This is a genomic window from Sphingomonas populi, from assembly GCF_004208535.1.
Lineage (GTDB): Bacteria > Pseudomonadota > Alphaproteobacteria > Sphingomonadales > Sphingomonadaceae > Sphingomonas > Sphingomonas populi.
In genome coordinates, this window is record NZ_SGIS01000006.1 from 76,013 (window position 1) to 133,683 (window position 57,671).

The window sequence follows — 57,671 nt, forward strand, 5'->3', positions numbered from 1 at the left end:
CGGTGATCTCGATGCCGGTCTTGTCGAACCGGAAGGCGGTGCGCGGCGCACGCACCGAGGCGCGCGGGGCCATATGCCCGCCCACCCACAATTGGCGCGGATCGATGCCGCGCGGGATGTCCGCCGACCAGATGCCGCGCTTGGCATCCGCCAGCGTCCAGCCGGTCACCGGCGTACCGCCCGATACGATCGGATGCGCGCCCGGCGCGGCTTCCCAGCGCACCGTATAGCCACCCTGCCCGCCATCGGCGGCGGTGAAGCGCAGCGGTGCGGTGAGCCGGTAAACGCCATCCGCCACCCGCACGGTCACGTCATGGTCGCCGTTCAGCCGGCGCACCGCCGCCTGTGCGCGCGCGAACGTGGCGAACGGGTGCGCTGCGGTGCCGTCGCCCTCGTCCGAGCCTTGCGGCGACACCGACAGCACGACCGGCACCGGATCGGGCCGGCGCGAGATGTGGATCGCGCCCGCAGTCTGCTCCTTGCTGACCACCGGCGGCACGTAGGTTGGAATGTCGGTCGCCGGCGTGATCTGCGCCGCGACCGGCACGGCGGCGATCGTGAGCGAAGCGACGAGCAGAAGACGATTATGCCGCATCCGCGTTCTCCAAAGCATAGAAATCGATCGCGGCACCGCCGAAAAGCCGTTCCAGATCGGCCCCGGCGCGCGCGGCGAGGCGCAAGGCATCGTCGTGCCAATGCCGCCACTCGTCACCCGACAGCAGCAGCACCGGCCAGTCGCTCCCCCACATCAGCCGTGGGCCGAATGCGCGGACGAGATGCTCTATATACGGTACGAGGTTCTCGGCGGGCTGGCCGGGCGCCTGTTCGGTGCGCAATCCCGAAAGCTTGCAGTGCAGGCCGAGACTCGCCAGCGCCGCGATGTCGTCGCGCCACGGATCGAGCGTCGCGGTGGCGGCATAGGGTTTCGCGGCATGGTCGATCACGATCGGCAGATCGGGCCACCGCTCGGCAAAGCGCGCCAGCATCGGCAAATGGCGCGGCTGGATCAGCGCGTCGAGCCGCAACCCAGTCGCCTGCATCGCCTCCAGCGCGGGGACGAGCGCGTCCTGCAACAGCCAGTCGGTATCGGCGATCGACTGCAGCATCGGCCGCAGCCCGCGCAACTTGGGCCGCTTGGCCAGCGCGCGGATGCGGTCGGGGGCGTCGGGGCGCGCCAGATCGACCCAGCCGACCACCGCGCGCACCAGCGGGGTGCGCTCCGCCAGCGACAGCATCCAGTCGGTATCCGTGTCGGTCGGCTGCGACTGGACCAGCACGCTGCCGGCGAGCGGCAAGCCCGTTGCGGCGGTGATCAGATCATCGGGGCCGAAATCGCGGTGGATTTCGGCCTCGGCGGCGGTCGGCCATTCGTGGCCCGGCGTCGCGAGCGACCAGAAATGCTGGTGGGCGTCGATCAGCGTCATCATCGCACCGACCGGATCGGCAGGACCAGACACGCGCCGAACACCACGAACACGGCCGAAACGACGAACAGCAACGGATAATTGTTGCCGGTTGCGTGCAACAACGCCGCCGCCATCACCGGACTGAGGATCTGCGGCACGTTGATCGCCGTCGTCAGGATGCCGAGATCCTTCCCGGTCGAATCCTCTCCGGGCGTGGCCGGCGGCAGGACATGAGTCATTAAGGCGAGATCGACGGACATGAACGCACCGTAGCCAATCCCGATCAGCCCCGCATAGAGGAACATCCCGCGCAGATCGGGCGAGAGCAACGGCGCGATCTCCGCCAGCGCCATCACGAGGCCGGCGATGAACACCAGCGGCTTCAGCCGGCCGAGCCGATCCGACAGCCACCCCGACGCCAGCCCCGATATCACCAGCGCGACGAACGTGATGGACGACATCCGCGCGATCGTCAGATTGGCGGCGCTCTGGGTCAGGCCGATATACCCTTCGAGGATGTAGAGCAGATAGGTCAGGATCGCCTGATACCCCATGTAGATCGAGAACCGCCCGAACAGCGCCCAGGCGAAATCGGGATTGGCGCGCGGATCGATCCAGAAACTGCGCAGGAACGCCGTCACCCGAAACGGGGTTGGCGCGGAGAGCGTTGCGGGCAAGGGCGGCTCCGGGTTGAGCGCCACGAAGACGAGGCACGCGACGATGATCCCGCAGCCGACGATCGCATAGGCGAGGAACAGATGCGCCGCGAGCAACCCGCCGAAGATCGTCCCCGCCGACACGCCCGCCGTCATGCTCGCACCGACCACGCCCGACACCATGCCGCGCTCGCTCGGCAGAAAGCGATCGGCGACGATCGTCGTGATCGACGGCTGCATCGAATTGAGGCTGACCGTGGCGAGCAGCCACAATGCGGTGACGCCGACGATGCCGCCGCCGAACGGGATCAGGATCGTCGCCACGCCGCCGATCACGCCGCCGAGGACGATCCAGGGTGTGCGTCTGCCGAACCGCGATCGCGTCCGGTCGGACAGCGCGCCCGATACCGGCGTGGTGATCGTGCTGAATACAGACGTGATCGCATACACCACGCCGAGCGTCGCCATTTTGCCGGCGGGATCGAGATTCTCGATCTGGTTGGGCAGCAGCACGCCGAGGATCGAGGCGTACAATGTGAGCAGCACGAAGAAGACGAAACCGAGGCTGACGATCAGCCGCCATTTGCGGCCCTCGCCGACGGGAGTCGCGAGCGGTTCGGCGTCGAGCCCGGCGCGCGTGGTCACGCAGCCGCGCTCGTCGCGTGCGGAAGAGCACCGCCGCGTGCGCGCGCATCGGCGCTCAGCACGAGGCCGTGGCCGGGCGCCTCGCGGCCGTGGATCAGCCCATCGGCCATCGCATAGGGTTCCTCAACGAGATGGTCGAAATTCTGGAAACTGTATTCGAGCCAGCGCACCCCCGGCAGCGCGAGCGCCATGTTGACGCCGACTTCCAGGAAGGTGTTGCCGAGCGTCACCTCGACATTCGCCTCGTTGGCGAGCCAGCCGGCGCGCATCACGTCCGAGACCTGGCCGTGGACGTTGAGCATGTCGCACGCCCGCGCCTCGACCAGTTTGCGCTTGCCGGTAAGATCGAGATATTCGCCGGCGTTGATCCGGCTGATGCCGAGGTGGCGCAACATCTTCAGCCCGTCGAAATCGTCGCGTGGGATCGGGTCTTCGAGCCAATAGATGCTGTGCCCGGCGCGTTCGAAGCGCCGCACCGCCTGGATCGTCTCCTGCGCGGTCCACGCCTCGTTGGCGTCGACCATGACGGGACGATCGCTGCCGACCGCCTTGCGCAGCAGATCGAGCCGGTGGACATCGCGTTCGAGATCAGGGTGGCCGACCTTGATTTTATAACCGAGGAAGCCGCGCTCGCGGGCGTTGCCGAACAATTCGGTGAAATCATGATCGGACAGATGATAGTCGAGGCCGCTGGCATAGACGCCGACCGCGCTCCGCTCCGCCCCCAGCATCCGCCACAGCGGCAGCCCGGACTGTTTGGCGAACAGATCCCAGATCGCATGCTGGAGCGATTCCTCGAACGGCAGCCCCATCCGCCGCGCATTGCCGCCGCGCACGCGGTTGACCGCCAGTGCGAGCGCCGTCGGATGGCGCCCTTCTAGGCCCGGCCAGGCTTCCGCCGCGAAGATGCGGTCGATCTCGGCGGCATCGGGCAGCGGCGTGAACAGCGACTGCGCGAAGCCGAGGCCGACATTCCCCTTCGCGTCGATCAGTTCGACCGCGACAAGCTGCGCATTGGTGGCACGGACCTGTGAATCACCGATCGTCCGGTCGCGCTCGAAGGCCAGGCGAGTCAGGCGATACGCGACGATCGGCGTTGACGACATTTGGTAGCTTCCTTGTTGAGATATCAACCTGTGCGATAATGCCGGTACACTAGCAAGCAGGCTGTATCAGTCGGTCGATTTTCATTGCCCGAAATGGAAAAAACGGGGCGGCGCAAGGCGAAGGAGGAAACGACGCGCCGCCCCTTCCACCACCCTAGAACCGCACGCGCACGCCGGCGGTATAGCGCCGCCCGACCGAGCGATATTCCTGCGTGTTTGCGATCACGTTGGCGTAGTGGAACTCGTTGGAGTTGGTCAGATTGGTCGCGTCCGCCGTAAGGATGACGTTCTTGGTCAGCGAAATCTGCACGCCCGCATCGAGCTGATCGTAGCTGTCGACGAATTCGGGAATGCCGGTCTGCGTTTGCGGGGTGAACAGATAGCCATCGCGGAAGGTATAGGATGCGCGAAGCTGGATCGGCCCCTTCTCGTAAAAGGCGACGGCGGTGTACGAGTTCTTCGACAAGCCGACCAGCGAGTAGGATGTCGAAGCTTTCGTCGGGTTGGTGTAATGCGCGTTGCTGTCGGTATAGGTGTAACTGAGCTGCGTACCCAAACCGCTGAGCACACCGGGCAGGAACTTGAACAAAGTGCGATAGCTCAGTTCGACGCCCTTCACCGTCGCGCCCGTTCCATTGACGGGCTGGTCGACGATGAACTTCACGTCATCGACCTGCTGGGTGGTGGTGCCGCGCGTGATGAACGAGTCGATCGACTTGTAGAAGAACGTCGCCGACAGCAACGAGTCCGGGTTGTAATACCATTCGAGGCCAGCCTCGGCCTGCGACGCCCGGAACGGCTGGAGGTTGGGGTTGCCGCGCGTGATGCGTTCGTTGCCCGGGTTGCTGCTGATCGACTGCGCTGACGACAGATCGGTCAGCGTCGGGCGCGAGATGACGCGCGACGCGGCCGTGCGGAAGATCAGTGTCGGCGTGATGTTCAGGCGCACGTTCACCGAGGGCAGGATATCGGTATAATGCCCGGTGGAGCTGAGCGGCGTCAGCCCGGATAGGATGATGATGTTCTGCCCGGTGCCATTCGACTTGGCGCTCAGCACCGTCTGGCCGGCGCCGCTCGATGAGAAATTGGTGTCCTCGACCCGCACACCGGTATTGATCGCCAGCGGCAGATCGCCGAGCGCGCCCTTGTACTCGAACATCAGATAGCCGAGCGCGACCTTCTCCTTCACCTGGGAACTCGCCGCCGGATCGACCACGAGTGGGGACAGACTGCCGGTGTGCAGCGATGGGTCCGCCGTGCCGTTCAACCCCAGCATCGTCTGGAACAGTTTGTCGGCATCGTAATCCACCCAATTGGCGGTATTGCCGCCCGCCCTGCCGCCGAAGAAATTGAACGTGGTCGGCGTGAACAGGGTAGACGGCAACGGCACGTCGCTTCCGCAATAGGCGCAGGCGTTGGGTTCGGAGAAGCCGGTGGTGACCTTGGTACGCTCGGAATAGCCGACGCCCCCATATGCGACGATCGCGCCGCCGTCATACGATCCGTCGAGATGCCCCTCGTAGATGGTGTCGTCAAAATTCTGGCCTTCGGCGGCGACATAATGCGCCAGCCGATGGTTCACGTCGGTCGCCGCGTCCGCATAATTCGGATTGCTCAGCGTGAAGCTGGCGAGCGGCGACCCGGTATTGCGGTCGTAGGTATAGTCCATGTGCTTGAGGCGGATGGTCGTGAACAGCGCGCCGGCGTTGCGAAACTGCGCCTTCGACGTGTCGAGATCCAGTGCCAGACTGAACGGACCCTGATTCCATTTGGCGTTGAAGCCGAACAGATAGGTGGTCGATTTCGTCGGGCGATTCTCGACGATCTCATCGACGGTGCCATCGTGGAACGTCTCGGATGTCGCGGTGCCGCCGACATGCACGGTGCGGGTCTGCCCGCCGACGATCGCGGTCGTGTCTGTACCGCCCGACACCACCTGCTTGACCAAGGTGCCGCCGCTGAAATCCGGCGTCAGAGCCGAGCTGTGATAATGTTCATCATCATGCGAATACAGGCCGTCGAACGTCAGGAGCAGCGTGTCGGTTGGCTTGAACTGCACCGTTCCGTCGAGGCCGAGGCGCTTGCGGTTGGAGAATTCCACCTGATTGGCCAGATTATGGTACATGTCGACGTTGCAGAACGTCGTGACTTTGCTGACGTCGATGCGCGGTGCCAACGCGCTGGTGTTCGCCGTGCCGAGACACAACCGCTTCCCGCCTCCGCCGACATCACCATAATAGCCGTCATCGAAACTGCGCGGGTAGGAACTCGCGCCGACCGAGAAATTGTCGGTACGCTCGTTACGCTCGTCATAGGAGGCGACGAACGACACCCCGAGGCGACCCGACTCATCCTTCCAGGTGACATAGGCCGCGCCTGACGGCGTGCGCTTGTCGCCGAGGTCGTCGATATTGGCGCGCAGCGAGCCGCCGCCACGAAATCCCGTCTTCCCCTCGAGCGGGCGGAGCGTGTGGATATCGACCGTCGCACCAATGCTGGCGCCGTTCAGATTGGCCTGCGGGCTCTTGAAGACGTTCGCGCCGGCGATCAGTTCGGACGGCAGGATATCGAAATTGAACTCGCGTCCGGCGCTGTCGGTGGCGATGACACGGCCGTTGATCGTCACCGTGTTGAACTGCGGGCCGAGGCCGCGCACCGTGACGCCGTTGCCGACGCCGCGATTGCGATCAATGGTGATGCCGGGAACGCGCTGAAGCGACTCTGCGACATTCTGGTCGGGCATCTTGCCGAGGTCTTCGCTCGCGATCGCATCGACCGAATTGACCGCGTTGCGCTTGATATCGATCGACTGGCGCTGCGCGGCGCGAATGCCCGAGACGATAATGTCCTGCGCAGCCTCGCTTACCGTATCGGCCGAGGGCTGGGCATTGCCGCCCGTCGCCACACTCTGTTGCGAGGGGCCGGGTTCCGAGGGGCCGGGCGGTGGCGACACGCCGCCGCTCATCTGCGTGGCAGACTGGCCCTGCGCCGCAGAAGCCAGCAAAACCGCCAACGTCGTCATCGCGACGCCAGCGCAAAACCGTCGATCAGTTCGCATCCTACCCTCCCTGTGTTTTTATTGAATATATCAATATAGCCGTACTGAAATATGTCAATGAATGTTGCCAGACTGTGTCTGCGATTTTTCTGCCGAAACGGAAGGTATTTGATATTGCGTAGTATCTCCGCCCGCGTGGATGCCGCGCGCACTGAAATGCCGTCCGCACCCGCATGCGCGAGCAGTCGTCCGCTATGGCTGGCGTTTTTTCCATCTGCGGTTTAGGCTCTGACGATACAGGAATGCGCTGTTCGCCCCTTGGGCGAGCGTGTCTCGCACAGGATATTTCGAATGCGCGCAGCAACGCTAAAGGCAACGCGGGAACCACCGGGAACCCCCTTTCCCGATCTGGCGGGCACCGACGATGACGCAAGCCTCGCCGACAAGGCCTATGCGGCGATTCTCAGGGGATTGTTCGACCGCTCGATCCCATCAGGCGCGGAACTCTCGCAAGCCGATCTGATCCGGCTGCTCGGTATGACGGTCCAGCCGCTGCGCGATGCGCTGCGCCGGCTCGAAACCGAAGGATTGGTGACGATCCACGCACGGTCGTGCATTCGCTTCGTGCGCGCGGACCTCGAATTGTCGCGATCGACATATCAGTTCCGCACACTGATCGAGCGTGGCGGCGCGCGCATCCTCGCGGAACGCGGCGATGCCGCCGAGATCCAGGCGCTGGTCGACGATCATCACGCCTTGATCGCGCGGCTGGAGAGTTCCGCCTGGAGCGCGGAGGAGAATATCGCGCTCGATCTGCTCGAAGAACGGCTGCACGGCGCGCTCATCTCGGCGTTGCGCAACGAGTTGATCGAGAACACGGCGCGACGGCTCAAGAATTACGTCACTTTGGTCCGGCTCGACTGGCTCACCACGCGGCCGCTCGCGATCCGCACCCTGCGCGAGCATCTCGAAATCCTCAACGCCTGCGTCGCACGCGATGCGGACGCCGCCGAGGCCGCACTGGTCGCGCATTTTCAGCTTGCGCTGCAACGCCTCATCGGGATGGAATAAGCGCTACCGTCACGGTTGATCGTCGAGGCTGTAGATCTGCTCGGCTTCAACCCACTTCTCGCCCTCGCGCGCGAACGGCAGGCGGCGCTGGAAGCGGTCCATCAACACTTCCCACGCCTGGACATCGGGATCGGCGGCATCGCGCGCCGCGTTCGCGACGGGATCGAACTCGGGCGTGGTTTCCATCAGCATGACCAGCCGGTCGCCGACCTGCCAGATGTCGAGTGCCGCCACCCCGCCCGCGCGGATCGCCCGCGTTACCGCTTCGGGCGGGCCGCCGGGGCGGTGCCAGTGCCGGTAGGCGGCGATCGCCTCGGGATCATCCTGAAGGTCCAGAACGAGCACATGCCTCATTGTATATCTCCATCAGCGCCGCGCACAGCGACGCAGCCGCGCGCTTCGTCGAGTTGCAGCACCAGATCGGCATAGCCGGGCATATCGTCGAGGATATGCCGAGTCAGCCGCTCGTAATGGCTGACGAACGTCGTCACCTCGGCATCGGACATCACGCCCGCACCATGCGCGCCCGACGCCCGCAGCGCCTGTTCCTGTTCGATCCGCCAGCCAAGCACCCGCTCCCAGTTCGGCGCGCGCAGCATCGCCAGCCAGTCGATCCGCGCGAACAGCCACTGATACGCGCCCGCGAGCGCGGCATTGGCTTGGCGCCGCCAGATACCGTCCGGGTCGTCTTCGCGTTCGAGCGCGTTCACCGGCGCCACCAGCGCCGCATCGTCCTGCGGGCGCGCGCCGACGCACCAGCCTTCGAAGATCACCAGCGCCGGGCGCTCGGTTACGATCGGCCACGCCGCCGGATCGACGCGATCGTCGCGTGCCTTGTCGAAGCGCGGCAGCGGCGTGGCTTGCCCGCCGTCCAGCTTCGCGAACGTGGCGAGGCCGAGATCGACGTCGTGCGTGCCGGGCACGCCGCGCGTCGCGAACAGCGGATGCACATCGCGCGCCAGCGCCGCACGCTCGCCCCGAGTCTTGTAGAGATCGTCGAGCGACAGGACCACGGTATGCGGGAATCGCGCGGCGAGCGCAGCCGCGACGGTCGATTTGCCGCTGCCCTGCGCGCCGCACAAACCGATCACCAAAGGCCGCGTGCGCGGACGCACCAGCGCGCGCTCGATCGCATCGGCGAGGATCGCTTCAGGCGACACGATCGGGCATTTCGCCGCTAGCGAAGAACGCGTCGAGATTGTCGATCGCCTGCATGCCCATCGCCGTGCGCGCCTCGAGCGTCGCGCTGCCGAGATGCGGCAGCAGCACCGCGCGCGGGCTGTCGAGGAGGCCTTGGCTGACTGCCGGCTCGCGCTCATAGACGTCGAGCCCGACCGCCGCGATCCGCCCTTCGGCGAGCGCCGCGACCAGCGCCGCCTCGTCGATCACCGATCCGCGCGCGGTGTTGACGAGGATCGCGGTCGGCTTCGCTTTGGCGAGCAGTGCGGCATCGACGAAATGGTGCGTATCGGTCCCGCCGGGGACGTGCAGCGAGATCACGTCCGCCATCTCGACCAGCGCCTCGGCGGAGGTGACGCGCGTGGCGGCAAGGCTCGCCTCGATCTCGGGCGCGGCGGCGCTGCGCGAGAAATAGCGGATGGTCATGCCCAGCCCGAGCGCGCGCGCCGCGGTGCGCTGCGCGATCCGCCCGAAGCCGATCAGCCCGAGCGTGCGCCCGGCCAGCGACTGCCCGACGAGATGAGTCGGCCGCCAGCCGGTCCACGCACCCGCGCGCAGTTCGCGTTCGCCCTCCCCCGCCCGCCGCGCCGCCATCAGCATCAGCAGGATGGCGAGCTCGGCGGTCGCCTCGGTCAGCGCGCCGGGCGTGTTGCTGACGGCGACGCCCGCCGCACGCGCGGCGGCGAGGTCGATATGCTCGACCCCCGCGCCATAATTGGCGAGTATGCGCGCGCGGCGCCCCTCGGTCGCGATCAACGCCGCGTCGATACGGTCGGTGATCGTCGGCACGACCGCGTCGAACTCGGTCAGCGCGGCTCGCAGTTCGTCAGCGCTGAGCGCGCGGTCCTCGACGTTGAAGACCGCGTCATAGCCAGCGGCAAGGCGCGCCTCGACCGCTTCGGGCAGGCGCCGCGTCACGCGAACGCGGGGGCGGGGCGTGGTGTTGCCGGTCATGGTCGCGCTCAGCCCGCAGCGGCCATGTCGGGCGCCGGAGCATCGGCGCGCAGCAGCCCGGCCTGCCGCAGATCGCGCCAGAAGTCCGTGGGAATAGCGGTGCGGTAGAGCTCCAGCGTGCGCTCCACCTGCTCCGCCCCGGCGAGGCCGGGCAGCACGCACGCGACCGCCGGATGCGATAGCGGAAACTGCAAGGCCGCCGCCGCGAGCGGCACATGATGCGCGTCTGCCACCGCTTCGATCCGGCGGACCCGCTCGACGATCGCCGGTGGCGCGAGATCGTAATTGTAATGCAACGGCCCGCCGCTTTTGGCGCCGGTGGCGAGGATGCCGCTGTTGTAGGGGCCGCCGACCAGCACCGAAACGCGCTGCGCCACGCACGCCGGCATGAAAGCATCGAGCGCATCCTGTTCGAGCAACGTGTAACGCCCGGCGAGCAGCACGACGTCGAGGCGCGTCTCGCGCAGTGCATCGAGGCAGACCGCCGTTTCGTTCACCCCCAGGCCGAAGCCGGCGATCGTGCCCTCGTCGCGGAGTTGCTCCAGCGCGCGAAACCCGCCGCCCTTGGTAAGCTGGTCCCAGTACAGCGCGTTGGCGTCGCCATGATTGGCGCGGCCAATGTCGTGGACGAGCAGCAGATCGATCCGCGCCAGCCCGAGCCGCTGAAGGCTCGCCGCGTGCGAGCGGAGGATGCCGTCATAGCTATAATCATAGACGGGCCGGAACGGCATCGGCGACGCGAAGCCGTCGCGCATCGCGCCGGTGTCGAGCGACGCATCGGCAACGAGCAGCCGACCGACCTTGCTCGATACGACCACGCCGTCGCGTCCCCGCAGCGCATCACCGAGCCGGCGTTCGCTCAGACCGAACCCGTAAAACGGCGCGGTATCGTAAAAGCCGATCCCGGCCTCCACCGCCAGATCGACTGCGGCGCGGGCCGCGTCGTCCCCGATCGGACGATAGAGATTGCCAAACGTTCCAGAGCCGAAGCCGAGTTCGGTAATCGAGACGCCCGTAGTCCCGACGCCGCGCGTGTTCATCATGCTTGCCTCTGAAATATCAGATTTGCCAATCTGCGATCTATGATCACAAATCCTGTGTCACGCAAGCCTACCTCGGCGAGAGCCAGGGCTGATGTCGAGCAGCGAGATGGGATTGGATCGTGACGACGAACAGTGGCGCGCAATCCGCGCGCGTGCTGCTCAACGCTAAGGCGTGAGCCGCTCGCGCGTGGAGCCAGACGATCGGCCTGGCGCGGAGCTCAGGGTTTCGGCGCGCCGAAAGCCAGCGCTTCCGCTGAACCAACGTCCTGAGCGCCAGCAAACAGCCGGTCCAATCGGCTCCGCACATCTTTCCGGTAGTTCTTCGGCACCGTCACACGCGGCGCGGCGACCGCGACCTCGTCGGCGATCGCATCCTTGATGCGCTCGAGCGCAGGTTCGCCAAGCACGTTCGCCCGGCGCAATTCGATACAGAGCTGTACCAGGCCGACCGCCGTCGCCTGAGCCCGCAATTCCACGTTTGTGAGCTCCCAATGGAGCCGCTTCTGTTGGTCGTATGGTTTCGTCATTTTGACTTTTTCCTCCCCTAGGCCGATCGTACTTGCCGAATCGGATGTGCGCTAGCACTTACAAGCTCCCGCCCCTCGCGCCGATGCTACCAGCGGCGCCCGATCGCGTTCGGGCGCCCGGCAACGTCAAAAGCCGGTCATTGGCGCACAGCATCCTTACCCGTACGATCGTCGCTTGTAAGTCCGCCGCCGAGCGACCGGTACAGCTCGACCAGGTTGCTTTCCCGGTTCAACCGCGTTGTCACCAGTTGCTGCTGCGCCGAATAGGCGGTCCGCTGCGAATCGAGCGTCGTCAGGAACGATTCCACGCCGGCCCGGTAGCGCGCGTCGGAAATCCGCAGCGCTGCGGTCGCGGCGCCGACGCGTGCGGTTTGCGCAGAAACCTGTTCGTCGATGGTGCCACGCTGCGCCAATGCGTCCGCCACCTCGCGGAACGCGGTTTGCACCGCCTTCTCGTAAGTCGAGACGGCTGCCTGTTGCTGCGCCTCGGCGGCGCGCAGATTGCCGCGCAACCGCCCGCCATTGAAGATCGGCAAAGAAATCGACGGCGCCGCGCTATACGTGAAGCTGCCACCGGCGAAGAGTCCGCTCAACGCGGTGCTGATCGTCCCGACCGTCGCCGTCAGCGAGATGGTCGGGAACAGCGCCGCCCGCGCCGCACCGATATTGGCGTTTTGTGCGATCAACTGATGCTCGGCCTGAAGCACGTCGGGCCTGCGCAGCAGTACCTCCGAGGAAATACCGGCCGGCAGAACCTGCAACGCGGCGTCGCCATTGCCGAGTCCCTGCGGGAGCATCGCCGGTGCCACCGGCGCCCCGACCAGCAGGTCGAGCGCGTTCTTGTCCTGCGCCAGCCGCGTCCTGAGCACAGCGATGTCGTTACGGGCACCCTGATAGGTGCTTTCCGCCTGCCGCGCCTCAAGCTCGGACGCCACGCCGATGCGGAACTGCGCACGGGTGAGATCGAGCGACTGTTCGAACGACTTGAGCGACTCCTGCGAGATGCGCAACTGGTCCTGGTCCGACGCGAACGTCAGCCACGCCGTCGCAATCTCCGCGACAAGGCTGATGCGCGTCGAGCGCTGCGCTTCCTCGGTGGCGAAATACTGCTCCAGCGCCGCGCGGCTGAGGTTGCGGACGCGCCCGAACAGATCAACCTCAAAGGCCGAGACACCCGCGTTGAGAGAATAGAATTCGAGGTCCGTCGAGCCCGCGCCTGCTCCGGCGCCTGCTCCGGCTCCGGCGCCAGTACCGCCGCCCGCGCCCGTCCCGGCGCCGCCACCCGCGCCCTGGATGTTGTTGGTATAGGTCGCCGACCCCGACGCGGTCACCGACGGCAGCAGACTGGCCCGCTGGACGCGATATTGCGCGCGCGCCTGAAGCACGTTCGCCGCCGCGATGCGGAGATCGCGGTTGTTCTCCAGCCCGAGCGCGATCAGGCCGCGAAGCCGATCGTCGGTGAAGAACGTGCGCCAGCCGATCTTGCTGACGTCGGGCGCATCGGTCGCGCCCGCCGGATAGACGCCACCGGCGGGCAGCGCCGCCGGCACCGCACCGACGGGACGCACATATTTCGGCGCGAGGTTGCAGCCGGCGAGCGCGGTGGCTGCAAGCAGGACAAGGACGCTTTTGCTAGTCATCACCACTCAGGCTCCCTGCGGCGCAGGGGAATCCCCGCGCGCGCCGTCATCACGCCGTCCATCATCGTGCGGATACGCGTCCTCGTCGTGCGCCGCCTCATCGCCACGGCGGAACAGGCGCAACACGACCACGAAGAACATCGGCACGAAGAAGATCGCGAGAACCGTGGCCGAGAACATGCCGCCGACCACCGCCCGCCCGATCGCATTCTGTCCGCCCGCGCCGGCCCCGTTTGCGATCGCCAGCGGGAACACGCCGAAGATGAAGGCGAGGCTGGTCATCAGGATCGGCCGGAGCCGCAGCTTCGCGGCTTCGATCGCCGCGTCGAACGGCGCGAACCCCTCGCGCATCTTCTCCTCGGCGAACTCGACGATCAGAATCGCGTTCTTCGCCGACACGCCGATCGTGGTGATGAGACCGACCTGCAGATAGATGTCGTTGTTCAGGCCCGTGAGGCTGGCCGCGAGCAGCGCGCCAACCACGCCGAGCGGCACCACCAGCATCACCGACAACGGCACCGACCAGCTTTCATACAGCGCCGCGAGGCACAGGAACACGATCAGCAGCGACAGGCCGTAGAGCGCCGGCGCCTGCCCGCCCGAAAGCTGCTCCTCGTAGCTGAGGCCAGTCCAGTCGAGCCGCGTTCCCGGCGGCAGCTTGGCCTGCATGTCCTGCATCGCCTCAAGCGCCGCGCCGGACGACACGCCCGGAGCCGGCTGGCCGAGGATTTCCATCGACGGCAAGCCGTTGTAGCGCGTCAACTGCATCGGCCCCTGGTGCCAGGATATGTTGGAGAAGGCGGTGAACGGCGCCATGTTGCCACTCGCGCCACGCACGTACAGATCCCCGATGTCCTCGGGCGCGAGGCGATACCGCGCATCGGCCTGGACATAGACGCGTTTGACGCGGCCACGGTCGATGAAGTCGTTGACGTAGGAACCGCCCCAGGCGGTCGCGATGGTGCTGTTCACCGTCGCCAGATCGAGCCCGAGCGCACCCGCCTTGTCCTGATCGACCTCGACCTTGAGCTGCGGCGCGTCGTCCAGCGCGTTGGGGCGAACCCCGGCCAGCGCCTTGTTCTGTGACGCCATGCCAAGCAACTGGTTGCGCGCGGCGAGCAGCTTGTCGTGGCCCAGCCCGGTCTCGTCGACCAACTGGAGGTCGAAGCCGGTCGCATTGCCGAGTTCCTGCACCGCCGGCGGAATGACCGCGAAGATCAGCCCGTCCTTATAGCCCGCGAACACGCCCATCGCGCGGCCGACGATCGCCTGCGCCTTGTTCTTCGCGCCCGGTCGATCCTTCCATTCCTTCATCGGGATAAAGGCGATTCCGCTGTTCTGGCCGGTGCCGGCGAAGCTGAAGCCGTTGACCGTATAGACGCCCCGGATCGCACCGCCCGCGTCGCTGAGGAAGTGGTCGCGGATCAGATCGAGTCCCTTCTGCGTCCGCGCGCTGGTGGAGCCCGGTGGCCCCTGCACCAGCGCGACCATGATGCCCTGGTCCTCGTCGGGCAGAAACCCCGTCGGCAATCGCGCGAACAGGAACACCATGCCAGCGACGATCAGCGCATAGGCGATCAGCGAGCGGCCCCAGCGGCGCGTGGTCGAGCGCACGCCGCTTTCGTAGCGCGCGCGTCCGCGGTCGAACTTGTCGTTGAACCAGCGGAAAAACCGCGCCAGCAGACCCTTGCCTTCATTCTTTTGCGGGTCGTGCGGCTTCAGGATCGTCGCGCACAGCGCCGGCGTCAGGATCAGCGCGACCGCGACCGACAGCACCATCGCCGACACGATCGTGATCGAGAACTGGCGGTAGATGACACCGGTCGATCCGCCGAAGAACGCCATCGGCAGGAACACCGCCGACAGCACCAGCGCGATGCCGATCAGCGCGCCGGTGATCTCGTCCATCGATTTGCGCGCCGCTTCCTTCGGCGTCAGGTGTTCGGTGGTGATCAGCCGCTCGACGTTCTCGACGACGACGATCGCGTCGTCGACGAGCAGACCAATCGCCAGCACCATGCCGAACAGGGTCAGCGTGTTGATCGAATAGCCGAACGCCGCCAGCACGGCGAACGTCCCCGTCAGCACGACCGGCACCGCGATCGTCGGGATCAGCGTCGCGCGGAAATTCTGCAGGAACAGGAACATCACGAGGAAGACGAGGACGACCGCTTCGACCAGAGTCTCGATCACCTGCTCGATCGACAGGCGGACGAACGGTGACGTATCGTAAGGGAAGATCACCTTGACGTCGGACGGGAACTGCTTGGCGATCTCGGTCACCCGTTGCTTGACCAAAGTCACGGTGTTGAGCGCGTTGGCGCCAGGCGCAAGCTTGATGCCGATGCCCGATGCCGGCTTGCCGTTCCACTGCGAGGAAAAGCCATAATTCTCGGCGCCGATCGCGACGCGGGCGACGTCCCCGAGTCGCACCACCGATCCATCGGCATTGCTCTTCAGCCGGATCTTCGCGAACGCTTCAGGCGTGGTCAGTCGCGATGAGACGGACACCGTCGCGTTGAGCATCTGCTCCTTGGGTGCGGGTTGCGCACCGATCTGACCGGCCGAGACCTGCGCGTTCTGTGCCGTCACCGCGTTGGTCACATCGGCAATGGTCAGCGCGAAATTGTTGAGCTTGATCGGATCGACCCAGATCCGCATCGCATATTGCGAACCGATGAGCTGCGTGTCACCGACACCTTCGACGCGCGCCAGCGGGTCCTGGATCTTGGAGGCGATGATATCCGACAGATCGTCGGCGTCATGCTGCCCATTCTCCGAATACACACCGACGAACAGCAGGAAATTCTGCGTCGCCTTCGCCACCAGAATGCCCTGGCGCTGAACTTCCTGCGGCAGCAACGGCGTGGCCGCCTGCAATTTGTTCTGCACCTGGACCTGCGCGATGTCCGGGTCGGTGCCCTGCTCGAACGTGATCGTGATCGTGACCGTACCGGCCGACGAGGAGGATGCCGAGAAGTAGCGAAGGTGATCGATCCCCTTCAACTGCTGCTCGATGATCTGCGTGGTCGTATTTTCGAGCGTCTGCGCGTCTGCGCCGGGGTAGGTCGCGGTGATCGATATCGCCGGCGGTGCGATCGCCGGGAACTGCGCGATCGGCAGCGTGCGGACCGACAGCAGGCCGGCGATGACGACCATGATCGCCAGCACATAGGCGAAGATCGGGCGATCGATGAAATAGCGTGACATGGCTGGTTATTTCGCCTGTGTCTTAGCCGCATCCGCTTGCGGCTGCGCGCCTGCGGGCTTGGCATTGGGGTCCCACGGCTTGCCTTGCACCGCCGCGCCGGGACGCAGCAGCATGGCGCCTTCGACGATGACCTTGTCGCCCGGCTTGAGCCCGCCCGTCACGATCCAATTGTCACCATCCGTCCGGTTGGAGACGAGCACGCGCGGCTCGGCCTTGTTGCCGGCGCCGATCACCAGCACGGTCGGCTGGCCCTTCTCGTCGCGGCTGACCGCGCGCTGCGGCACCAGCATCGCCTTGGCCTGCGTGCCCTCCACGAGCGAGGCGCGGACGAACATGCCCGGCAGCAGCAGCCCGTTGGGGTTGGGGAACAAGGCCCGGATGACCTGCGAACCGGTGGTGGGATCGACCGTGACGTCGGCGAAGCGCAACGTGCCCTGCGCGCCATAGTCACTGCCGTCTTCCAGCTTCAGCTTCACATGCGCGTTGCCGTCGCGCGTCAATTGCCCGCTGAGGATTTGCTGGCGGAGCTTCAGCAGATCGGCGCTGGACTCCTGAATGTCGACATAGACCGGATCGATCCGCTGGATCGTCGCGAGCGCATTCGCCTGCGAAGCGGACACGAGCGCGCCGGTGGTAAACAGCGACCGGCCGATTCGCCCCGTGATCGGCGCGCGGATGGTGGTGCGGGCAAGATCGATCTGCGCGGTGCGCAGCGCCGCTTGCTGGGCGGAGACATCCGCCTGAGCCTGCGCGGCGGTGGTCTGCGCGTTCTCATAGTCCTGCCGGGCGATCGCGTTGATCTTGACCAGTTCGCCGTAGCGGCGGGCGAGCGCTGCGCTCGAGGCGATGCTGGAGCGCGCCCGCGTCAGCGCGGCGCGGGCGCTGGCGACCTGCGCTTCGTAAGGCGCCGGATCGATCCGGTACAGCGGCTGCCCCTTGTGGACGACGTCGCCCTCGACAAACAAGCGCTCCAGCACCAGGCCGTTGACCTGAGGGCGCACCTCGGACGTCTCGAACGCGGTCGTGCGGCCGGGCAGTTCCGTGGTTAACGTTACCGGCTGCTCGCGCACCACGACATAGCCGACGGTCGGAGCCTGCGGGGCCTGCTGCTGCGGCTTGCCGCCACACGCCGTCAGGGCGAGCAAGGCGCTGGATACCAACACACCGCGCATCAGCCGGTTGGAGAGCATAGAAATTCCCGCTTGAAAAAAGGAAAGAGAGCGATCACTCACAAATGGGCCGTTAGACCCACCGTTCGAGTGCGTCAACACGTTCAAGGAGAGTTGTGAAGTGCCGGTTGCCATATGCCCGCCCCCATCGCGTGCCGAGTTGCGCCGGAAAAATATCAAACAGGTGGCTCGACAGCTCTTCATCGAACGCGGGTTTCACGCAACGGGCATCGCCTTGATCGCAAAGCTGTCGGGCGTCGCCGTTCAACAATTATACCGGGATTTTCCCTCGAAAGAAGACATTATCGCAGCGATCGTCGCAGAAGATTGTGACAGATTCGCAGACCTCGCCACCCTGAATTCCGCGCTTGCGGACGATGATCGGGGGGGGCTTCGGAAATGGCTCGAATCCGCCGCTTCCCGAAAAGATAATGAGAATGATCGTCTGTTTCTCGAGATCGCCGCCGAGGCATCGCGCAACGAACGTATACACTCTATTTTTTCCGACATTAGACGCCTGATGTCCGACAACATCAGCAGAGCCTTCGCCGGCCTGGCGGGAAGCGATACTGTGCAAGACGAGCATCGCTTGCTGTCAGAGGCTTTCATGATCGTGACGATCGGTTCGACCTGCACGCGCGCCCTGCATCAAGCGGACACGCATCTGGCCGGGACGAAGTTGATCTCTTGCCTTATCGATGGGGTGCCAAGGTAAGTCGACACGTAACGGCGTTACCGGAAGTGCGGCTCGGCAGGCTCTTGCCGTTTTTGGCAATGATGTGATGCAAACGTTGCCGTTTCGTCGAAGCCAGCGGTGCGGCATCCAGGGGCGATCGGGCCGCACGGCTCGCTCTGACAGGGAGCTACACGATGATCGCAAGCCGCCATCCTATTCGGAAAGAGTCGATGAAACTGTGTCGCTTGCTCGCAGCCGCCGTCCTGCTCGCAACGCCGGTAATCGCCCCCGCCCGGACCACCGCGACGCACCCCGATTTCGCGGTCGGGCCGCAATATGATTCGACGCATGTCTATGTCGCACCGGCCGACTTCGATCGGTTCATGGCGAGTTTCATCGCCACCTTCGGCGGCAACACAAGCAAGCAGGGTGTCTTTCAGGTCACCCCGACCGCCAGCCAGACGATCTCGCAAGTGGCGATGACGCCAGTGGGCCTGGTTTCGGTGTTCGGCTTCAAGACGCCGATCCCCTATCCGTTCGGCGCGGAGCGCACCGGGTATCTCGTCACCGACATCGATGCCGCAGTCGCCGCCGCGCGCAAGGCGGGCGCGACGCGACTGGTCAACACGTTTCCCGATCCGATCGGCCGCGACGTCGTGCTGCAATGGCCCGGCGGGGTGACGATGCAATTCTATTGGCATACCGTGAAGCCGAACTACGCGCCGACGGCGACGGTCCCGGAAAACCGCATCTACCTGACCGAGGACGCGGCCGATCTCTTCATCACACACTGGCGGACTTTCGCGCATGGCGTGATCGTGTCGGACGACGCGGCGGCGCCCGGCAGCGAAATCGGAAGGCCAGACGTGCGATATCGCAGGGTGCGCCTGCGGTCGGGGTTCGGGAATATGACCGTGCTCGTCACCGACGGAGCGCTGCCGTGGCCTTACGGTCGCGAGGTGACCGGCTACACCGTGCCGGACGTGTCGGCGACGCTCGCCAAAGCGACCGAAGCCGGTGTCGAAACGCTCGTGCCGCCGCACCGCGAGGCCGACCGGGTATCGACGATGGTTCGCTTTCCGGGTGGGTATATCGCGGAAATCCATTCGAACGGCCGCTGATGGCGGGCGCGGTGCGCCCTGCCCAGTGAATAGGATGATCCGCTACCGCGCGGCGTGATCAGGAGGGCGGCGCGCCGCCCTCCTGTCATCGCTGCTTACAGGCGGAAACGCACGCCTGCGGAAATCAGGCTGGCTTCCCAACGCACGTCACGCGGATATTCCGGCGACTTCACGTAGCTGTGATACGGCGTTTGCAACAAATTGGTCGCATCCACGGTCAGCGTGATCTTCTTCGTGAGATTGTAGCTTGCCGAAAGATCAAGCCGGCCGACCGCGTCCGAATACACCGTGGTGTACACGCCCGGCGCGCCGAAGCCATCAACGTTGGCGCTGCGATAGTTATACGCCAGCCGGATACTCGTCGGCCCGAGTTCGTACAGGCCGATGACGTTGAAGCTATACTTCGACACCCCCGGCAACGTGTTTTTGCCGCCTGCGAAGTTCGCCGCCGACTGAAGCGTCTGCTGGCCATCGATATAGGTGAAGTTCGCCTGCGCACCCAGCCCACGCAGCGGCCCCGGCAGGAAGTCGAAGAAGGTCGTCGCGGCCGCTTCGATGCCCTTGATCTTGCCCGACCCGGCGTTCGACGGGCGATACGCCAGGATGTCACCGAACGGCGGCGTATTCACCACCTGCGGCAGGGAATTGATGAAGCCGTTGATCTCCCGGTAGAAGCCCGCGACCGACACCGATCCGGTGCGCGAGAAATAATATTCCAGCGACGCATCATAATTGTTCGAGCGGATCGGCTGCAGGTCCGGGTTACCGCCGTTGCCGGTATAGGAGATGTTGCCGCCGATCGTGCCCTGCTGCACCGTCAGCGTCGGGTTGATCTGGTTGAAGCCGGGCTTGCTCAGGGCTTGCGTGCGCGACAGGCGCAGCTTCAGCTTGTCGGTGAAGTGCAACTGCGCGCTGATGTTCGGCAATACGTCGACATATTGCTGCGAGGAATCGATCGGCACCAGCGCCGTCCCGTTGGCCGTCGGAATTGAGTTGGTGCCGTTCAGCTTGTTGCGCGTGATGATGACGCGTGCGCCAATCGCGCCGTCGATCGGGAAGCCGAGGTTGAAAGCGTAGTTCACCTGTGCGTAGCTGGTGAACACCTGCTCGCGCGCCTTGAAGGCCGAAAGCGGGTTGAGCTGCGGCCGCTCCGACGCCCATGCCGCCTGCGTCGCAGCATCGGCACCGGCGCGGACGAGCGCGCTGCGCACGTAACCGCGCACGTCGTTGATACGGTCGTTCAGGATGTTCGCATTGGGCGCGAACCACGACCGGAATTGCTGCACGTCCTCATTGTGGAAGCCCGGCTCGATCACCGCGCCGTCCGACACGCCGGGCACCACCGAGATCGGATCTCGCAGGCTGGCGAGCGAGGCATTGCGATCCCCATAGACCGAAGTGGCGGTGCGATCGGCATAGCGCACGCCGAACTGGAACTTCGGGAACAGCGGCGATCCGGTATCGAGCGCGATGTTGCCCTGCCACTGCCACTGCTGCCCTTCCGAGTGCTGCCGGTTCTCGTACAGGCCGCGCATGTAATAGCTGGCCGGATCAGCAAAATTGACGCCGCTCGGCGTGAAGTTGACGCCGCGATCATCGTTCAACCGCACCGCCAGCGACAGCGGATTGGCGAGCTGCGTCTGGAATTCGTAATAGGTGTTGTCCGAAATCGACTTCGTATAGGCGAGGTCGGACGTGACGACGGCGTTGCCGATATCCCACTTCGCGCCGAGCGCACCCTGGAACGTATCGGAACTGTTACGCCCTGATTGCTTGGTCGGGCCGTTGACGATGCCGAGATCGGTATCGAACGAGGCCAATGTCGTACCGTCCGGCGTCAGCACCGCATTGCGGATCGTCGGCGGATTGCCGCCGGTGGTGCTCGACTGGATCGGTACGCCGAAGAAATCATTGGCGTTCTTGTTGCGATAGGCCAGCCACAGGCCGTCCGCGTACACCGTCAGATTGTCTGCGGGCCTCCACTCCAACGAGCCATTGACGGAGGGACGCTGCCGCGTACCGCGACCGTAGAACAGGCCGATGTCCTGCGGGAACGTGAAGTTGCGGCCGACCGAGGCGGGCAGGATCTGCTGCGCGGCGGGCACATTATCCTGAAACCCCTGATAGCGGATCGAATTGAGGTAGCGCGTCTGCGTGAAGGACACGTTCACCAGCGCGCCGATCTCGCCTATGCCGGTCTGCCAGCGATTGCTGACGAGCAGGCTGCCGATCGGATCGAGCTTGCGGGATTCGGTGTTGTAAACGCCGCGCGCCGCGCCGGCGAGTTCGAAGCCCTTGAAGTCGAACGGTCGGCGCAGGCCGACGTCGATCAGGCCGGCGATGCCGCCTTCGAGATTGTCGGCGGTGGTCGCCTTATAGACTTCGACGCGCGACAGCGCCTGCGCGGGGAAGTCCGAAATGGATACCGAGCGGCCGTCGGCGGTGAAGATTTCGCGGCCCTGCACCGTGGTCTGCACGTTGGGCAGGCCGCGGATCAGCACGCCGCTCGCCTCGTCGAGGTAGCGCGTCACCTGTACGCCGGTGATGCGCGCGATCGCTTCCGAAGCGTTGTTGTCGGGGAACTTGCCGATGTCTTCGGCGACGAGCGCATCGACGATCGCGTCGGAATTGCGCTTGAGGTTCTGCGCGCTGCTCAGGCTCTGGCGGATGCCGGTGACGACGATATCGTTCGCGGGCGCCGTGGCCGCCGTCGTCGCCGGTGGTGCCGTCTTGGCATCCGTCTCCGCATCGGATTGTGCGGGCGCCTGTTGCGCGGTGGCCGGTGCGGCAAAAGCCAGCACCAACCCTGTCGCGGTGGATGCCAACAGGCGTGCGATCGTGTTCGTAGTCATTGTCTTGCTTCCCCTCGGTTTTTGTTACTTCACTTGGCGGTGGTCGCGGCCGTTCCCGGCAACGGCGTGACGGTGATCCGATCGATGTTGGGCGCGTATTTCGAACGCAGCAGCACCTGCGGCCACACCTGCGAGGCGTAGGTCTTGCCGTCCCAGTCGGGCTGTTCCTCGCCCGCGATGCGGATCGTGTTGGCGCCCGCACGCAGCGTTACCGGCACCGTCATCTCCCACCAGTTGTTGCGGTGGAAGCTGTTCGGGAAGGTCGCCAGTAGCGGCGCGGCGCCGTTCACCGCGATCCGCGCGACACGCGCGAGCGGATCGGGATTGTAATGCGTCGCCTTGGATTGCTCGTCGTTCGAGAAGCGGATCGTCAGCGCATACGCGCCCGCCCGCGCGACCGTGACCGCCGGGAAGGTCAAACTGTTGCCATTGCCCGGCGCGCCGCCGATGTCGAACACCGCGCGCCCACCGCTCGCCAGCGACGCTGCGGCGATGCGGGCGGTGCCGGCGACCTGCGCCGCCTCCGCCTCGTAGCTGCGGCCGCTGCCGGCCGGCAGGTCCGCCACGCGCAGCCGCTGCAAGCCTGTCGCACCGCTCACCGCCACCTTGTTGATGCCGGCGAGCAGGAACGCGTCCGCCGCCGTGCCAGCCGCCATGTCGCGTCCGTTGACATGCAGCACCGCACTGCCCGCGCCATCGTCCAGAGTGAGCCGAGCCAGCCCGTCGTGCGCGGCGTAGACCCAGAAAATGGTCCGCCCATCCTTAACCATCGCGTCCGCCGCGTCGTAGACCGCCGCCTGCGCTGCGGTCGGCGCCGGCGAAAGCGTGATCCGGTCCACCAGCGCATTGCCGATCGTGCGCCGCCGTCCGTCGAGGCTTCGCGTCGCCAGCGTCAGCACATGACGCCCGCGCGCAAGCGGCACCTGTGTATCGACATGGTCGAGCACCGCCGGCTTGTAGCCGAGCGGCAGGAACAGCTCGGTCTCGCCCGCCGCCTTGCCGTCGATGCGCAGGAATACGTTGGTCGGCCCCTGCGCCTCGGCCTTGGGATCCTTGTTGAACGTACTGGCGAGAACACGTAAGGCGTAACGCCCGTCCGCCGGCACATCGACCGCGAAGTCGAGCGCGGCGTCGTTGCCGGTCGCGAACCCTTCCACCGAATAGCCGCCCGAGGTGTAGAATCGGTCGACCGCCTTGGGCGAGCCTTCCGGCCCGCGCACCTTCAACCCGGCACCGTGACGGACCGCCGCTTCCGCCTCATAATCCTGCCGCCACTGCGCCATCGGCGCGCCAGCCGGCAGGTCGGCGCCAGCCGGCGTGAGCACCACCTCATACGCCGCTTCCTCACGCAGCGCAGGCAACTTGCCGTCGCCGAACGTGAGCGCGACCGTACCGTCACGCACCGCCACCGCGTGATCGGCGACAAGCGCCGGCGGCGTCGCATCGCCGAGTTGCCCGGTCCAGCCGATTTCACGCACCCGCACGCGCGCCGTCGCACCGAACCACGCCGGCACCCTGGCGAGCGACACGCTGGCCGCCCCGGTCCTGCCGCCGAACACCAGCCGCATCTGTCGCCGTGCCGGATCGAGCGTGGCGACGCCTTGCAGCGTGTAGCTCTCGTCCGGGTGCGGCGGCGTGACGGCGAGGCTGTGCCCGCTCATCGTCGCATAGCTGTTCAGCAGCCACCACTGGCCGTTGCCGCGATTGGCCTGCACGGCGGAATCGCTCAGATTCCCGTCGATGTTCCAATAGGCGATGTCCGCGTCGATCTTGGAATCCTCGATCGCGGCGATCCACTGCACCATCTGGCCGGGCACCGAGGTGTGATAATTATAGGCATATTCGTTGATGTTGATCGGCAGGTGCCGCCCCTGCCAGCGCGTGCCGGCGAACACCGTATCCTCCCAGCCGCGATAGCGGCGCACGCTGGTGCGAACGGTGGCGGGGTTGCTCAGTTCGTGCCACGTCACCACGTCCGGCACGGTGCCTTGCGCAACGGTGTGCTTCAGGAACCCCTCGACCTCGTCAAACAGGATGCTGGTGTTCGGCCCGGCGATGCGCGCGCCCGGCAGCACTTGGCGGATCAGCCGATAGGCGCGGTCCCACGCATCGAAGAACACGGCGGGGTTGGTCTGCCACTTCACGCCGTTGCAGCTCTTCGGCCCGTCCCCGAACATGTTGCCTTCGGGTTCGTTGAAGGGCGCGAAGACGATATGGTCGCGGTAGCGCGCCGGCATGCCGCGCACCTGCTCGGCCTGCATCCGCAGCTTTTCGAGGTACGCGGTCACCGACCCCGCGCAGTCCCCCGTCTTCCAATTGTACGGGAACTCACGGTTGATGTCGGTCATGTAGATGAACGTGTCGCCGCCCGACGCGTCGGTGAGCAGCGTCGATACCTCGAGCGCGTCCGCGCCGGGATGTTGCGGCCCGTCCTGCGCTTTGGTGGAGACGGTGCGTAAGGCTATCCCCTCGATCAGATTGGGGTGCGGCAGGCGCGCGTCGTACAAGCCGTAGAGCGTGCCCGACGCGCCGCCGTGGAACGGCCCGGTATCGCTGCCGAGATCGACCGTCAGCCGTTCGGGCGCGGTCTGCGCGACGGCGGGCAGCGCGCAGGAGCCGAGCAGCGCGGCGACCAGCAGTTTCGCGGCGGTGCCGGAGCGCGAGGTTGGCATGTCGGGGAGGTCCAGTGTGCGGGAGGAATGGGTCATGCCGCACGCGCCACGGTCATGCGGTCGATGGTCGCGCGGTTGAGGATCAGGCGGCTCGCGGTCACCGCCAGCGCGAGGTGCATCAGGCCGGGGATCACAGTGGAGAGCAGGCGGATGCCGGCGAGCGACAGCGGCGTCTGGTTGCCCGCGCCCGCCTTGTACGACACGATCACCAGCACCCCGCTGATGAGCGCACCGGCCAGCGCCCACGCCAGCTTCACGAAGAACTGGTTGAACGCGAAGCTCATGCCGGAGGAGCGCATGCCGAGCTTCCACTCGCCATATTGGTCGGCCAACTGGATCAGCGTGAAATGCAGCGGCAGCGTGCAGCCGAGCACGATGCAGCACATCCCCACCAGCACCAGCCACAGCATCGGATAGTCGCCCGGCACGAAATACGCGCCGAAATGCCCGGCAACGAGCAGCAGGTTCACCCAGACGTACACCGTCTTCACATCGAAGCGGCGCGTGAAGACCTGCACCACGATCGAGCCGAGCAGGCCGCCCGCGGTGGCGGTGCCGAAGAACAGCGCCTGATAGGTCGGCCCGCCGTTCAGCACATAGGTGATGAAATACAGCGCGGCGCCGCCCTTGGTGTTGAAGATGCCGATCAGCAGCAACGTCATCAGGAAAGTCAGCCGAAGCTGGTCGTTCTTCAGCGTGTTGGCGATCGCGACGCGCAGCGGCGGCTCCTCCGCGCCGGTTTCCGGCACACGCTCGCGCACGAACAGGAAGCAGATCAGGAACATCGCCACCGCCGCGAGGCTGAGGATCGCCACGCCGTCACGGTATCCGCGCGCGACATCCGCGCCGCCAAGCTGCCGGACCATGATCGGCAGGCCGACCGAAACCGTGAACGAGGCGACGGCCACCATCGCGAAGCGGACCGACTGGCACGCCACGCCCTCGCGCGCGCTGTCCGTCATGCGCGTGATGAGCGCGCAATACGGCACGTTGTTGAGCGAATAGAAGAACGCCAGCAGGAAGTAGGTCGCCGCCGCATAGGCGACCTTGCCGTCATAGCCGAAGTTCGGCGACTGGAAGGTGAGAAAGCAACTCAACCCGACCGGAATCGCCGTCCACAACAGATACGGTCGGAACTTGCCCCAGCGCGTCCGCGTGCGGTCCGCCATGATGCCGATCAGCGGATCGGACACCGCATCGAACACGCGCAGCGACAGGAAGAGGATGCCGACGATGCCCGGCGCCAGACCGAAGACGTCGGTATAATAGAAGGTCAGGAAATTGGCGATCAGCCCGGTGATGATCGTGCCGCCGGCGTCGCCGAACCCGTAACAGACCTTCTCGATGAACGGCACGCTGCCCACCCGCACGGTGGCGGGCGCGGTGATTCCCCCTGCATCGCCTTGCTGCGCTATCGCTGCCATGACCGATCTTCCTCTCGTGTATGCGGCCGCTTTGCGTGTCCGCTCCGTCTCAATCGTAGGTGAAAGCCGACGCCACCGCCGCGCCGGCGCGCAAGAACACCGGAATGCGATCGACCGGCGCGGCGCACCGCACGCTCGCATCGCCCGCGCGCGCTTCGCCGGTCCAGGCGTCCACCCAGTTCCCGGCCGGCAACCAGACGTCGCGCTCGGTAATGCCGGCGGCGAGGATGGGTGCGACCAACAGGTCCGGCCCGAACATATATTGGTCGTCCAACGCCCAGCAGCGTTCGTCGCCCGGATGGTCGTAGAACATCGGCCGCATCAGCGGGTCGCCCTGTTCGTGCGCCGCCGCCATCAACCCCGCCACATATGGGCGCAGCCGTTCGCGCAACGCGGCGTAGCGGCACAGGATCTGATAGACCGGCTCGCCGAAACTCCACAGTTCGTTGCCGGCACCCGTGTCGCACTGCGCCACGCCATCGCGGAACGGTTCTGCCGGCGGCGTGATCGGGTCGCGGTGGCCGTGCATGCGCAGGACCGGCGTGAACACCGCCCACTGGAACCAGCGCACCATCAGTTCGTGGAAGGCCGGATCTTCGACGTCGCCACCGTGGAAGCCCCCGATATCGGTGGTCCACCACGGGATACCCGCCATCCCCATGTTCAGGCCGGCGCTCAACTGGTTGCGCATCGCCTCGAACGAGCTGTGGATGTCGCCCGACCAAACCAAAGCGCCATAGCGCTGGCTGCCCGCCCACGCGCAGCGGATCAGGCTGACGACCTCGCGCTCGCCCTCCTCGCGCAGACCGTCCGCCACCGCCTGCGCATAATGCAGCGGATAGGCATTGCCGACCGCGAGCACCTCACCGGCGTGATAGCGGTAATTGTCGAAATCATACGCGCCATATTCGGGTTCGGCTTCGTCCAGCCAGAACAGGCCGACGCCCTGATCGCGGTAGTTGCGCTTCAACTTATCCCACAGGAACGCGCGCGCACCCGGGTGCGTCGTGTCGATGAATCGCGTGTTGCCGAGAAACTCCTGCTGCACGTCGACGCCGCGGTTGGCGCGGACGAGATAGCCCTTCTCCGCCATCTCCGCGTAATTCTCCGATCGCGGATCGACCGTCGGCCACACCGAGACCAGCAGTTCGGTGCCCATCGCCTTCAGCTCGGCGGCCATCGCGGCAGGATCGGGCCATTCGCGCGGATCGAACCGCCAGTCACCCTGTACCGGCCAATGGAAGAAATCCGCGACGATCACCGCGAGCGGGATGCCGCGCCGCCGATACTCGCGCGCGACGTCGAGCAGTTCGTCCTGCGTGCGGTAGCGCAGCTTGCTCTGCCACAGGCCGAGCGCGAAATCCGGCATGTTCGGCACGGTGCCGGTCACCGCCGCATAATTGCGCACCAGCCCGGCGGGCGTATCGGCGGCGGTGATCCAGTAATCCACCTCGCGCGCGGCGCGCGATGTCCAGGTCGCGCCGTTCGCCGCGAAATGCACGTCGCCAATCGCGGGGCTGTTCCACAACAGGCCATAGCCTTCGCTGGAGACGACATAGGGCACGCTTGCCTGCGAATTGCGTTGCGCCAGTTCGAGCAAGCAGCCCGCGAGATCCAGGTTCGCCTGCTGATATTGCCCCATGCCGAACAGCCGCTCGCCCGGCTTCGCCTCGAACCGGACGGTGATGCGCGACGTCTCACCCGACAGCGGCTTGAACTCACGGCCAGCGATGCCGAGCGCGCTGATCGTTCGCACGTCGTCCTTGCCGACCGTCCAGAACTTCGTCACCGTATCGCGCTGCCGCCACTTTTCCTCGAGCAGCAGCCGCCCGTCGGCGTTCAGGAACCGTACCCTGCCCTGAAGATCCACTTCCGCGACGATCCGGCCGTTTTCGATGCGGGCGATCGCGCCGTCACGGCTGACGACCGGAACGGGCGTGGCGACGTCGAGCAGCGCGCCCGGGCTTGCCGGACGCTCGGCATGCGCGGAGGCGCGCAGCCGCAAGCCATCCTGGCCATGCGCCTCGATCCGCAGCCACGCGCCGTCGTAAGACCAGGCGATAGCGCGCGATTCCAGAATTAGCGTATCCAAACGGCCATCCCCTCGGGTCGTCTTGCATGCGACCGTAAACGTTTCCGGTACTCGCTTTGATTGCTCCCGCTCCGTATGTCAATCCGCTTGCGTATTTGCCGCGCAGGCTGAAATGAGGGCGGATGGACATCCGTGCTCTGGCCAGTCATCTCGGCTTATCAATCGGCACGGTTTCGCGTGCCCTGAACGACCGCAAGGACGTCAACGCACAGACGCGCCAGCGCGTGATCGAGGCCGCGAGTACGCTCGGCTACACGCCGAACCAGTCGGGCCGGACGCTGCGCAGCGGCCGCACGGGCACGGTGGGGTTCATGCTGACGCTCGAGCATGACAGTGCCGTGTACGGTGAACCGTTCTTCATGGCGCTGTGGGAAGGCGTTCAGACCGGCCTCACCGAACAGGGCCTCGATCTCGTCATCCTGCTGGCGCGCAAGGGCGAGGACGGCCTTACCTTCCTGCGTCGGCACGTTTCGCGTGGCACTGCGGACGCGTGGCTGCTCTCGGCGACTCAGGTTCACGACGAGCGTATCGCGTTCCTGCAAGACCGGAACATCCCGTTCGTCGCGCTCGGCCGATCCGAGACGGAGCGCCCGTTCGCCTGGATCGATCTCGATTTCGAAGCCGTCGTCGCCGATGCCATCGCGCTGTTCGCCGCCGCCGGGCATCGTCGTATCGGCCTGGTCGCGCCTCCCGCCACGATCAACAACAGCCAGATCGTCATCGACTGCTACAAAGCGGCGCTCGACGCGGCAGGCATAGCCTATGATTCCGCGCTGATTCACAACGGCGAAACCGATGAAAACGACGGCGAGTCCGCCGCGCGCGAGTTGATGATGTTGCCCGACAGGCCGTCGGCGTTGCTGCTGATGGGCGAAACCGCGCCGGTGGGCGCCTATCGCGCGCTGCGCGCGCTTGGATTGGAGCCGGGGCAGGACATCGCCGTGATCGGGCTGCGAGACAATCCCGCCTGTCGTGGCCTTGTACCACAGCTCACATGCTTCACTCTGGATTTGGAAGCACTCGGGCTGGCGCTTGCCGGGGCCGTCGCCGAAACACTGGCTGGTCACGGAACCGCACAGGTTTCCCATTTGCAACGGCGATGGCCAATGGCGCCCCGCATCGGCGGTAGTCATGACGTGCAAAAAGCGGTGGCTCGGTTCGCCTGAACAGCTCGACGCGATTGCTAAGGGGCGCGTCTGCCGGTCTCATGCCGCTGCGAGAAGCGGGAATCCCCGTTCTGGAACGCCCTCCCTTCAGCGCTGGCAGAAAATGACGGAAGATCGGCATTTGCGCCGAACGGGATTCGGTCGAAGCGCGTGACGACGCTCCTTCGAAAGGCTCACCATGTTCCCCAGTCGCGGCACCCGCCCCCACATCCTTATGCTTTCTGTGGCGGGCCTTATCGTCGGATGCGGTTCGGTAGCCGCCGATCGCACGGCGGCGGCGCCCAAGCGGCAGAGTGTCGCTGCACAAGCCGGCGACGAACGCATCATTCCGTACCGCGCACGCTTCGGCCGAACGCGGCCGATCATCGCCGTCGTTGGCGAGAATAGCGGTACCGAACTGACCGACTATGTCATTCCTTATGGTATCCTGCGCCAGGCTGATGTCGGCGAGGTCGTGGCGGTCGCCACGAAGCCCGGGCCAATGACAATGCGACCCGCGCTGCGCCTCCAGCCGCAAGGGTCGATCGCCGATTTCGACGCCCGCTACCCGGACGGTGCCGACTATGTCGTGGTCCCGGCGGTGGTCCGGCGCGACGATCCCGCATTGCTCGCCTGGATCAAAGCGCAGGCGGCGAAGGGAAGCACCCTGGTCAGCATCTGCGACGGCGCGCTCGTGGTCGCCGCCACCGGCGCGATGGACGGGCATCGCGCCACCGCCCATTGGGCAACGGCGGAGTACCGTCGCAAGCGCTATCCCAACATCCGTTGGGTCGATGATAGACGCTATGTCGCAGACGGGACGATCGTCTCCAGCGCGGGGATCAGCGCCGCCATTCCAACCTCGCTTGCGCTTGTCGAGGCCATTGCCGGGCAGGCGCGTGCGGCCAAAGTTGCGGCCGAGATCGGCGCGTCGGACTGGAGCCCCAGCCATGACAGCCGGCGCTTCCACCCAAAGCTCGGGCGGAACCTGTCCGCGTTTGCGGCGACGGAATATCTGAACCGCTGGTTTCACACGTCGCAAGGCGTGGCCATTCCCGTTGGCCCGGGTGTGGATGAGGTCACCCTGGCGTTCACGGCGGATGCGTACAGCAGGACTGGGCGGAGCCATGCCTATGCAATCGGTGGCGGCGAGGCACCCGTCGAGACGCTGCACGGCCTGACCATCCTCCCCGATCATCCAACTGTCGGGTCGATGACGCGCACCGTGACCCTTGCTACTGGTCAATCCGCGCTTGCCCTGAACCATGTGCTGGCAGACATCGCCGGGATCTACGGGAGACAGACGGCCTATGGCGTGGCGCTTGGATTCGAGTATCCCGGCTTCCATGATTGACCGCAGGATCGACAGCCCGGTCGGACCGGGACCGCAGCCGCTGCGAGTCGTCCTGCTCGCCTATGACGGCATGAACCTGCTCGACCTTGCCGGACCCTTGCAGGCGCTCACAACGGCCAATCGCAGCGCCGTCGCCGGAGACCCCGCGCGGTACGAAACGATCGTGGCGTCGGGTCGCGGCGGTCCGGTCGTCACCAGCTCAGGGCTGCCGGTCGTCACGGTTCCGGTCACCGCGCTCGGCGATGTACCCATCGACACGCTCATCGCGCCCGGCGGGTGCTGGGGCGAGGAGTTCGACGTCGAACCCGCGCTGCGCGACTTCATCATCGCCCGGGCCAAGTCGGTTCGCCGGCTATGTTCGGTGTGTACCGGGGCTTTCCTGCTTGCGGCGGCGGGGCAACTCGATGGGCACCGGGTGGCGACGCATTGGGCGTGGCTCGACAAGCTGAAGCGCCAGCACCCCACACTCGATGTCGATGCCGACAGCATCTTCATCCGGGATGGATCGCTCTGGACGTCCGCTGGCGTCAGCTCAGGCATCGACCTGACACTGGCGCTCATCGAAGAGGATTTCGGCCCACGGATCGCGATCGACGCCGCCCGACAGATGGTCGTGTTCATGAAGCGGGCAGGTGGGCAGTCTCAGTTTAGCGTACCGCTTGCCGCCCAGACGAAGGATCATGCGTTCGTCGAGCTTCACGCGTGGATGGCGGCCAATTTCGGATCAGACCTTTCCGTTCCCCGTTTGGCGGAACGCGCCTGCATGGCACCACGCACCTTCGCGCGCGTGTATTCTGCCAAAGTCGGCCAGACGCCTGCCAAGACAGTCGAGCGGATGCGGTTGGAGGCCGCCTGCCGGGCGCTTGAAGAAACGAACCTCCCGCTCAAAAGCGTCGCGGTCCAATCCGGCTACGGCGACGAACAAAGACTGCGTCGTGCATTCCAGCGCCAGTTCGGCACCAATCCGGTGACCCACCGCGCCCGCTTTTCCCGTCACTGAGGGCATGCCCGTAACCGGCATCCACCGTTATGTCGGGACGCTCTGCGCGTCGATGGCGAAGGTGCGCTGTCAGGTCGGGGTGTCGATATCGTCCCAGGCGGTGCCGAAATCGTTCTGGAAGCCGGTGAGCCAGTTCAGCGCGTGGTGGCGCTCCATCACGACGTCGCCGTTGAGGCCCTTGAGCGGAACGTCCTTCTGACGCGCCTGCCGTACGATCCAATGTTCAAGCCAGGTGCGGTCCAGTGCGTCCAGGATCTCGCCGGGCGCGCGCAGTTGCACGTCCGGCCCGTCGCCGTCGCGCGCCAGCCTCTCGACGGACGACCAGAGCAAGTCGACATCGATCATCCGGTCGCTGTCGGTGATGTCCGCCGCATCGACGCCGAGCGCCCACAACAAAGTGTTCGCCGCCTCGTAGCGCCACGTCATTGCCGCAGCGGTGGCCTGATCGGCCACACCGCCCTCCAGAAACGTCGTTTCCTCCGGCGTGATCGCCGCGAATCCAACCGGATTGCGCTCGCGCTGTCCTGCCGGGATCGGCATCATGCCGGCTCCACGCGCCTGACCCTGAGCCGCCACGTAGAACAGCGCGAGGGCACGTCGCAGCACCTCGCCCGGCGGGGGTAGGACAAGCTCCGCCGCTCCGATCGCAGGCGGCATGCTGACCGGCGGTTGCGGCTCCACGCTCGTTAGCGTCGCGCGGGTACGCTGGCGGCGTGCCACGGCATCGGCCTGATACGGCAGCGCCGCTGCGGGATCGCTGTCGCCGTCGGCGGACAGGAGGACCGCCATGTCGGGTGCGCGCACCGATCCGTCTGGAAGGAAGAAAACGGCGTTGGCCGTGCTGGCCCAGCGCTCGACCCCGTCAAGATCGCCTTCGGCAACTTCGAAGCTGACATGGTTGCGAACGCGTTGGAGGTGGCGCCACAGATGGTAGCGTCCCGCTGTCATCTGGCCGTCTCCGCGACCCAATACATAACCGATGAAGCCTTGAAGATGGGTGCCGAGTTCCGGGTCGGACAGGTCTCGCTGCCCCATGAGCGTGTGCGCGAAGTCCAGCGCCGGCAGATCGCGCACCGAAGCATAAGCGTTGACGAGGAGCGGCTCGGCGGGGGCGGAAGCTACGCTATGCTCCGGTTCGGCCTTTCCCAGCAGACGTTTCAGAAAGCTCATCACCCCTCCATGGTCGTTCGACAGGTTGATTGAGGCAGGTGCGCGCCTTCTGGCCAGCACACTGCTGCGGGTAAGTCTCTGTGAACGAACGACACCCGTCAAGCAACCTGCCAGACGCGCCGAATGTCAGCGCGCCGGCATTCCGCCGATTGAAGGTGTTTTTAGATAGACCTTGCGGCGTTGGCCCAGCGGCGGCTCGCGATCGGCTCCCTGATACCAGATAGCCCGCACATGGCAGGTCCAGATATCGACGGTTTAAGACTCTACACGCCGTTGGCCCGCCACGATTACGGGCGGAGAATCAGCACACGGGGCGATCCCGAGCGCCAAGGCTAACCCGAAAGCCTCAATAAGTCTCAGACGCAAGTGAGCATGACATCCGTCGCCACCAGCACGTCATTGTATTTTCGGAATTTTGGCGGAGACGGAAGAATTCGAACTCAGGCTGTAAGCGACTGATTTATCGCGAACTGGAGCCGGATCTCCCAACGAACGCCACGAAATGTCCCACGTCGATTTTTCGCTCGAAATTCAACATCTGCAGCTTGCATTCAGCTAGAATTCTCTATCGAATACGCTCTACCCATTCAAGGCCCGTAGACAAACGACACAGCGCACCAGATGCGCTGGCGAACCCGCTCCGCTCAGCGCCAGAACCGCGCGGTGTCGATCAGCGCCTCATGGGCGTCCCCGGCCGCGTCCAACAGCTTCCTTTTGCTACCCGGGAAAAGCACAGCCACGGCGCCTGATGCATCGCCGATGCCGAGCCCGGTCAGGACAGCGGGCGCTGTCACCATGTCGTTGAGCATCCCCAATTCGTCCTGCAGGTCCTCGAGTGCCGCGATGAAATGCCTGTCCCGGCGGCGCTCGCGCTTGCGATCGAACAGGGCGGTGAAGAACTCGGCCGCATAGCGCAGCTTCTTGGCCTCCTTGCGGAGCTCGTGACGCGCCGCATCGTCCGCTTTGGCCAGATTGCGACCGTGTTTTTTCACCTTGCGGCGGAGACGATCCAGAGCGGCGCCGGCAAAGGCGCGCGCCGGCTGATCGCGCGTGTCCGCGGCGGCAGCCAACCATGCGCCGCTCATGGTCCATTGCGTGAGATCGAGCATCAGCCCGCGCAGGCGGGGTGAGGCCAGGGTCGCGTCCACCCTGGCATAGGCGGTTTGCCGCGCGGTCTCGAGGTGGTCCCGAAGCGCACCGGGCGGCGCCCGCTCGAGCAGGGCATCAATGCTTCGCGCCTCGCCGAGCTCGGTCGCAAGCCAGCGCAGGTCATCGCACAGGCCAGCGCCAACGCCGTCATCGAGCAGCGCCTTGAAGATTGAAAAGGCCGACCGCAGCCGGCGCAGCGCCACGCGGGCCTGGTGCAACGCCTCCGGCGTGCGGCCGGCGAGGAAGAGGTCTTCGTTCAACCGAAACTGACGCAGGCAGGCGCGGACGATATGCTGAAACGCCTGCGCCGCCGTCATATCGTGGTTCAGTAACACCGGCTCGGCCTTGAACGCCGTCGCGATCGGCGCGAGCAGCGCGTAGCCGCGCTCGGCCTTGGTCAGAATGCCCAGGCGGACAGGTGCGGCGGCATCGAGCTTGCGCGCGAGCGCGAACAGCGCGACGGGGTCGCCGCTCTTCAATTCCAGCTCGGCCTCGCAGAGCGGCGATCGACGATCACCGGCCATCACCTCGCCGCGGTCGAGTACCAGTTCGATGACCGCGCCGCCTTCGTTGATGTCCCAGGCCCGCCGTTCGACGTTGACGGTGAAGACAGGCGCAAGACCCGGACCCAGATCACCGAGGAGCGCCGGGATCGGCGTGGTGTCGTCGATGACGGGCGTGTCGTCGGCAACCGCTCGCTCCCATTCCGGCCGTGCAAACAGGCCGGCCGCCGGCGCGCCGCCGGCCTTGATCGTCTGGACCCGCTTGCGCCCGGAGCGGCGGATGCGCAGCGAAAGACCTGCCTGCAACAGCCGGTGATCAGATGTGTCGAAGTAGATCGACCGTTGACGTGTCTTCCTCGGCGTGCCCGCCATCAGGCCAGCGGATTCCAGGACATCGGCGTTCTGCGGATTCAGCGCCAGCTTGAGTTCGACTTCATCCGGCATTGTCACGGCCGATGATATACGGCCAGCTGCTTTCTTGCTGTTCATTCGCCGCTCCCCATCGTGGGAGAGGCGCGATCCTCGGACTCGATCGCAGGGGCAGGGGGTTCAGCGTCGCCGAAGATCTCCCACGCCGCCATGAACAGCGCGGCGATGGCCGGCCCGATCACACACCCGTTGAACCCCATCAGTTCGAATCCCCCAAGCGTGGCGACCAGGACGACATAGTCAGGCATTCGGGCATCGTGCCCGACCAGGATAGGGCGCACGATATTGTCGACACTGCTGATGATGAAGAATCCGCACAGGAAGAGAATCGCGCCCTGCCAGATCGCCCCTGTGGCCAGCAGATAGACCGTCACGGGCACCCAGATGAAGCCGGTGCCGATCGCCGGGAACAGGGAAAAGACCCCCATCGCCACGCCCCAGAGCAGGGCACCGGGGAGCCCGAGCAACCAGAAAGTCAGGCCGCCGACGGTGCCTTGCAGAATGGCGACGATCAGGCTGCCCTTGATCGTCGCGCGAATGACCGCGACGAATTTCGCAACCAGCACCGCGCGCTGATCGCGCCTCAGCGGAATAGCGCGCTCGACCCGCGCCGCCAGTGCGTGCCCGTCACGCAGGAGGAAGAAGGTCAGGTAGAGCATCACGCCGAGGGCGAGGAAAAAGCCGAACGCGCCCTGACCGATGCTGAGCACCTGAACGGCTACCGCGCGAAAGCTGCTCGCAAAACCTTGACTGAGTTTGGAACGCAGGCCGCCGACGTCGTCCAGGCCGATGTCGGCGAGCCAGCTTCTGGCCCAGGCTGGCAAATGCCCCTGCGTCTGGACGAACAGCCGTCCGAGATCGATCTCGCCACTTTGCACGCGGGCGTAAAAGGCGGCAGCCTCGCGCAGCAGTGCCGCGCCGAGCAGCATTGCCGGCACCACGACGACCACAACGATGATGAGGAGGGTCGCGAGAGCCGCCCTGCCCGGACGCCGCGGCATCGCGGCCAGCAACCGCGCGTTGAGCGGCTCGAACAGCACGGCCGCAATCACCGCCCAGAGGATCGCGCCCGAAAACGGCGCCACAAGCCAGAGGAAGGCAAGCGTGGCGACGGCGACCAGCGCCAGAAGGAAACCGCGCGCCAGCGTCATGCCGGGAGGGAATCGCTCGCTCATGACGCCGTGACCGGGCCGCGTCCCTGGATCGGCGACACGAAAGCGCTCAGTCGCCCGACCAAAGGCTTGCAGCCTTCGAGCAGTACCAGAAGCACGACACCCAGGCCGATCGCCAGCGCCATGTCGCTCCAGGCGATCGATCCGAATTTCAGCAGGACCTGCGCCTGCGGCAGGAACAGGATCAGCGCGGTGACGCCGGTGATGGCGACAGCGACATAGCGCAGCGCGGCATTGTGCCGGACGAGCGCTTGCCCGAGTGAGGCGCTGAACGACCGGTTGACCAGGATCAGCGCGACGATCTCGGCGATCAGCGCGAAGAAGGTCAGCGCGCGGAGCTCCATCTCGGGCATCCCCGACCATATCTCGACGAGGAAGACGGTGGCCAGCATTGCGAAGGCAGCTCCGCCCTGAAAGACGCTCCACACGATCATCGGCAGCGAGAACAGAGCCTCGGCGGGATCGCGCGGGCGGCGTCGCATGATGTCGTCCTCCTCACGCTCGGCTTCGAACACCAGGGCACAGACCGGATCGATCACCATTTCCAGTAGCGCGATATGGATTGGCCCGAACAGGATCGGCAGCCCGAAGAACAAGGGTAGCAGCGCGAGGCCGGCGATCGGCACATGCACCGCGAAAATGAACGCCATCGCCTTGCGGATATTGTCGTAGATCCGCCGTCCGAGCCTGACCGACTGCACGATCGACCCGAAATCATCCTCGAGCAGGACGATGGCGGATGCCTCGCGCGCGACATCGGTGCCGCGCTTGCCCATGGCGACCCCGATATGCGCGGCCTTCAGCGACGGTGCGTCGTTGACGCCGTCGCCGGTCATCGCGACGATTTCGCCATCGGTCTTGAAAGCCTGGACGATGCGCAGTTTCTGTTCCGGCATGATGCGGGCAAAGACGGTGACGGTCTTCAGGCGCTCGGCAAGCTGGGCATCGTCGAGCGCGGCCAGATCGGCGCCAGTCAGCACATCGCCATCGGCGATCCCCGCCTGGGTCGCGATCGATCGTGCGGTGGCGGCATAGTCGCCGGTGATCATGACCACGCGAAGGCCGGCACTGCGGCATTGCGCCACCGCGCCCGGCACGCTGGCGCGCAGGGGATCGGCCAGCCCGACCAGCCCGGTCAGGGCATAATCATACTCATGCTGCGTCTCGGCCCAGTTCCGATCGCGCGGGGTCGCGGTCGCCACGCCGAGGACGCGAATGCCACGCACCGCCATGGCCTCAACCGCGGCGGTCATCGCGGCATGTTCGGGCGCTGGCAGGTGGCACAGGCTGGCGATCGCCTCCGGAGCGCCCTTGGCGGAAAGGGTCAGCGCCTCGCCATCGTCCCAGATGTTCGACATCGCCAGCAGGTCGGGACGGAGCGCGTAGGCATGCGCGAGCGCGCCGGTCGGCAGCTCGGTTCCCACGACCGCGCCATGGGCGCCGTGGAGCGCGATTTCCATCGGATCGGTGGGCTCGGCCGCGCTCGCAAGCGCGGCTGTCTCGATCAGGCCGTGATACGCCTCGGGAACGGTCGGGTTCGTCCCGAGCGTGTGGGTATCGCCCGATGGCAACCAGAGTTCAGCGACCGACATGCGGTTTTCGGTCAGTGTGCCGGTCTTGTCGGTGCACAGCACGGTCGCCGATCCAAGCGTCTCGATCGCCGCCGCACGCCGAGTTAGAACGCCGACCTTGCCGATCCGCCACGCACCCATCGCGAGGAACACCGTCAGGACGACCGGAAACTCCTCAGGCAGCAGCGACATGCCGATCGCGATGCCGGCCAGCACCGCCTCGATCCAGCCGCCGCGCAAAAGGCCGAACAGCAAGACGACCAGCAGTGCCACGGCCCCGCCGCCGATACCGCACCAGGTGACGATCCGCGTGGTTTCCCGGCGCAGGCGCGGCGCCTCTGTATCGAGGGTCGCGAGCGACTGGCCGATCCGGCCGATCTCGCTGCGCGGTCCGGTCGCAAGCACCCGGGAAATGCCGCTCCCGCGCGTAACCAGCGAGCCCGAATAGACATAAGGCTGGCCCTCTCCGCCGGGGCGGGGCGTATCGACCGCAGCTCCCTCGATCGCAACCACCTTGCCAACGGGCAGCGATTCTCCGGTCAGGAGCGACTCGTCGGTCTGGAGATCGGCCGCCTCGACCAGCACCGCATCGGCGGCGATGCGATCGCCCTGCTCAAGGACAAGCAGGTCATCGCGCACCACCTCGCGCCCGGGGATGCGAACGCGCGTGCCATCGCGAATGACCAGCGCGCGCGGCGCCGACAGGTCGCGCAATGCCTCCAGGACGTGCTCGGTGCGGGTTTCCTGGATCACGGTGACGGCGACCGAAAAGGTCGCGAAGCCAAGCAGGATCAGCGCTTCAGTCATGTCTCCGAGCAGCAGATAGGCGACCCCGCCGGCCAGCAGCAGCGCCAGCATCGGCTCGCGCAGGACCTCGAGTGCGATGCGCACGATGGACCGTTGCCCGGCCCGTGGCAGCTCGTTGGGTCCGTCTTCCGCCAGTCGCGCGCGCGCCGCATCGGCAGTCAGGCCGGCCGGTCGAATGCCCTCAATCATCGTCACGCCCGCCCCCTTCGCGTTCACCGCCTTCGCCTGAGCCGCTGCGATGGCAGCGCGCGCAATTGTCGATATTGCGGATGCCCTCTTCCGCATGCTTGGCGCGAATCTGGTCGGGTTGATGTTCGTGGCAACTGTAGCAGGTGTAGCGGGAGAAATTGCCGCCAACATGACAGGTGGCGCAGCTTGTATTGTGGGGTCCGCTCAGCGCGAAGAAGCGCGCGTGGTCGAAGCTTGCGGGTTTCCAGCCCTTTTGGGTGTGGCACTGCGCGCAGTTGCTGCCCGCCTGGGCATGGAGGGCGGTCGGCGGGGCGCGGTGACACGATGCGCACTGGCCGCGAACATCGGGCCGCAACAGTTCATGCGCGAAGCTCGTCTGCGACGCCTTCACCAGCTGCGGCCCGCTATGATCGCTGTGGCAGGCCAGACAGTTGGGCTGAGCGAGCGACAGGTGAAAGGCGATGCGGCGCTTGCCCGCCTCCAGCGGCACGCCCTTGGTGGACCGGATGCCGATATCCGCGACCTTGTGGCAGGCGATGCAGCGGTCCGCCGACACGCCCTTGAACGGGACATGGCAGGCAAAGCAGTCGCGCGTGATCGCGCTATGTGCCGGGTTCAGGGGCCCGGGCGCGACCATCAGATGCGGCCTGACAAAGGCCAGGACGATCAACGCGCAGAGGTTGAGGGCGATCAGGATCAAACCCCAGCGGCGCATCATTTCCAGCCCCAGAACAGGAAGATCGCGATGATATGGGCAAGCGCCAACACCGCGAACGCCAGCGTGATCGGCAAGTGGACGACCCGCCACTGTTTGACGGCATCGAAGGTCAGGCTGTCCCAGTGAGTCCGTTCATCAACTTCTTCCGACGACAGGCCCTGCGCCCGCAGTCCGGCGCGGGTCGCCTCGAGTCGCTTGCGCGACCGTCCGAGCAGGAATTTGCCGGTCAGCCCGCTGGCGATGTTGATCAGCATCGCCCAGACCGCGAGCCAGGCAAGGATCGCGTTGAAATGGATGCCGGCGTGGACGAGGATCAGCAGCGACCCGGCCCAGGCGAGGCTTTCGTGCCAGCGCAGGAGCGTGGCCGGATTGCCCGAATTGATCAGCTTGCGCTTGCGCAGCGAATAGCCCGACGAGGCGAGGATCAGCAGCACGCCGGGAATGCCGAGATAGCGTCCGATCCACACCATGCCCGACAGGTGCAGCAGCGCATCGAGCGCCAGCGCGGCGCCGCCGAGCAACGCGAGCGAGAGGTAGAACGGGATGACCTCCCGGCTCATCAGGCTGGTGCGCCAACCGCTCATGCGTCGAGCACCAGATCGCCGGTCGGCGCACCGACGCAGAGCAGGCAGCGGCCGGCAGCGATCTCGAAGGACGGCGGTCGCGGATAGCGGACCGCGCCGGTGCCGATCGCGGTTTCGCACGTCCCGCAACTGCCCGAACGGCAGCCGGACTCGACCTCGATTCCGTGGCGCTCGGCGAAGGCGAGCAGGTTGGTCTCCTCACCGGTCCAGCTCAGCGTCTGCCCCGACCGGGAAAAACGCACCGCCAGCGGCCGGTCGAGCGGCATCGCGGTGACGGTCTCAGCCGACGCAAGCGACGCAGGACCAAACGCCTCATATCGCACCGCAGCGCCGTCCCCTGTCCAGACGCGCAAGGCGGGAACCAGGCTCGCCATCATCGGCGGCGGTCCGCAGACATAAAAGTGGTGGCGCCCTTGCGCCAGAACGCGCTGCAGCAGCGGAATATCAACGAAACCCGTCGCCTGACAGTCCGACCCTCCGGCTTCACCGGGCAATGGGCAGCTCTGGACGATGGTGACGTAAAAATGGGGATGCAGCTCTCGTAGCGCGTCGACTGCCGTCTCGAACACCAACTCGCGGCTGTCGCGCACGCCGTAGACAAGATGGATCGCACGATCGGGCTTCCTGGCAAGCGCCTCGCGCGCCATGGCGAAGAGCGGCGTGATACCGATGCCGCCGGCGATCAGGACGGCGGGGACATTCGGCTCATAATCAAGGACGAAAATGCCAGCCGGCGCGCGCAACTGCACGATCGAACCGGGAAAGACGTGATCGTGGAAATGCCCGGAAACCAGGCCGGGTGGTAGCTCGGGCCGATCGGGGGGCGGCAGGATACGCTTGATCGTGACGCGATAAACGCCGCGATCATGGCAGTCGGACAGCGAGTAGCAGCGCGTGACCGGCCGGACGATGCCTCGGGCGTCAGGCAGGTCGAGCTGAACGGTCAGGAACTGTCCGGCCTTGTACGGTGGCAACAGCGCGCCATCGACCGGTTCGAGATAGAAGGAGCATTGGCCGAGCGCATCGTCCTCATAGTCGCGGCGACGTACGCGAAACGCGCGAAGGCCAGGCCAGGCCACCTCGCTACCAGCCCGGCGGTGGGGATCGACCGCGGCATCCTGCCTTGATGTCGAAGCTCTGCGAAGAATCGCTACGGCAATGGCAAGCGCCACCTGAACCAGCAGGGCAGCAGAAATATAGCCGAGAAGCGCGAGCGCTGTCACTCGCGCAAGCGCGTGGGCGGCGGGGTGGAAAGGTCGCGGGGATGGCGCGACGGCATCATACTGCCGTTCCGACCATCAATCCGATCCCCGCAGTCGCCGCCATCGCCAGCGCGCCCCAGAATGTCACGCGCAGCGTTGCGGTCCACACCGGCGCTCCGCCCGCCCGCGCGCCAACCCCGCCGAGCAGAGCAAGGAACAGGAGCGAGGCAATCGCTTCGATCACGACCAGCCAGCCGCCGGGCGCAATGATCACGATCGCCAGCGGCAGGGCGGCGCCGGCGGTGAAGGTCGCGGCCGAGGTCAGCGCTGCCTGGATCGGTCGCGCTGTCGTCATCTCCGAAATACCGAGTTCGTCATGGGCATGGGCGGCGAGCGCATCCTTCGCCATCAACTGGCGCGCGACGGTGTCGGCGGTCGCCGGGTCGACGCCACGCTTGACATAAATACCGGCGAGTTCGTGCACCTCGGCCTCGACATTGTCGGCCAGTTCGCCGCGCTCGCGTGCGAGGTCGGCTCGCTCGGTATCCGACTGGGAGCTGACCGAAACATATTCGCCCGCGGCCATCGACATCGCACCTGCGACGAGGCCGGCAACGCCCGCCACCAATATGTCGGCCGGTTTCGCGGCCGCTGCCGCTACGCCGATGATCAGGCTTGCGGTCGAGACGATGCCGTCGTTCGCGCCGAGCACCGCCGCGCGAAGCCAGCCGATCCGCGAGACGAGATGGCGTTCGGGATTGAGGTGAAGCCTAGTCATCGTCATGTTCGCCCTTCGCAGCCGCGCCTTCGCCCCGTTCGCCCGGCTCGGCATGCGCACCCGGGGTGAAGGCTAGAGGGTCGAGCGCCAGTGCTCCATAAGTAGAAGCACCAATGGCGACCACGGCGAGCGGAACTGCGAGCGTGGCGGGCGGCCGGGCGTCGGGTACGCCCGGATGCAGGGCCGCACGCTTGCGGCCGGTGATGAAGGCGCGGATCAGGTTGTCGCGCGTGATGAGCGACATGGCGAGGACCGCGACGACGTGCAGCGCGATCAGACCGAGAAGGACATTCGCCAGCGCTTCGTGGACTCCCTCGCCGCCTTCGCCCTGCATCGTCGCGCCGCTATAGACGATGCCGCCGACCGTACCGAGCAAGGCGACGATCGCCAGGCCGCCAAGCGCATTATGCCCAACCGATCGCTCGGGCTTGCCAATGAACAGGCCGCGAAGATGGTGCGCGAGCTGATCGGGCTTCAGGAAGTTGACGAAGCGGGCATGCTCGCCGCCCACAAGACCCCAGACGAGACGGAATGCGATAAGCAAGGCGGCGACCCAGCCCGCGGGGACATGCCAAGGCGCAAGCGCGCTGTCTTCTTCCGAGGACAGGAATGCCACCAGGATCGTGGCGACGAGCAGCCAATGGAACAGCCGCACGGGCAGATCCCAAACGCGGATCGTTGCTGATGGCTGTGAATTGGCAGTCGATATGTCAGACATGATCACCTCCGTGGTGCGGTGATCCTGGGCTCGACTTCTGACGGAGACCTGACGCCTGGCGCTATCAGCGGTCTGGCGGAGCGTTTCCTCCAAGATGTTTCGCCCAGTCGATCCGGGTAAGGCCAACAAGTGCGACGATCATCAGAACCTGAATGACGATGCTGGCCGGGCTGGTGAAAGCATTGAGGAGGACGTCGCCCATCGAAGATTTCTGAATGGTCTTCGCGGTGAATGCGTAGATCGAATAGGAAATGATCCGTCCGGCGAAGAAAGCGATTGTGAAGCCGACCAGTCGCACTCGCGTCAATCCGGCGGCTTCGAAAAGTTGCGCGGATGGTACCGGCGAAAGTGCAAAGAGTGCCAGCGCGACAAGGCCACCGCGCTTGTTCCGTTCCAAAGCGCCACGCGCTGCCGCAAGGTTGCGCCGCGTTCGTACCGACACGCGGTTGCCGAGAAGCCGGAAGCCAAGCGCAAGCAGGAACCGGCCCGACGCTGCCGCGAGTGCTCCCGTCAGGATGATCGCCGGCGTGGGCATCTGCGTGCCGAGCCCGAACAGGACGATGATCGACCATGTCGGCGGCCCGAATGCCGGCATCAGGTTCACGCCGAGCACGATGACAAAAAGGAGAAGATATGTAAGCAGTTTGATCCTCGATCCCGACGCACCTAGCTCTATCAGGCTTGCGGCGACGCGGCGAACGAAACGCGGAACAAGGTTCTGTGCCCGGCCGGACGCTCGACGGTGACGGCACCGCCGTGCGCCTGCGCGAGCCGCTGGACGATGCCGAGGCCAAGACCCGCGCCATCGGTCTTGCGGCGGTCCTTGCGCCAGAACCGTTCGAAGATGTGCGGCAGATCCTCGTCTGATATGCCGTGTCCATAATCACGCACGCTCAGTTGGGGACCCGGACCCGCGGTCACATCGATCGGCGTGTCGCCGGGCGCGTGCGCCAGCGCATTGTCGATGAGGTTGCGATAGATGCGGGTGATCGCTTCGGCATGGCCCAGCACCATAGTCTCGCCGTTCGCCTCGAATCTCAGGTCGCGGTTTGCGGCGAACACCTTCGGCGCCATCATCGCCACGACATCGCGCCCAATCTCGGCGAGATCGACCAGCATACATGGCTCGACCGCAAGCGCGTCGGCCTGGGCCAGATCGAGCATCTGGCCGACCAGGCGGGTCATATGCTGGGTATCGGCCTGCAGTTCGTCGCGCACCTCGCTCGGTGGCAGCCGGTCGAGCGACAATTGCATGATCGACAGCGGCGTGCGCAGTTCATGGGCCGCGTTGGCGGTGAAGCCGCGCAGGATCGCCATCGATTCATCAAGGCGCGTCAGCGCGCGGTTGACGGCACGGACGAGGGTATTCACCTCGCGCGGCTCGGTCACCTCCGACAAGCGCGACAGACCGTTTTCGGGATGGAGTGCATCGACTTCCGCCTCAGCCCGCTTGAGCGGCGTGAGAACCCGCCGAACCGCGACGACGTTGAACAGCAGCAGCAGCGCCGACAGCGGGATCAGCGGCAGCGCGACATGCTGGACGATCTCGTTGACGATGACGGGAACATAAGGCCGGATGCCGTCGCCTTCGAACTGCATGAACAGCCAGCGTCGTTGGCCGTCCTGAACAACCGAGCGAACGCCCGTTATCCGGTAGCCGGCTGGCACCCGCTCCCGCCTTGTCCAGTCCATCAGGGTACCGGGGGAAGAGACCGACCCAATCATTGGCTGCGCTGCGGCTACCTCCTGCTGGTCGACATAGCGCGCCGACCAGCGTTCGGCCCCCGGGGGGCCGGCAAGGAAATCGGGTGCCAGGGCGGTCGCGGATTGCGCTTTTCCGGCCTCCAGCGTCAGCAGTTCCTGCGCGAGCGATTCCGGCTGGCTGCTATAGGTGAACACCACGATCGCAACGTCGAGCAACGCAAATAGGAGCGTAAACCCGGCGAGCCGGGTCGCAATCTGGCGGAACAGGGTCGGTCCCGTCGGCCCTCGCTTGCGATTGCCGGCCTTATCCATGGGCGGTGGCGGGGGCGAACAAGGCATAGCCGACACCGTGGACGGTGCGGATCTGCACGTCAACGGCGGCGGAGGTCAGGCGTTTGCGCAGCCGCGACACGCACGCCTCGAGCGCGTTCGGCGTAACCTCGGCATCCATCGAATAAAGCGCGCCTTCGAGCGCTGGTTTGGCAACAACATGCCCCGCGCGCCGGAGCAGGCATTCGAGCAAGTCGACTTCGCGTGGCGTGGCGTCGACCGGTGTTCCCCCGACCGTCACCGAGCGCTCGGCCGAATCGAGGATGATATTGCCGGCGGTCAGATGGGTGCCAAGTGAAGCGCCGGGGCGCCGCAACAAGGCACGGCAACGCGCCGCCAGCTCGGGGATCTGGAACGGCTTGACCAGATAGTCGTCCGCACCGGCATCGAGGCCCATCACCCGGTCGTCGAGTCCACCACGCGCCGTCAGGACCAGGATCGGCATCATATCCTGGCGCCGACGCAAGGATCGGACGAGATCGAGGCCTTCCCCATCGGGCAGACCAAGGTCGAGCAGCATCAGATCATAATCATTGATCCTGAGCGCATGCTCGGCGCCGTCGACGGTTTCGCACCAGTCGACCGCAAAGCCCTGCCGGTCGAGGCCTTCCCGGATCAGGCTCGCCAGCCGGGCATTATCTTCAACGAGCAACAGGCGCATGGTCGATATCCGTCCCCTCCGCGGCACGCTTGTAGCCGGTAATCATCGCGAGCGGCAGATTCTCGCGGTGACGTACACTCTCGACGATAGCGCCGATCACATGCAGCGCGACCGCGCCGATCAACAGGTTGGCTGTGACCTCGTGCAGCGTTTCGACCCAGGCGACGCCCCAAAAGGCGTCGAGGCCCATCATCCACCCGGTCGTGCCAACCGTGGCGAGCAGCGCCATGAGCAAGACGATCATCGCCGCGCCGGCGGGGTTATGGCCGACGTAACGCGGTTCGCGATGCCGCATCATGGCTCCGAAATAGCCGAGCAGCCGTCGCGGCCCCGGCACGAAGCTGGCGAAGCGGGCATGTCCGCGCGCCACGAAGCCCCAGCCGAGCCGAATGGCGAGCGCCGCCACGACGGCATATCCAACATAGATATGCGGCGCCTCCTCGTGGCGCAGGAAGGTCAGGTTGGCGATGACGCCGCCCGCGACGGTCCAGTGAAAGATGCGGACGAGCGGATCCCACACTCTGACCCGAACTTTGCCCGGGACAGCAGGGACAGCGAGCGGAGCGGCGCCAACCTCAGCCATGATCAATCGACGTTGTTCTGAACGACGGCGCCGGTCACCGGGTTGAAATAGACTTCGGCGCGCTTGCCGTCCTTGGTGTGGGCGTAGATTTCGTAGCAGCTACCCGAAACCTGGAAGACCTTGATGTCGCGGTAGCCCATCTTGGCGATCTTCGCCTTCATCTGCGCCGGCGTCAGCCACTTCGCCTGCGGCACATTGGTGCACACGGGCGCTGCAACGGCGATGGACGTGATGGAAAGGGCAGATGCGGTCAAAACGAGCTTGAGCATAAGAGAACGCTTCATGGGGCAATCCTTGATCGTCGGAGATGGGGCGATGCGCCCGGCTCGATCGATCTGGTCCTCGCCGCTGACGAAAAGCTGACAGGGCAGTGAAATAGAAATTGACCAGCACTTCGAAGTTATTTTCGAAGCAACGTCAGGGATGCGTCAGGACTTCGGTCGAGATGCCGGTTGTCGCCGCTCTCGGCGCAACCCGGAGTTTTCATCATGAACCGAATCCTGCTCTCGGCGGCGACCTGCGCTGCCGCCCTTCTCTCCACCAGCGCCATGGCCGCTCCCCCCGAGCCGAAGCCGCTTTCGGCACAGACGCGCGCCAATCTCGAGGCCGCGATGCACGGCGAGGCCTATGCCAACCTCAAATATCTTCGCTACGCCGACCAGGCCGAGGCTGCGGGCAAGCCGGAACTCGCCAGGCTGTTCCGAGAGTCGGCGAACATTGAGGCCAATGAGCATTTCGATCGCGAAGCCCAGGCAGTGCAACTCGGCGGTGCGAACAGCGCCAATCTCGAAGATGCGATGGCCGGCGAGCATTACGAGAACGTCACCATGTATATCGATTTCGCCAAGCAGGCCGAGGCCGATGGCGACGTCAAAGTCGCGGCCATGTTCCGCCAGATCGCGGTCGACGAAGGCACGCATTACGAAGCTTACAAGGCTGCGCTGGCGAAACTGTCGCCCCGGTAAGCCAGCGCTCGGTGCCGACCGGCTTCCCCCGGCTGGTCGGCACCGAATTCGCGCCAGGCGACGGACCCGCGAGCGAAGTGAATCGGACGCAGCGTTCCAATCTTGCGCAATCCGTTCCTCGCCGAACAGCGCGGCTCCAATCTCGCGCTGGCTGGCGCCATCCTTGAGCGCATCATGGACGCGGAGCATATCGATAAGGCGCGCGATCTGGGGATCGGGCGGAAACAACGAGCGCGCGAGCCGTCGCCTGCGACACAGGTCGAGAAATCGGCGCAGCGGTAGCAATCTTCGCTCCGAAGAGACGATGCCCTGCAATCTGAAGTGCAGTAGGACGGCTTGCTGTCCCGACAGACGGCCTTCCTCGACGTCGAACCGGATGTGATGCCAGCCATCGGAAAGGACGGCACGTTCGCGTTCCTGCCCGTCGATCGCGATGGCGAGCCAGGGCGCGATGAGGTCAACATCCAGGCTGTCAGGATCCGCCCGATCCGCGGGGATGGCGGCGACGGCAATCGTTGCCGGATCGAGATCGGCATGCCAGATGATCCGGGCCTCGGGCGCAGCGCGGCTCGGCGCGGATTCTCGGCGAGAGTGAAGCCCCCATGCAAGCGGTTCGGGACGGACGCCACGGGTGACGCTACTGGCCCGCACATGCCAGGCAATACGGTCCCGGCGCATGTGCCCGGCGAGGCGCGCGGCGGCTCTGGGCAATGCGCGGAGGCCTCCAGATGCCGCTGCGGCCGGTCCTCACCGACCGCCAGCGCGACTGCGTGCTCTGGGTCGCGCGGGGCAAGAGCGACTGGGAAATCAGCCAAATCCTGGGGGTCGGCGAGGAGACGGTTGCCCGCCATATCAAGCAGGCTTGCGAGCGCTACGGTGTGAACAAGCGGACATATCTGGTGATCCTGACGCTCTTCGACGGAACGCTGACCTTCGCCGATATCTTTCGCCGCCGATATTACCCTTTTCCGGGATAGCGGCGTGCCCCGTAGCGGAGTGACCCTTGGCCGATCATGGTCAGGGAGCCACTCACATGCTGTATGTTGTTCAATCCGCAGCGCGCCCGGTTTCGGACGCGGTCCTGCGGTCGATGTTCGCGGCCCGCAAGTCGGTCTTCGTCGATCTGCTAAAGTGGGACGTACCGGTCCTTGATGGCCGCTATGAGATCGACCAGTTCGACGATGTCCACGCAACCTATCTGATCCTCGCCGACCCCGACGGCACCCATCTCGGATCGGCCCGGCTCCTGCCGACGACACGGCCGCATATCCTCGACAGCCTCTATGCAGAACTGTGCGACGAGGCGCCGCCGCAGGCCGCCGACATCTTCGAGATCACGCGCTTCTGCCTCGATCGCGGGCTGAGCGCGCGCGAGCGCCGCCAGGTGCGCGACATGCTGGTAACCGCGCTGGTCGATCATGCGCTGGCGGCGGGCATCACCGCGTACAGCGCTATCGCCGAGATGGGCTGGTTCCAGCAGATCCTCGCCTTTGGCTGGCGCTGCATGCCGCTCGGGCTGCCGCGCATCATCGACGGCACGATGCTGGCGGCGCTCCGCACCGAAATCACCCCGGAAACGCCGAGCCTGCTCGAGTCCGGCCGTGCCACGGCTGCCGCGCTGCGCGTCGACCGACGCGTCGCGGCCTGACGCGGGGGAGACGGATCATGAGCGACACGATCGACGTTTCCGGCGAGATCGCGCGCCACACCGCAGACCTGATGGCCCAAGGCTATTGCATCCTCCCCAACGCGCTGCCGCCAGCCACGATTGGCGCGCTCGGCGATGACCTCGCCGGCGATTTTGACCGCACACCGTTCGGCCAGGGCGGCTTCTACGGCACGACGACGAAGCGGTTCGGTCGCCTTCCGGTCGCCGCACGCGGCGGCGCTGGTCCAACATCGTTTGATTCTCGCTATCGTCGAGGCGGTGCTGTCCCCCTGGTGCGACCGCATCCAGCTCAACACCACCCTGGCGATCGCCGTGCATCCCGGCGCAGCTTCCCCACCGCGACCAGAAGCGAGGTTCTCATGCCTCGGCGCCGCCCTCGCGGCGCGGGGCCAGACTAACACCCTGATTCCGAGAAGCAATACCAACGGTCTTGGCGTCGCATTACCAGAATCGGAGTGCAGCCGGCATCAGCATTGAATATCGCAAGGCGAGCGTTCGTCCGTCACCCACCGCAACCCGTTGTGTCCAATCATCTCAGCCACCAACCGCAGACGGCCGGGTACTCCCAGGCGACGTAAATGGTTTTCGCCCGTTCTCGCGACGATCGGCGCGCAGGAGCGGGCGGGTTTCTCGACGATCCTCCTGACGCAGATGTCACATTGCGGCCCAGCTTTTCCAGAGCATGTAGAGGGCGACGCAGAAGATCAGCACCGCGAAGACACTGTTGAGAAGACCCTTGCGGGCGGACAACTGCTTGGATGCGGCTGCCCCAATGACACCGCCGATGATACCGCCGCCGATGAAGGTCGCGGCCAGGCCCCAATCAATCAGCCCGGAAAAGGCGTAGTTGAGCGCCGTCGTCAGGCCAAAGGCTGTCACTGCGACGAGTGAGGAGCCAACCGCATTGATCATCGGCATGCCGGTGGAGGCCATGAGGCCAGGCACGATCAGGAAGCCGCCGCCAATGCCGAAGAAGCCCGAGAACAGTCCCGTCGCGCTGCCATAGGCAATGACCTTGGGGGCATTTTCGCGCCGGCACTGAACGTCGGGATTTCCCAAATTGCCGCGATTGCGCAGCATCAGCGCGCCGACCACCAGCATGAGCAGCGCGAACAGAAAGAGCAGGTGCTGCCCGTCGAACGCCTTGCCCAGCGTCGAACCGCCATAGGCACCAAGCACACCGGCAAACGCATACATGCCTGCGCAGCGCCATTTGATCGTGCCCTGCCGGGCATGGGGAATGAGGTTGGCGCCGGCATTGGCAGCGACCGCAAGTGCACTGGTGCCGATCGCGACATGCGGCGAAGCCACGCCCACGAGATAGACCATGAGGGGCACCGCCAGAATCGAGCCTCCGCCCCCGACCAGACCAAGCGTGAAACCGACGACGGAGCCCGAAGCGGCGCCCAGCAGATATTGGACAGACTCAAGCATGCGCGCGTTAGAGACTGTTCAAGGGAAGTTTGAGATAGCGCGTACCGTTGTCCTCCGGCTCGGGAAGGTTACCGCCGCGCATGTTGACCTGGATCGAAGGCAGGATCAGCCGCGGCATACCAAGCGTGGCGTCGCGCGCTTCACGCATCGCGACGAACGCCTTCTCGGTGACGCCTGAATGGACGTGGACATTGCCCTGTCGCTCCGCCGCCACCGTCGTCTCCCACATGAAATGCTCACGCCCCGGCGCCTTGTAATCATGGCAAAGGAACAGCCGGGTCCGGTCCGGGAGCCCCAGCAGCCGGTGGATCGATCGGAACAATGCCTGGGCGTCGCCGCCCGGGAAGTCCGCGCGGGCAGTGCCATAATCGGGCATGAACAGCGTATCGCCGACGAACGCGACGTCACCGATGACATAGGCCATATCGGCGGGCGTGTGCCCGGGGACATGGAGCGCGATTCCCTCGCGCGATCCAAGCCGGAAGCGTTCGCCATCGAGTAGCAGGCGATCAAATTGCGATCCGTCCCGCGCGAAGTCCGGCCCCTCGTTGAAGATCGCGCCGAACGTCGATTGCACCGTCAGGATATCGCGTCCGATCGCGAGCGTGCCGCCCAGGCGCTGCTGCAGATAGGGCGCCGCCGAGAGATGGTCAGCATGGACATGGGTCTCGAGCAGCCATTCGATCTCTAAACCCTCGGCTTCGACATAGGCAATGATCTGATCAGCGGATTCGTGCGAGGTTCGCCCCGACGCGGGGTCGAAGTCGAGCACGCTGTCGATGATCGCGGCCTTGCGGGTTGCCGGATCGCTGACGACGTGGGTCGCGGTAAAGGTCGCCTCGTCAAAGACGCTGTGCACGGCAACGTCGCCGGCGGCAGCACCCTCGACAATGCGGACGGCCTGTTCGAGCGGCAAGTCGGTCATGTCGTGCTCCACCGCCACGACCTCATGCACTCCCCGGCTCGGTGCCGGCCTGGGCCGCAAACTGGTCGAAGGCCTCAACCGCCTGGGCAGCATACATCAGGCTTGGTCCGGCACCCATGTAGAGCGCCATGCCCATCACCTCCATGATCTCCTCGCGCGTCGCGCCCCGCTTGACCGCCGCCTGGCTGTGAAAGGCGACACAGCCATCGCACCGGATCGCCACAGAGATGGCAAGCGCGATCAGTTCCTTGGTTTTGCTATCGAGCGTTCCCGCCTCGGTCGCAGCTCTGGCCATCGCCGAGAAGGCCTTTGTGACCTCTGGGCTGCCAAGGCGGACTTCCTTGATCGCGCCGGTTAGTTGCGCGGCCATTTCCGGCCAATCCTTATTCATAGCGGCGATCCTTTGATTCAGTAGCGACCCAGCAGGCTGAGCAGCCGGTAGGCGGCGACGATACGATCGGTACCCGCGCGCGCCGCGCCAGCCTCGGCGGCTATGGATTCGCGTTCGGCGTCGAGCAGGTCGAGCTGCGGCTTCATGCCGACCCGAACCTCTTGGGTAATGCTGTCGAGCGCCTGCGCAGCGGCGGCGGCCTGTTCAGTTGCCGCCTGTTCGACCAACTGCGCCGTACGAACATCCTGAAAGGCGGAGATGACCTGTTCCTCGACCTGCATCCGCATGGCCCTTGCCCGTGCGTCGGCTGCCCGGAAACTACTATCCGTCTCGGCGACCTTGCCCGACACCCGGCCGCCGCTGAACAGCTCCCAGCGCGCGCGGATGCCGACGGTCGCGCTGTCCGCGCGATAGTCGGGAAAGAATTGATCGCGCACCGTGGCGCCTTCCACAAAGGCACCAACCGTTGGCAGGCGCTCCGCGCGCGCACCGCGTGCCGCGGCCTGAGCCGCGCGTAGGCTGGCTTCGGACTGCGCCAGCGCGGGATTGTTGCGGGTTGCCGCATCCATCGCCTCGTCGAGCGTGGCGGGAAGGACGGGATTGGACGGAAGCGGCTGAAGATCTACCGGTTCAAGGCCGGTCAGGTTACGGAAATGCGCTGCAGAGGAAACCTGCATGCCTTCGACGCGGGCAAGCCCGGCGCGCGCCTCGGCAAGACGGGCACTCGCCTGGGAGACGTCGGTGCTGGGGCTCTCGCCCGCACGAAACTTGAGCCGCGCCTGGCGCTCGATCTCGGTCGTTTGGATAACAAGGCGGCCATAGAGATCGACCATGTGCGCGGCCGTCAGCACGTCGCCATAGGCTTGGGTCACCGCCATCACGAGCTGGCTGCGCATGCCGACCTGCCCCGCCTCGGCGCCGACGATACCGGCGCGGGCCTGATCGACCCCAGCGCTGACTCTGCCCCCGGTGAATAGGGGCTGCTCGACCGTTATTTGCGCGGCGCGCGGGGTCACGTTCGCTGCGCCAAGTCCGAAGAAGCCGCGCGGATCGAGGCGGCCATAGCCGATCGTGCCGCTAAGCGTCGCGGTCGGCAGCCGGCCCGCTTTCGCCTGCTCGAGCCGTGCTTTGGCGGCATCCGCATCTGCGTCGGCCGCAGCAATTTCCGGCGCATGCGCGATCGCTGCCGCCAGGGCCTCGTCAAGCGTGGTGGCTTGCGCCGCGCCGCTCACCGCCAGCGGGGCGGCAAGCCACAGCAGCATGTGCGCAAGGCGGCGCTTGGCCGTCATTTGAAGGCGACGCCTGGTCGGAAGCCGAGCGCCTTGAAGACGATCGCCGCCGGACAAAAGCCGGTAAATCCGGTCTGAATCGCGTTGAGCCCGGCGAAGATCGTCAGGCCGATCCAATAGGGATGGACGGTCAGCGACAGCGTCACGCCAAGCAGGACAACGCAGCCGAGGAAGATGAAAACAGCGCGGTCGATCGTCATGGCAATTCTCCTGTTATGCGGTTTCAAAAACGAAGCTTCTTGATGCCCATGACGTGGAGCGCGAGCTTCTCGTAGAAGGGCTCGCTCTCACCCTTGCGCACTTTGTTGAGGAAATATTTCTCGAAGCCGACCTTCGCGAGATGGACCCATTTGCCGCTCGCCGCCCAATTCACGTTGCGCGGTGGGATCTGCGGTTGCGCGACGAAGGCCACGCCGCCATCGCCAAAGTCGGCGAGGCACACCGCATTCCAGGTCGCCTCGGCGGTGGGCTCCTTGCCGTCGAGGATCGCGTCCAGATTAGCCGCGATCGCGGTCACCATGCTCTCGATCATGAAGCCGGTCTTGGGAACGCCGACCGGCACGGGCGTCGGCCCGGTTGGCGGGATCGCGACGCAGACGCCGAGCGCGAAGATTTCCGGGAAGGCCGGATTGCGCTGGTGCTTGTCGATCAGGATGAAGCCGCGCGGGTTGGTGAGGCCCGGAATATCGCGCACGGCCGCCACGCCGCGGAAAGCCGGCAGCATCATGGAGAATGCGAACGGCAGATCGTGCGTCTTGGCGACTGCGCCCCCTTCCGCGATCTCCTCGACATGCATCATGCCCGCTTCAACCTTCGCGACGCGCGCGTTGGTGACCCATTTGATGTGGCGCTCGCGCAAGGTGCTTTCGAGCAGGCCCTTGGTGTCGCCGACGCCGTCGAGCCCGAGATGGCCGATATAGGGTTCGGCGGTGACGAAGGTCATCGGCACCTTGTCGCGGATCTTGCGCCGGCGAAGTTCGGTGTCGAGGATCAGCGCAAACTCGTAAGCCGGGCCATAGCAGGACGCGCCCTGCACCGCGCCGACGACGATAGGGCCTGGGTTTTCGACGAACCGATCGAATGCGTCCGCCGCAGCCGAGGCGTGCGCGGTCTGGCAGATCGAAACGGTGTGCCCGCCATGCGGCCCCAATCCCTCGATTTCGTCGAACGCTAAATCAGGGCCGGTAGCAATTACGAGATAATCGTAATTGATGTTGCTGCCGTCATTGAGTTCAAGGCGTTTCTCGGTGGCGTGCAATCGCTTCGCCCCCACCGCCGTGAAGCCAATCTTCCTCCTGGCGAAGATCGGCGGCAGATGCACCTGGATCGCCTCGGGTTCACGCCAGCGAACAGCCACCCACGGGTTCGAAGGGATGAACGAATAGGTTTCCGTGTCCGCCACCATCATGACTTCGGCGCGGCCCTTGGCGGCGGCCTGGATTTCATAGGCGGCGATGGTGCCGCCCAAGCCGGCGCCCAGCACCACGATCTTCGGTTTGTTCATGATATCGGTTCCTCGCCTCAATATCGCGCTTGACTGAATATAACGATTACACGATATATGCAATATACAAATTGATGATCCAATCAGGAGGCTCGGGCATGTTCGGATTCGGCAAGACCAAGGCGCACCGCGAAATCGATGCGCAGACCCTCAAGGCGATGCTGGCCGACGGTTCGGCGCTCCTCGTCGACGTGCGCGAACCCGACGAGTTTGCCGCCGAGCATATCAAGGGCGCAGTAAACGCCCCTCTCTCGACCTTCGCACTGCGTAATGTTCCGGATGCAGCGGGCAAGACGATCGTGCTCCAATGCGCTGGCGGCAAGCGCTCGGGCCTTGCGCTCGACCGCTGCGCCAGTGCGCAGTCGAGCATCGACACGCATCTCGCTGGCGGCATCGGCGCCTGGAAGGCCGCCGGCCTGCCGGTCGAACGCGGCTAGGGCCGTGCAACAGGGGAGCCGTCGGCAATGACAAAATGGGCATGGATGGTCGCTGGAGCGGCTCTAACGCTAACGGCTTGCGGCGGCAGCGCGCCGAACGAAGAAAAGACTGCAGCCTTACCCGCCGGCGAGCGGCTGACCGTCGGACGTGCCCAAACCACGGACATGAAGGCGGTCGGCGCCGAAATCACGACGCGCGATCAGGCGCAGGCGCTGGCCCGCATTCCCGGCACGTTGGCCAGTCTCTCCGTTCGCGCTGGCGACATGGTGACCAAGGGCCAGCGCATCGGCTCGATCGTCGATTCGCGCCTTGGCTACGAAACCAGTGCGGCAGGCGCGCAGGTTGCCGCCGCGCAAGCCGAAGCAGCCCGCGCACGAGGCGACCTTGCGCGTGTCCAGGATCTCTACAATCACAATGTCTACGCCAAGGCCCGCCTCGATCAGTCGGTCGCGATGTCGCGCGCCGCCGATGCCCAGGTGGCAGCCGCCCGCGCGCAGCAGAATGCGAGCGCCAGCGTCGCCGGGCAGGGCGCGGTCCTCGCACCCGCCTCGGGCCGCGTCCTGCGTGCAGATATTCCCGCTGGCTCGGTCGTGGCGCCGGGCATGTCGATCGCGACGGTTACGGCAGGGCCGCCTGTTCTCCGCATCGATCTGCCGGAGTCGCTGGCAAACGCCGTGCGTGTCGGCACGCGGGTCATAGTTGCTCAAGGGGATTTGCCGGAAGGGTCGCGCCAGGGACAGGTGGCACAGGTCTATCCTGCCATCGCCGGAGGCCGGGTGCAGGTCGACGCGACCGTGCCTGGCCTTTCCAGCGAATTGGTTGGACGGCGGGTTGGCGTGACGATCGAAGTCGGCCAGCGCCGGGCCATGGTGGTACCGCGCCGCTTCATCTCGACCCGCTACGGCATCGACTATGTCGATGTCGTCACCCCCGACCGACGCATCAGCGCGGTGGCGGTCCAGACCGCGCCAACGGGCGATCCGGGCAACCTCGAAATCCTGGGGGGCGTCACTGCGGGCGATATCCTCTTCTCTCCCGGACGCGGTAAGTGAATCTCGGCCTATCGGGGCGCCTCACCCGCGCGACCATCACCTCGCCGCTGACGCCTTTGTTCCTGCTGGCCGCGATCGCGATCGGCCTTCTGGCCCTGTTCACGATTCCCCGCGAGGAAGAGCCGCAGATCAGCGTACCGATGGTCGACATCCAAGTGATGGCGCCAGGCCTTTCCGCGCCGGACGCCGTCCAGCTTGTCGGCATCCCGCTCGAGACGATCGTGAAAAGTGTCGATGGCGTCGAGCATGTCTATACCCAGGCCGAAGACGATGGCGTGATGGTGACCGCACGGTTCCTCGTGGGATCGAACCCAGAGGACGCCGCGACGCGGATCGACGAGAAGCTGCGCGCCAATTGGGACCGCATTCCGGTGGGTATCCCGGATCCCAAGGTCACGGTGCGCGGGATCAACGATGTCCCCGCCATCGTCCTGACGCTGTCGCCCAAGCCCGGCGCGGCCGGGCGATATGACGACCAGGCGCTCTATGCGCTTGCCACCCGGTTGCGGACCGAGATCGCCAAGGTCGACAATGTCGGGCTTACCTTCCTGACCGGCGGGCGCCCCGAAGAGATCCGTATCGCGCCCGATCCCGGCAAGCTCAGCCAATATGGCGTACCGCTCGGCAGCGTGATCGATGCGGCCGCACAGGCCAATCGCAGCTTCCCCGCCGGGAGCGTTCGCGACGGCGGGCAAGCCGTCGCGGTCACCGCTGGCCAGACGCTGTCTTCGGCGCAGGACGTCGGCATGCTCACCGTCCGGTCAGTCGCCGGGGCCCCGGTCTATCTGCGCGATGTCGCCACGGTCACCCAGGGGCCCCGCGAGGATCAGGCCCGCGCGTGGCGCTGGGCACGCAACGACGGGCGTTGGTCGAACGCGCCGGCGGTCAGTCTCGCGATCGCCAAGCGGTCGGGCGCCAATGCGGTCGTCGTCTCCGAGGCGGTGCTCGCACGCCTCGAAAGCCTCAAGGGCAGCCTCATTCCCGACGGTATCGATGTCGCGGTCACGCGCAATTACGGCGCAAGCGCGAATGAAAAGGCCAATGAGCTTCTCTACCACCTCGCGCTCGCGACGATCTCGATCGTTATCCTGATCGGTTTCGCGATCGGCTGGCGTGAGGCCGGCGTCACCGCCGTGGTGATCCCGACGACGATCCTGCTGACGATGTTCGCCTCGAACCTGATGGGCTACACGATCAACCGGGTCAGCCTGTTCGCGCTGATCTTCTCGATCGGCATCCTCGTCGACGACGCGATCGTGATGATCGAGAATATCGCTCGCCATTGGGCGATGCCCGATGATCGCACCCGTACCGAGGCCGCGATCGAAGCGGTCGCCGAGGTCGGCAACCCGACCGTGATCGCTACGCTGACCGTGGTGGCAGCGCTGCTGCCGATGCTGTTCGTCTCGGGCCTCATGGGACCGTATATGGCGCCGATCCCGGTCAATGCGTCGGCCGCGATGGTCTTTTCCTTCTTCGTCGCGGTGGTGATCGCGCCGTGGCTGATGATCCGCTTCGCGCGCAAGACGCTGGCAGCCGATGGCGCGGATGGCGATCACGGGAACGGGCATGATGCGAGCGGCGGCAAGCTCGGCCGCCTCTATGCGCGGGTCGCGCACCGGATCATCGATAACCGGAAGTCAGCGCGCAATTTCCTGATCGCGGTTGGCATTGCCACGCTGGTCGCCTGCTCGATGTTCTATTTCAAGGCGGTAACGGTCAAGCTGCTGCCCTTCGACAACAAGTCCGAAGTCCAGGTCGTAGTCGATATGCCGGAGGGCACCAGCCTCGAAGG

At 65.5% G+C, this 57,671-nt stretch carries 50 protein-coding genes and 1 pseudogene (2 of these 51 running past the window's edge); 13 read left to right on the forward strand and 38 right to left on the reverse strand.

Going from position 1 to position 57,671, the window contains the following annotated elements:
* From EWE75_RS05595 to EWE75_RS05615, 5 genes are all read right to left on the reverse strand, one after another.
* A protein-coding gene (locus EWE75_RS05595; RefSeq protein ID WP_130155683.1) for a right-handed parallel beta-helix repeat-containing protein crosses the window boundary here: on the reverse strand, positions 1-595 show its 5' portion. Its footprint begins 1,493 nt before the window's first position; 595 of the gene's 2,088 nt are visible here — the first part of the coding sequence; its start codon is at positions 593-595; its stop codon lies off the left edge, out of view.
* Positions 585-1,457, reverse strand: a complete 873-nt coding sequence (locus EWE75_RS05600) for an amidohydrolase family protein (protein ID WP_231708229.1) — start codon at positions 1,455-1,457, stop codon at positions 585-587. The genes EWE75_RS05595 and EWE75_RS05600 overlap by 11 nt, the downstream gene beginning before the upstream one ends.
* A complete protein-coding gene (locus tag EWE75_RS05605; protein ID WP_130155684.1) occupies positions 1,424-2,707 on the reverse strand; it encodes an MFS transporter in 1,284 nt (427 codons plus the stop codon). Before EWE75_RS05605 ends, EWE75_RS05600 begins: the two co-directional genes overlap by 34 nt.
* A complete protein-coding gene (locus tag EWE75_RS05610) occupies positions 2,704-3,813 on the reverse strand; it encodes a mandelate racemase/muconate lactonizing enzyme family protein (RefSeq protein WP_130155685.1) in 1,110 nt (369 codons plus the stop codon). Before EWE75_RS05610 ends, EWE75_RS05605 begins: the two co-directional genes overlap by 4 nt.
* A 154-nt stretch (positions 3,814-3,967) precedes the next feature.
* Positions 3,968-6,871, reverse strand: coding sequence for a TonB-dependent receptor (locus EWE75_RS05615; RefSeq protein WP_130155686.1), 2,904 nt, complete (start codon positions 6,869-6,871; stop codon positions 3,968-3,970).
* 291 nt (positions 6,872-7,162) lie between these two features.
* Here EWE75_RS05615 and EWE75_RS05620 point away from each other — a divergent pair, with 291 nt between their 5' ends.
* Positions 7,163-7,882, forward strand: a complete 720-nt coding sequence (locus EWE75_RS05620) for a GntR family transcriptional regulator (RefSeq protein WP_130155687.1) — start codon at positions 7,163-7,165, stop codon at positions 7,880-7,882.
* A 9-nt stretch (positions 7,883-7,891) separates the two neighbouring features.
* Here EWE75_RS05620 and EWE75_RS05625 read toward each other — a convergent pair whose 3' ends face one another.
* The 8 genes from EWE75_RS05625 to EWE75_RS05660 form a co-directional block, all read right to left on the reverse strand.
* Entirely contained in the window at positions 7,892-8,236 is a 345-nt protein-coding gene (locus tag EWE75_RS05625; protein WP_130155688.1) for an L-rhamnose mutarotase, read from the reverse strand.
* Entirely contained in the window at positions 8,233-9,042 is an 810-nt protein-coding gene (locus EWE75_RS05630) for an AAA family ATPase (protein ID WP_130155689.1), read from the reverse strand. Before EWE75_RS05630 ends, EWE75_RS05625 begins: the two co-directional genes overlap by 4 nt.
* Positions 9,032-10,015: a 2-hydroxyacid dehydrogenase gene (locus EWE75_RS05635; protein WP_130155690.1), complete on the reverse strand. Its 984-nt coding sequence runs from the start codon at positions 10,013-10,015 to the stop codon at positions 9,032-9,034. The genes EWE75_RS05630 and EWE75_RS05635 overlap by 11 nt, the downstream gene beginning before the upstream one ends.
* A gap of 8 nt (positions 10,016-10,023) precedes the next feature.
* Positions 10,024-11,058 carry an aldo/keto reductase gene (locus tag EWE75_RS05640; protein ID WP_130155691.1) on the reverse strand — a complete coding sequence of 345 codons (1,035 nt, stop codon included), beginning with the start codon at positions 11,056-11,058 and terminating at the stop codon, positions 10,024-10,026.
* A gap of 218 nt (positions 11,059-11,276) precedes the next feature.
* Complete coding sequence (locus tag EWE75_RS05645) at positions 11,277-11,585, reverse strand: hypothetical protein (RefSeq protein ID WP_130155692.1); 309 nt, start codon at positions 11,583-11,585, stop codon at positions 11,277-11,279.
* Between the two features lie 137 nt (positions 11,586-11,722).
* A complete protein-coding gene (locus EWE75_RS05650; RefSeq protein ID WP_206364694.1) occupies positions 11,723-13,225 on the reverse strand; it encodes an efflux transporter outer membrane subunit in 1,503 nt (500 codons plus the stop codon).
* 6 nt (positions 13,226-13,231) lie between these two features.
* Complete coding sequence (locus tag EWE75_RS05655) at positions 13,232-16,435, reverse strand: efflux RND transporter permease subunit (protein WP_130155694.1); 3,204 nt, start codon at positions 16,433-16,435, stop codon at positions 13,232-13,234.
* A 6-nt stretch (positions 16,436-16,441) separates the two neighbouring features.
* On the reverse strand, positions 16,442-17,626 hold the full coding sequence (locus EWE75_RS05660) for an efflux RND transporter periplasmic adaptor subunit (protein ID WP_130155695.1): 1,185 nt from the start codon (positions 17,624-17,626) through the stop codon (positions 16,442-16,444).
* 100 nt (positions 17,627-17,726) lie between these two features.
* On the opposite strand from EWE75_RS05660, the gene EWE75_RS05665 reads away from it, so the two are divergent.
* Together EWE75_RS05665 and EWE75_RS05670 are read left to right on the forward strand one after the other, a co-directional pair.
* A complete protein-coding gene (locus tag EWE75_RS05665; RefSeq protein ID WP_231708230.1) occupies positions 17,727-18,320 on the forward strand; it encodes a TetR/AcrR family transcriptional regulator in 594 nt (197 codons plus the stop codon).
* 191 nt (positions 18,321-18,511) lie between these two features.
* Complete coding sequence (locus EWE75_RS05670) at positions 18,512-19,402, forward strand: VOC family protein (RefSeq protein ID WP_130155696.1); 891 nt, start codon at positions 18,512-18,514, stop codon at positions 19,400-19,402.
* Between the two features lie 95 nt (positions 19,403-19,497).
* Here the strand turns inward: EWE75_RS05670 and EWE75_RS05675 are convergent, their stop codons facing one another.
* Genes EWE75_RS05675 through EWE75_RS05690 form a run of 4 tightly spaced genes read right to left on the reverse strand, consistent with a single transcriptional unit; the run spans position 19,498 to position 28,442 of the window.
* Positions 19,498-22,254 carry a TonB-dependent receptor gene (locus EWE75_RS05675; RefSeq protein ID WP_130155697.1) on the reverse strand — a complete coding sequence of 919 codons (2,757 nt, stop codon included), beginning with the start codon at positions 22,252-22,254 and terminating at the stop codon, positions 19,498-19,500.
* A 29-nt stretch (positions 22,255-22,283) separates the two neighbouring features.
* Positions 22,284-24,962: a carbohydrate-binding protein gene (locus tag EWE75_RS05680; protein WP_231708231.1), complete on the reverse strand. Its 2,679-nt coding sequence runs from the start codon at positions 24,960-24,962 to the stop codon at positions 22,284-22,286.
* On the reverse strand, positions 24,959-26,350 hold the full coding sequence (locus tag EWE75_RS05685; protein ID WP_130155698.1) for an MFS transporter: 1,392 nt from the start codon (positions 26,348-26,350) through the stop codon (positions 24,959-24,961). The genes EWE75_RS05680 and EWE75_RS05685 overlap by 4 nt, the downstream gene beginning before the upstream one ends.
* A gap of 49 nt (positions 26,351-26,399) precedes the next feature.
* On the reverse strand, positions 26,400-28,442 hold the full coding sequence (locus tag EWE75_RS05690; protein WP_130155699.1) for a glycoside hydrolase family 31 protein: 2,043 nt from the start codon (positions 28,440-28,442) through the stop codon (positions 26,400-26,402).
* A gap of 122 nt (positions 28,443-28,564) precedes the next feature.
* Between EWE75_RS05690 and EWE75_RS05695 the strand changes: the two genes are divergently transcribed.
* The 3 genes from EWE75_RS05695 (at position 28,565) to EWE75_RS05705 (ending at position 31,941) form a co-directional block, all read left to right on the forward strand.
* On the forward strand, positions 28,565-29,608 hold the full coding sequence (locus EWE75_RS05695; RefSeq protein ID WP_130155700.1) for a substrate-binding domain-containing protein: 1,044 nt from the start codon (positions 28,565-28,567) through the stop codon (positions 29,606-29,608).
* Between the two features lie 178 nt (positions 29,609-29,786).
* Positions 29,787-30,941 (forward strand): DJ-1/PfpI family protein, encoded by a 1,155-nt coding sequence (locus EWE75_RS05700; RefSeq protein WP_130155701.1) that lies wholly within the window; start codon positions 29,787-29,789, stop codon positions 30,939-30,941.
* Positions 30,934-31,941: a GlxA family transcriptional regulator gene (locus tag EWE75_RS05705; RefSeq protein ID WP_130155702.1), complete on the forward strand. Its 1,008-nt coding sequence runs from the start codon at positions 30,934-30,936 to the stop codon at positions 31,939-31,941. The genes EWE75_RS05700 and EWE75_RS05705 overlap by 8 nt, the downstream gene beginning before the upstream one ends.
* A gap of 69 nt (positions 31,942-32,010) precedes the next feature.
* On the opposite strand, the gene EWE75_RS05710 is transcribed toward EWE75_RS05705, so the two are convergent.
* From EWE75_RS05710 to EWE75_RS05775, 14 genes are all read right to left on the reverse strand, one after another.
* Positions 32,011-33,111, reverse strand: coding sequence for a DUF4272 domain-containing protein (locus EWE75_RS05710; protein ID WP_130155703.1), 1,101 nt, complete (start codon positions 33,109-33,111; stop codon positions 32,011-32,013).
* A gap of 644 nt (positions 33,112-33,755) precedes the next feature.
* A complete protein-coding gene (locus EWE75_RS05715; protein WP_231708232.1) occupies positions 33,756-35,252 on the reverse strand; it encodes a CYTH and CHAD domain-containing protein in 1,497 nt (498 codons plus the stop codon).
* Positions 35,249-36,343: an AI-2E family transporter gene (locus EWE75_RS05720; RefSeq protein WP_231708233.1), complete on the reverse strand. Its 1,095-nt coding sequence runs from the start codon at positions 36,341-36,343 to the stop codon at positions 35,249-35,251. The genes EWE75_RS05715 and EWE75_RS05720 overlap by 4 nt, the downstream gene beginning before the upstream one ends.
* A gap of 20 nt (positions 36,344-36,363) precedes the next feature.
* Entirely contained in the window at positions 36,364-38,931 is a 2,568-nt protein-coding gene (locus EWE75_RS05725) for a cation-translocating P-type ATPase (protein ID WP_130155768.1), read from the reverse strand.
* Positions 38,924-39,649, reverse strand: coding sequence for a cytochrome c3 family protein (locus tag EWE75_RS05730; protein WP_130155705.1), 726 nt, complete (start codon positions 39,647-39,649; stop codon positions 38,924-38,926). Before EWE75_RS05730 ends, EWE75_RS05725 begins: the two co-directional genes overlap by 8 nt.
* Positions 39,646-40,233 carry a hypothetical protein gene (locus EWE75_RS05735; RefSeq protein ID WP_130155706.1) on the reverse strand — a complete coding sequence of 196 codons (588 nt, stop codon included), beginning with the start codon at positions 40,231-40,233 and terminating at the stop codon, positions 39,646-39,648. Before EWE75_RS05735 ends, EWE75_RS05730 begins: the two co-directional genes overlap by 4 nt.
* The gene (locus EWE75_RS05740) at positions 40,230-41,312 is read right to left on the reverse strand and encodes a 2Fe-2S iron-sulfur cluster-binding protein (protein ID WP_206364690.1); all 1,083 of its coding nucleotides are present in this window, start codon (positions 41,310-41,312) and stop codon (positions 40,230-40,232) included. The genes EWE75_RS05735 and EWE75_RS05740 overlap by 4 nt, the downstream gene beginning before the upstream one ends.
* 199 nt (positions 41,313-41,511) lie before the next feature.
* The gene (locus EWE75_RS05745) at positions 41,512-42,213 is read right to left on the reverse strand and encodes a VIT1/CCC1 transporter family protein (RefSeq protein ID WP_130155769.1); all 702 of its coding nucleotides are present in this window, start codon (positions 42,211-42,213) and stop codon (positions 41,512-41,514) included.
* Positions 42,206-42,931: a cytochrome b/b6 domain-containing protein gene (locus EWE75_RS05750; RefSeq protein WP_130155708.1), complete on the reverse strand. Its 726-nt coding sequence runs from the start codon at positions 42,929-42,931 to the stop codon at positions 42,206-42,208. Before EWE75_RS05750 ends, EWE75_RS05745 begins: the two co-directional genes overlap by 8 nt.
* 64 nt (positions 42,932-42,995) lie before the next feature.
* Positions 42,996-43,526, reverse strand: a complete 531-nt coding sequence (locus tag EWE75_RS05755) for a VTT domain-containing protein (RefSeq protein ID WP_231708239.1) — start codon at positions 43,524-43,526, stop codon at positions 42,996-42,998.
* 80 nt (positions 43,527-43,606) lie between these two features.
* A complete protein-coding gene (locus EWE75_RS05760) occupies positions 43,607-44,947 on the reverse strand; it encodes a sensor histidine kinase (RefSeq protein ID WP_130155710.1) in 1,341 nt (446 codons plus the stop codon).
* The gene (locus EWE75_RS05765; RefSeq protein WP_130155711.1) at positions 44,940-45,626 is read right to left on the reverse strand and encodes a response regulator; all 687 of its coding nucleotides are present in this window, start codon (positions 45,624-45,626) and stop codon (positions 44,940-44,942) included. The genes EWE75_RS05760 and EWE75_RS05765 overlap by 8 nt, the downstream gene beginning before the upstream one ends.
* Positions 45,607-46,146 (reverse strand): cytochrome b/b6 domain-containing protein, encoded by a 540-nt coding sequence (locus tag EWE75_RS05770; RefSeq protein WP_231708234.1) that lies wholly within the window; start codon positions 46,144-46,146, stop codon positions 45,607-45,609. The genes EWE75_RS05765 and EWE75_RS05770 overlap by 20 nt, the downstream gene beginning before the upstream one ends.
* A gap of 65 nt (positions 46,147-46,211) precedes the next feature.
* Positions 46,212-46,493, reverse strand: a complete 282-nt coding sequence (locus EWE75_RS05775) for a PepSY domain-containing protein (protein ID WP_130155713.1) — start codon at positions 46,491-46,493, stop codon at positions 46,212-46,214.
* A gap of 204 nt (positions 46,494-46,697) precedes the next feature.
* On the opposite strand from EWE75_RS05775, the gene EWE75_RS05780 reads away from it, so the two are divergent.
* Positions 46,698-47,174 carry a rubrerythrin family protein gene (locus EWE75_RS05780; protein WP_206364691.1) on the forward strand — a complete coding sequence of 159 codons (477 nt, stop codon included), beginning with the start codon at positions 46,698-46,700 and terminating at the stop codon, positions 47,172-47,174.
* 108 nt (positions 47,175-47,282) lie between these two features.
* On the opposite strand, the pseudogene EWE75_RS26225 reads toward EWE75_RS05780, so the two are convergent.
* Positions 47,283-47,852 (reverse strand): annotated as a pseudogene (locus EWE75_RS26225) (DNA -binding domain-containing protein); the annotation flags it as partial.
* Positions 47,853-47,902: 50 nt separating this feature from the next.
* Between EWE75_RS26225 and EWE75_RS05790 the strand changes: the two are divergent.
* The 3 genes from EWE75_RS05790 to EWE75_RS05800 are packed head-to-tail and all read left to right on the forward strand — an operon-like array spanning position 47,903 to position 49,241.
* Positions 47,903-48,151, forward strand: a complete 249-nt coding sequence (locus tag EWE75_RS05790) for a helix-turn-helix transcriptional regulator (protein ID WP_427915772.1) — start codon at positions 47,903-47,905, stop codon at positions 48,149-48,151.
* A gap of 56 nt (positions 48,152-48,207) precedes the next feature.
* On the forward strand, positions 48,208-48,822 hold the full coding sequence (locus EWE75_RS05795) for an acyl-homoserine-lactone synthase (RefSeq protein WP_130155714.1): 615 nt from the start codon (positions 48,208-48,210) through the stop codon (positions 48,820-48,822).
* 17 nt (positions 48,823-48,839) lie between these two features.
* Positions 48,840-49,241 carry a hypothetical protein gene (locus EWE75_RS05800; protein WP_130155715.1) on the forward strand — a complete coding sequence of 134 codons (402 nt, stop codon included), beginning with the start codon at positions 48,840-48,842 and terminating at the stop codon, positions 49,239-49,241.
* 256 nt (positions 49,242-49,497) lie between these two features.
* Here EWE75_RS05800 and EWE75_RS05805 read toward each other — a convergent pair whose 3' ends face one another.
* From EWE75_RS05805 to EWE75_RS05830, 6 genes are read right to left on the reverse strand one after another with little or no spacing between them, the layout of a single operon-like run.
* Positions 49,498-50,277 carry a sulfite exporter TauE/SafE family protein gene (locus EWE75_RS05805; RefSeq protein WP_130155716.1) on the reverse strand — a complete coding sequence of 260 codons (780 nt, stop codon included), beginning with the start codon at positions 50,275-50,277 and terminating at the stop codon, positions 49,498-49,500.
* A 7-nt stretch (positions 50,278-50,284) separates the two neighbouring features.
* Entirely contained in the window at positions 50,285-51,202 is a 918-nt protein-coding gene (locus EWE75_RS05810) for an MBL fold metallo-hydrolase (RefSeq protein WP_130155717.1), read from the reverse strand.
* A 22-nt stretch (positions 51,203-51,224) separates the two neighbouring features.
* A complete protein-coding gene (locus EWE75_RS05815; RefSeq protein ID WP_130155718.1) occupies positions 51,225-51,593 on the reverse strand; it encodes a carboxymuconolactone decarboxylase family protein in 369 nt (122 codons plus the stop codon).
* 17 nt (positions 51,594-51,610) lie between these two features.
* Complete coding sequence (locus EWE75_RS05820) at positions 51,611-52,825, reverse strand: TolC family protein (RefSeq protein ID WP_231708236.1); 1,215 nt, start codon at positions 52,823-52,825, stop codon at positions 51,611-51,613.
* 53 nt (positions 52,826-52,878) lie between these two features.
* Positions 52,879-53,082: a YgaP family membrane protein gene (locus tag EWE75_RS05825; protein WP_033965221.1), complete on the reverse strand. Its 204-nt coding sequence runs from the start codon at positions 53,080-53,082 to the stop codon at positions 52,879-52,881.
* A gap of 23 nt (positions 53,083-53,105) precedes the next feature.
* Positions 53,106-54,386, reverse strand: a complete 1,281-nt coding sequence (locus EWE75_RS05830) for an NAD(P)/FAD-dependent oxidoreductase (RefSeq protein ID WP_130155720.1) — start codon at positions 54,384-54,386, stop codon at positions 53,106-53,108.
* A 98-nt stretch (positions 54,387-54,484) separates the two neighbouring features.
* Between EWE75_RS05830 and EWE75_RS05835 the strand changes: the two genes are divergently transcribed.
* The 3 genes in view from EWE75_RS05835 to EWE75_RS05845 are tightly spaced (at most 27 nt apart) and all read left to right on the forward strand, a layout consistent with a single transcriptional unit that may run on beyond the window.
* Positions 54,485-54,823 carry a rhodanese-like domain-containing protein gene (locus EWE75_RS05835; RefSeq protein ID WP_033965246.1) on the forward strand — a complete coding sequence of 113 codons (339 nt, stop codon included), beginning with the start codon at positions 54,485-54,487 and terminating at the stop codon, positions 54,821-54,823.
* Positions 54,824-54,850: 27 nt separating this feature from the next.
* Positions 54,851-55,876 carry an efflux RND transporter periplasmic adaptor subunit gene (locus tag EWE75_RS05840; protein WP_130155721.1) on the forward strand — a complete coding sequence of 342 codons (1,026 nt, stop codon included), beginning with the start codon at positions 54,851-54,853 and terminating at the stop codon, positions 55,874-55,876.
* Positions 55,873-57,671, forward strand: partial view of an efflux RND transporter permease subunit gene (locus EWE75_RS05845; RefSeq protein WP_130155722.1) — the 5' portion only. 1,435 nt of this gene lie beyond the right edge of the window; only the first 1,799 of its 3,234 coding nucleotides appear in the window; its start codon is at positions 55,873-55,875; its stop codon lies beyond the right edge, outside the window. Before EWE75_RS05840 ends, EWE75_RS05845 begins: the two co-directional genes overlap by 4 nt.

Bases quoted from the DNA above. Each gene is read 5' to 3' on its own strand.
- EWE75_RS05610 (WP_130155685.1), bottom strand. From the start codon at position 3,813: ATGTCGTCAACGCCGATCGTCGCGTATCGCCTGACTCGCCTGGCCTTC.
- EWE75_RS05615 (WP_130155686.1), bottom strand. From the start codon at position 6,871: ATGCGAACTGATCGACGGTTTTGCGCTGGCGTCGCGATGACGACGTTG.
- EWE75_RS05620 (WP_130155687.1), top strand. From the start codon at position 7,163: ATGCGCGCAGCAACGCTAAAGGCAACGCGGGAACCACCGGGAACCCCC.
- EWE75_RS05625 (WP_130155688.1), bottom strand. From the start codon at position 8,236: ATGAGGCATGTGCTCGTTCTGGACCTTCAGGATGATCCCGAGGCGATC.
- EWE75_RS05635 (WP_130155690.1), bottom strand. From the start codon at position 10,015: ATGACCGGCAACACCACGCCCCGCCCCCGCGTTCGCGTGACGCGGCGC.
- EWE75_RS05640 (WP_130155691.1), bottom strand. From the start codon at position 11,058: ATGATGAACACGCGCGGCGTCGGGACTACGGGCGTCTCGATTACCGAA.
- EWE75_RS05645 (WP_130155692.1), bottom strand. From the start codon at position 11,585: ATGACGAAACCATACGACCAACAGAAGCGGCTCCATTGGGAGCTCACA.
- EWE75_RS05650 (WP_206364694.1), bottom strand. From the start codon at position 13,225: ATGACTAGCAAAAGCGTCCTTGTCCTGCTTGCAGCCACCGCGCTCGCC.
- EWE75_RS05655 (WP_130155694.1), bottom strand. From the start codon at position 16,435: ATGTCACGCTATTTCATCGATCGCCCGATCTTCGCCTATGTGCTGGCG.
- EWE75_RS05660 (WP_130155695.1), bottom strand. From the start codon at position 17,626: ATGCTCTCCAACCGGCTGATGCGCGGTGTGTTGGTATCCAGCGCCTTG.
- EWE75_RS05670 (WP_130155696.1), top strand. From the start codon at position 18,512: ATGAAACTGTGTCGCTTGCTCGCAGCCGCCGTCCTGCTCGCAACGCCG.
- EWE75_RS05675 (WP_130155697.1), bottom strand. From the start codon at position 22,254: ATGACTACGAACACGATCGCACGCCTGTTGGCATCCACCGCGACAGGG.
- EWE75_RS05680 (WP_231708231.1), bottom strand. From the start codon at position 24,962: ATGACCCATTCCTCCCGCACACTGGACCTCCCCGACATGCCAACCTCG.
- EWE75_RS05685 (WP_130155698.1), bottom strand. From the start codon at position 26,350: ATGGCAGCGATAGCGCAGCAAGGCGATGCAGGGGGAATCACCGCGCCC.
- EWE75_RS05695 (WP_130155700.1), top strand. From the start codon at position 28,565: ATGGACATCCGTGCTCTGGCCAGTCATCTCGGCTTATCAATCGGCACG.
- EWE75_RS05700 (WP_130155701.1), top strand. From the start codon at position 29,787: ATGTTCCCCAGTCGCGGCACCCGCCCCCACATCCTTATGCTTTCTGTG.
- EWE75_RS05705 (WP_130155702.1), top strand. From the start codon at position 30,934: ATGATTGACCGCAGGATCGACAGCCCGGTCGGACCGGGACCGCAGCCG.
- EWE75_RS05710 (WP_130155703.1), bottom strand. From the start codon at position 33,111: ATGAGCTTTCTGAAACGTCTGCTGGGAAAGGCCGAACCGGAGCATAGC.
- EWE75_RS05715 (WP_231708232.1), bottom strand. From the start codon at position 35,252: ATGAACAGCAAGAAAGCAGCTGGCCGTATATCATCGGCCGTGACAATG.
- EWE75_RS05720 (WP_231708233.1), bottom strand. From the start codon at position 36,343: ATGACGCTGGCGCGCGGTTTCCTTCTGGCGCTGGTCGCCGTCGCCACG.
- EWE75_RS05725 (WP_130155768.1), bottom strand. From the start codon at position 38,931: ATGATTGAGGGCATTCGACCGGCCGGCCTGACTGCCGATGCGGCGCGC.
- EWE75_RS05730 (WP_130155705.1), bottom strand. From the start codon at position 39,649: ATGATGCGCCGCTGGGGTTTGATCCTGATCGCCCTCAACCTCTGCGCG.
- EWE75_RS05735 (WP_130155706.1), bottom strand. From the start codon at position 40,233: ATGAGCGGTTGGCGCACCAGCCTGATGAGCCGGGAGGTCATCCCGTTC.
- EWE75_RS05745 (WP_130155769.1), bottom strand. From the start codon at position 42,213: ATGACTAGGCTTCACCTCAATCCCGAACGCCATCTCGTCTCGCGGATC.
- EWE75_RS05750 (WP_130155708.1), bottom strand. From the start codon at position 42,931: ATGTCTGACATATCGACTGCCAATTCACAGCCATCAGCAACGATCCGC.
- EWE75_RS05755 (WP_231708239.1), bottom strand. From the start codon at position 43,526: ATGCCGGCATTCGGGCCGCCGACATGGTCGATCATCGTCCTGTTCGGG.
- EWE75_RS05760 (WP_130155710.1), bottom strand. From the start codon at position 44,947: ATGGATAAGGCCGGCAATCGCAAGCGAGGGCCGACGGGACCGACCCTG.
- EWE75_RS05765 (WP_130155711.1), bottom strand. From the start codon at position 45,626: ATGCGCCTGTTGCTCGTTGAAGATAATGCCCGGCTGGCGAGCCTGATC.
- EWE75_RS05775 (WP_130155713.1), bottom strand. From the start codon at position 46,493: ATGAAGCGTTCTCTTATGCTCAAGCTCGTTTTGACCGCATCTGCCCTT.
- EWE75_RS05780 (WP_206364691.1), top strand. From the start codon at position 46,698: ATGAACCGAATCCTGCTCTCGGCGGCGACCTGCGCTGCCGCCCTTCTC.
- EWE75_RS05790 (WP_427915772.1), top strand. From the start codon at position 47,903: ATGCCGCTGCGGCCGGTCCTCACCGACCGCCAGCGCGACTGCGTGCTC.
- EWE75_RS05795 (WP_130155714.1), top strand. From the start codon at position 48,208: ATGCTGTATGTTGTTCAATCCGCAGCGCGCCCGGTTTCGGACGCGGTC.
- EWE75_RS05800 (WP_130155715.1), top strand. From the start codon at position 48,840: ATGAGCGACACGATCGACGTTTCCGGCGAGATCGCGCGCCACACCGCA.
- EWE75_RS05805 (WP_130155716.1), bottom strand. From the start codon at position 50,277: ATGCTTGAGTCTGTCCAATATCTGCTGGGCGCCGCTTCGGGCTCCGTC.
- EWE75_RS05810 (WP_130155717.1), bottom strand. From the start codon at position 51,202: ATGACCGACTTGCCGCTCGAACAGGCCGTCCGCATTGTCGAGGGTGCT.
- EWE75_RS05815 (WP_130155718.1), bottom strand. From the start codon at position 51,593: ATGAATAAGGATTGGCCGGAAATGGCCGCGCAACTAACCGGCGCGATC.
- EWE75_RS05825 (WP_033965221.1), bottom strand. From the start codon at position 53,082: ATGACGATCGACCGCGCTGTTTTCATCTTCCTCGGCTGCGTTGTCCTG.
- EWE75_RS05830 (WP_130155720.1), bottom strand. From the start codon at position 54,386: ATGAACAAACCGAAGATCGTGGTGCTGGGCGCCGGCTTGGGCGGCACC.
- EWE75_RS05835 (WP_033965246.1), top strand. From the start codon at position 54,485: ATGTTCGGATTCGGCAAGACCAAGGCGCACCGCGAAATCGATGCGCAG.
- EWE75_RS05840 (WP_130155721.1), top strand. From the start codon at position 54,851: ATGACAAAATGGGCATGGATGGTCGCTGGAGCGGCTCTAACGCTAACG.